This window comes from Flavobacterium chungnamense, from assembly GCF_039539165.1.
Lineage (GTDB): Bacteria > Bacteroidota > Bacteroidia > Flavobacteriales > Flavobacteriaceae > Flavobacterium > Flavobacterium chungnamense.
Genome location: NZ_BAABCS010000020.1, coordinates 230,686 through 288,356, shown reverse-complemented (window position 1 = coordinate 288,356; position 57,671 = coordinate 230,686). Strand labels below are relative to the sequence as shown.

The following is a 57,671-nucleotide window of genomic DNA, read 5'->3' as shown; positions in this document are numbered from 1 at the left end:
TTGACGATGTTTTTGTGGTTACTGATTCCAATTTGATTTTCGACGAAATAGTTTCTAATGGTGGAAAAGCCATTATGTCAATAAAAGAACACGAAAGCGGAAGCGATAGAATTGCTGAAGCAGTTGCTAATTTAGATGTTGATATTGTAGTAAATGTTCAAGGTGACGAACCTTTTATTAACAAAGAACCTTTAGAAAAAGTAATAGAAGTCTTTAAAAATGATGCTTATAAAAAAGTAGATTTAGCTTCTTTAATGAGAGAAATAACTAATGAAGAAGATATCAATAACCCAAATAATGTGAAAGTTGTTGTTGATCAAAATGGTTTTGCTTTGTACTTTTCACGTTCTGTAATTCCGTATCCAAGAGATAAGAATGTTGGTGTTCGTTATTTTCAACACATCGGAATTTATGCTTTCCGCAAACAAGCACTTTTAGATTTCTATTCCTTACCTATGAAATCATTGGAAGCTTCTGAAAAACTAGAACAACTTCGCTATTTAGAGTTCGGAAAACGAATCAAAATGTTAGAAACAACTCACGTCGGAATCGGAATTGATACACCAGAAGATTTGGATAAGGCTAGAAAGATGTTATAAACTTCGTACTTCGTATATCAAACTTCGTACTTTCTACGCTATTTCATCATTATCAAAATACCCTTTTCCTTTCACTTTTGTAGAGAAGAAATTCAAAAACAAAATCACAAATGATAAGAAGAAAATGGCTTGCATGCTAACTAAAACTTTACCATAAGTTGTGATTGGATAATAATCTCCAAATCCAATAGAATTAGAACTTACCAAACTAAAATAGATGGAATCAAACCAATGTGAAAAAGGTTTGTTCATATTTTCTCCTAAAGTATAAAGAACTCCAAACGCGACTACAATTTCTATGTAATTAAAGAAAAGTAACAACATTGAACGTTTGTAAGAACGCGGACGAGTAAATAAATCGGAAGCAAATATCAAAGTCGGAATATACAATAACGTTTCTGCCAGAACATAAATCATCAAATAAATTAAGAATAAATTAGATTGCCATCCATTTATTAATATTAGAATTGGAAAAGCAACTTTCAATAAAATGTAAACATCCATAGCTAAGTCTTGAAATTCATGACCAATTTTACAAGCTATATATTTTATATAAACACCAGGAAAAAGTAATTGTGATATTGAAAGTAATAATCTAACTATCTTCTCAATTCCATTATCATCTTGATGGTCATTATTCCAAATAGATTTAATATTTAAAATACGTTTTTGTATTGGATCGTATTTTGGTTTATAGTCAATAGATACTTTTCCAACAAATAATTTATATAAGAAAGATCTCATTCTATTAGCTTTTTAATAGTAAATAATTCATTATGAGTTTCTACTTTTGGATACATTCGTATGGAGTAATTGGCATCGAATTTCTTTTTATAATCCAAATTTCTAATTCGATTTTTTTCGTTGATAACCATCGTGTTAAAAAGTATGAAACCTTCAACATTTAGCAAAAAGTTAATTCTATTTATAAAAAAATCTTCAAACAAAAAATTTGGCATTGTTGTATCTTGAAAAATATCAATAATGATTAAATCATATTTGTCTTTGGTCTTTAATACAAATTCAAAAGCATCATCAACAATCAATTCTAAGTTTTTAATTTCGTTTAATTTGAAATACTTGTTGGCAATTTCAACTACATCTTTATCGATTTCAACTCCGGTTATTTTTCCTTTAAATTTTACTTCGTCAACTAAAGTTTTAATGACGCTTCCACCGGCAACACCAAGAATTAATATGTTTTCAAATTTTCTTATTCTTTCAAAACCAATATATTTTAATCCTTTTTTTAAAATTCGTTGCAAACTTCCATAAGAATAATTGGTGTTTTTTGAATCTAAAACCAACTCGCCATTGTTCCAAGTAACCTCCAAAGTTTTACTTATAGAGGAGTTTTTCTTAATAACGTTTATAGGAATGAAGTAGCTTAAGAATTTTGATAGCATAAATAAAAATATTTTCTGAAAAATAATAGATTAATGCTAAATTTACGCAAAATATTTGAGATGAAGAAACGACTTTATGAATTTATTTTCTTTCGATTAATGGGTTGGAAAATAATTGGCGCTAGCAATCTAAATGTAAATAAATGCGTTTTTATGGTTTTGCCTCACACAAGTTGGCACGATTTCTATTTAGGATTATTTACAAGAGGTATTACAGAAGTACCAATGCATTTTGTTGGTAAAAAAGAATTATTCAAATTCCCTTTTGGTTGGTATTTTAAATGGATGGGCGGAAAACCACTAGACCGAACAGGAGGTCTTAATAAGGTAGATGCCATTGCAAAAACTTTTGATGATTATGACGAATTACGATTAGCAATAGCACCAGAAGGCACACGAAAATATGTATCAGAACTCAAAACTGGGTTTTATTACATTGCTGTAAAAGCCAATGTACCAATACTTCCAGTTGCTTTTGATTTTGGTAAAAAAGAGGTTACCATAGGTAAATCTTTCTTCCCAACTGCTAACTATGATGAAGATTTAAAAGGGCTACTTCCTTTTTTTAAAGGTGTAAAAGGTAAGATTCCGGAAAACGGATTTAAAGTATAAAAAAACCAACACAACTTATTTTTCGTAAATACTATTATAAACAAAAAAAATAGTACTTATGAAAACAAATTTTCTATTCCTTGCTACTTTAGCAATTGCTTTTACTTCTTGTAGTGATGATGATTCGCCAGCTACACCAATGACAACTTCAGAATTTAAGATTGTTACTTCTAGTAATAATTCTGGTAAAGTAACTTTTAGCGATTTATCTGTTGCATCACCAACAGTAAAAAGTTTTACTATTAGCTCGTTAGATACAGATGGTATTTATTATGATTCAACAACAGATGAAGTAATTTTAGCATCAAGGACTAACAATAAATTAGAAGTTTATGGAGGATTGCAATCAGCAATAACTAATAATTTAACTTCACTTTCAACGAAATTTTCAAGTGCATCTGAATTCACCAACCCAAGAGAAACAGCAGTTTATGGTGATAAAGTTGTTGTAACTCAAGATCAAGCTGCTTCAAATGGCAATACTAATAAGTTGTTAGTTTATCAAAAAACGGCTACTGGATTAAATTTATTAAACGTATATATTGTAAACTTCAAAAATTGGGGGAATCTTCGTAAACGGAACTACTTTGTATGCAACTGCAGATTTGACTGGTGATATTGTTGTTTTTGAAAATTTCTTTTCAAACCCTAGTGGAACAATTACGCCAACAAAAAGAGTTACAATTCAAGGTTTAGTTAGAACTCACGGAATTGCATTTTCTGCTGTCGACAATAGAATGATACTAACAGATGTTGGTTCAGCTGCTTCAGATTCTGATGGTGGTTTGATAGTCATCAACAATTTTTCAAGTGTTTTAGCTGCTACGCCAAATATGGGAACAATTGCAACATCAAGTCAAATAAGACTTTATGGTCCAAATTCAACCCTAGGAAATCCTGTAGATGTGAGTTATGACGATCTAACTGAACAAGTTTATGTAGCAGAGCGATTAAATGCTGGCGGAAAATTATTAACATTCAATTTACCAACTGCAAATGGCGATGCAACTCCAACAATGTCAAGACAAGAAGCAGGAATTAGTAGTGTTTATCTTATTAGAAAATAATCAGTTAGATTTGTTATAGTTTTTGTTAGAAACCTCCAATAGTTAGTATTGGAGGTTTTTTTGTATTCAAATAATTCTAGTTGATTACCTTTGTGTCAAATTTAGTTTATGGATTACATCGATTTACATAAGGAATACAAAGCCAATTCACTTTTCGGAAGATATATTACTTTAAAAGATATTGAGCCGCTTTTATCCAAATTTCAAACAGAAGTCATTGGAAGATCAGTTTTAGGAAAACCTATCTATAAATATGAAATTGGAACAGGTAAAATCAGAATTCTGATGTGGTCTCAAATGCATGGAAACGAAAGTACAACAACCAAAGCTTTGTTTGATTTTTTCAATATAATTCATTCGCAAGAAGCATTAGGTGTAAAGTTACTTCAAGAATTTACTTTTTGTTTTCTTCCGATGGTAAATCCTGATGGAGCCGAATTGTATACTCGTGAAAATGCAAATAAAGTTGATTTAAACAGAGATTCAGTTGATTTGTCTCAACCCGAAAGTCAATTACTTCGTAAAACATTTGATGATTTCAAACCCGATTTTTGTTACAATCTTCACGATCAACGAACCATTTTTGGAGCAGGAAATGAAGGTAATGTTGCAACAGTTTCTTTTTTAGCTCCAGCTTTTAACGAAAGTCGAGAAATAAACGAAGTTCGAGCCAAAGCGATGAATGTTATTGTGGCTATGAATAATGAACTTCAAAATCACATTCCAAATCAAGTCGGAAGATTTGATGACGGATTTAATATCAATTGCATTGGAGATAGATTTACATCTTTAAATGTTCCTACTATTTTATTTGAAGCAGGACATTATCAAGAGGATTATTATAGAGAATATACTCGAAAAATGATTTTCATTGCTTTAATTTCTGGATTGAAGCATATTTACGAAAACGATGTAGTTGATAATGAAATCGCAAAATATTTGTCAATTTCTCAAAATAATATCGTTTTTTATGATTTTCTTTATAAAAACATCAAAATAAATTATGATGGTAAAGAAATAATTACGAATTTTGCTGCTCAATACAAAGAAGAGCTAATTGATGGTAAAATCCAGTTGAACGCTTACATAGCTGAAATTGGTGAGTTGAAAGGAAAATTTGGTCATATCATGTACAACGCACACAAAATGTTGTATTCTGACAATGAAGAAAATATTCCTAAATTAAATCAAAAAGTCAATTTTTATTTAGGAAATAGCATAAAATTTGTTAATGGTTTAAAAAAATAACATTATTTTTTGTTTTTTATTAAATAAAATGTATTAATTTGTATTTATAAATCAAAACAATAATATAAATTAGTAATTATGAGTAAGTTTCGTTTAGATGAAGTAGATCACCAAATCCTTGATATGTTAATTGATAACACAAGAGTTCCATTTACTGACATCGCAAAAAAATTATTAATTTCTGCAGGAACAGTTCACGTAAGAGTTAAGAAAATGGAAGATGCAGGAATCATTATGGGTTCTTCATTGACTTTAGATTATGAAAAATTAGGATATTCTTTCATCGCTTACGTTGGTGTTTTCTTGAATAATACTTCACAAACTAAATTTGTTTTAGAAAGAATTAACGAAATTCCATTCGTAACCGTTGCTCATGTAACTACAGGTAAATTCAACATTTTCTGTAAAATTAGAGCAAAAGATACTAAACATGCTAAAGACGTAATCTTCATGATTGACGATATCGAAGGTGTTTACAGAACTGAAACAATGATTTCACTTGAGGAAAGTATCAACGACAAAAAACGTTTGATGCACACCATTTTCAAAGACATTTAATTTTCTAATGAAAATCAATTATACCAACCTCAAGTTTTTTGCTTGAGGTTTTTTTGTATATTTAAATTCAATTTTTTTCTATGTACACACTACCAAAAATAGAACGTTTCAATCAAAATGTATTGTCCAAATACCACATTTATAATAGTGTATTTATAACCTTACCTTTTGATGCTATTGATAATACAGGAGTTTTATTACCGCTTTTTACAGAAGTTTGTGATAACGGATTCAAGAATAATCTTTCGCCAGTTGAGATTGTTAATTCGTTTGCAAAAAAATACTTGGATAACGTTTCCGAAGAAGAAAAAATTGGTTTGATGTTTCGTTTCATTCAATATGTAGAACGTCAAATTGTTCTTTTTGATGCTATTGAAGATGCAGCTTTTCCAGTGGTGAATAATATGGAAGGAAAAGGTTCGCTTCGTGATGTAAAAGAACGAGCTGATACTAAAGAATTAAAGCAAGAATTACAATCTTTTTTAGAAGATTTTAATATTAGGACAGTTCTAACTGCACATCCAACTCAATTTTATCCAGGTTCAGTTTTGGGAATAATTACCGATTTGACGGATGCTATTCGTGAAAATGATTTGAATAAAATCAAAGAATTATTGGCACAATTAGGAAAAACTCCATTTATAAAAAAGGATAAACCAACACCTTTTGACGAGGCTGTGAGTTTGATATGGTATTTGGAAAATGTTTTTTATCAAACATCAGGCGAAATGTTACAGTACATTCAGAAGAATATTTTTAAAGAAAAATCCATTTCCAATTCTATAATAAATTTAGGATTTTGGCCTGGAGGCGATAGAGATGGAAATCCATTTGTAACCACAGAAATCACTTTAAAAGTTGCTGATAGATTAAGAACTTCAATTCTTAAATCATATTATTTGGATGTTAGAAAACTAAAAAGAAAACTAACATTTTCTGGAATTGAAACCATAATTTCAGATATTGAAAATAAACTATATCGTTCTGTATTTTATTCAACAGGAACTATTTATATTACTTTATCGGAACTAAAAGATAAATTAAATGAAATCAAGTTACTTTGCATAGAAAAACACCAATCGTTGTATTTAGACGACATCAATGATTTGATAAATAAAGTAAATGTATTCGGATTTCACTTTGCATCTTTAGATATTCGTCAGAATAGTAAAATTCATAATAAAGTAATTAAAACCATTTTTGATTCCCTTGGAACAGGCAATGAAAATTTCAAAGATTACTTTACGTATTCAAGTGAAAAACGAATGGAATTACTAGCAACAATTTCTGGAAACATTTCTTCTGATTTGTTTAACGATGAAATGACAAAGCAAACATTAGATTCTATTTTTGCCATCAAGACAATTCAAGAAAATAATGGTGAGTTAGGAGCCAACCGCTACATTATTTCCAACAATGAAAGTGCGTTGAATGTGATGGAGACCTTTGCGTTGTTCAAATTATGCAATTGGGAAAATCCATCGGTAGATATTGTTCCGTTATTTGAATCGATTGAAGATTTGAAAGATGCTGACAAAATTATGGAGCAATTGTACACTAATAAAGAGTACGCTGCCCATTTAAAAAATAGAAACAACAAGCAAACCGTAATGTTAGGTTTCTCCGACGGAACCAAAGATGGCGGATATTTGATGGCAAATTGGGGAATTTATAAAGCCAAACAAACCATAACAACAATCTCAAGAAAATACGGAATTAAAGTAATTTTCTTCGATGGACGTGGTGGTCCGCCAGCGCGTGGTGGTGGAAAAACACATAAATTTTATGCGTCATTAGGTTCAGAAATTGAAAATCAAGAAATTCAATTGACAATTCAAGGTCAGACTATTAGTTCTAATTTTGGAACAACAGAATCGTGTCGTTATAATTTAGAAAACCTTTTAAGTGCTGGAGTTGCAAATCAGATTTACAAAAATGAAAGCATCAATTTGTCCGATTCCGATAAGAAAATCATTGACGAACTTTCAGAAATTGGCTATCAAAAATATTTGAGTTTCAAAAATCATCCTAAGTTTATTCCTTATTTGGAGCAAATGAGTACGTTGAATTATTATTCCAAAACCAATATTGGAAGTCGTCCATCTAAAAGAAATGCAAGCGAAAGTCTTGATTTTGCTGATTTGCGTGCCATTCCGTTTGTAGGTTCGTGGAGTCAAATGAAACAAAATGTTCCTGGTTTTTTTGGAGTTGGTTCGGCTTTAAAACATTTTGAAACCACCAACCAATGGGAAAAAGTACAATCGCTATTTGATACGTCGTTGTTTTTCAGAACATTATTAGAAAACAGTATGATGTCGTTGGCAAAATCTTTTTTTCCTTTAACACAATACATGAAAAACGATACTGAGTTTGGTGATTTTTGGCAAATAATCTTCGATGAATTTCAAGAAACCAAGCGATTATTACTAAAAATTGCAGGACACAAAGAACTAATGGAAAACTATCCTGATGGAAAAGCTTCTATCAAAATGCGCGAAGATATTGTGTTACCATTGTTAACGATTCAGCAATATGCTTTAATGCAAATCAACGAAATCAAAAAGGGTAGTGGTGATGCCAAACTTTTAGAAGTTTATGAAAAATTAGTATTGCGCTCTCTTTTTGGAAATACTAATGCTAGCAGGAATTCGGCTTAAAATATTGAATAGTTAAAATACAAATTAAATTAGATTATGAAACCAACCCAACTAAAATCCAACGAATACGCACCATTTTACGCAAACTACGTCGCACAAGTTTCTGATGAATATACTCTAGTAGAAGAATTAGAAATTTCTTTGCATCGTTACATCAAATTTGTGCAAGATATTCCGATGGATAAATTTGATTACAGTTATGCTGAAGAAAAATGGACTATTAAGGATATTATTCAACATACTATTGACGCCGAAAGAGTTTTTGCCTACAGAGCTTTACGTTTTGCTAGAAATGACAAAACCGAATTGCCAGGATATGAAGAAGACGATTATGCCAACGAAGCCAACGGAAACAAAAGAAGCATCATGGAATTGCTAACAGAGTTTTCGGCTGTTCGCCATGCAACGTTGTTGTTATTCAAATCTTTTAATGAAGAACAACTTCTACGAGTTGGTTATGCAAATAACAATCCGATGTCGGTTAGAGCACTTGGTTTTGTAATTATAGGTCATCAGAATCATCATCAAAAAGTTTTTGAAGAAAGATATTTGTAAAGTACGAAGTACAAAGTACGAAGTGTATAAAAGTGCATAAAAAATCCCAAATTTAACTTTCTAAATTTGGGATTTTTACTTCGTACTTTGTACTTTGTACTTCGTACTTATTTCTTATTCTTCGTCTTCATCGTCATCATTAAAATTATCTGATGGTTCGTCATCATCATCATCGTCATCTTCACCATCATCAGAACCGCCTTTGTCTTTTAGTAAATCTTCTTCAACATCGTCATCATCACCAGAAGCATCTTCATCGTCATCTAGACCTGCAACAGGAATAATAGGTTCGATTACTGCATCTAAATCATCATCCTCATCAAATTTTTCCATTCTGCTTGCCAATTTAGTACTTACTTTCACTAAATAAATAGTGTCTTCAGTTCTTACTTCAACAGCTTCAACAAGTTCGTTTTGAGCATTTCTGAAACGGATGATATCACTATCGTCATATCCTTCAGGAAATTTCTCTACTAATAAGTTTAAAATATCGCCAGTTAGCTTAGCATAATCAACAATAACTCTTCTCATAAATGTATTTTATTGGTCTAATAAATATGCAAAAATTAAGGGAGCAACAATGGTTGCATCCGACTCGATGATGAACTTTGGAGTATGAATATCCAATTTACCCCAAGTGATTTTTTCATTTGGAACCGCACCTGAGTACGAACCATAACTAGTTGTAGAATCTGAAATCTGACAGAAATAACTCCAGAAAGGAATGTCATGCATTTCCATATCTTGGTACAACATTGGAACTACACAAATAGGAAAATCTCCTGCAATTCCACCACCTATTTGGAAGAAACCAACACCTTTACCACTTGAATTTTTTGGATACCAATCGGCTAACCACATCATGTATTCAATTCCGCTTTTCATAGTAGTAGGTTTGAATTCACCTTTAATACAATAAGAAGCAAAAATATTACCCATCGTACTGTCTTCCCAACCTGGAACTACAATTGGAAGATTTTTTTCTGCAGCAGCAACCATCCAAGAATCTTTTGGATCAATTTCGTAGTATTGTTCTAAAACACCAGAATTAATCATTTGATACATAAATTCATGTGGAAAATATCTTTCTCCTTTTGAATCGGCATTATTCCAAATATCATATAAGTGTGATTGTAATCTTCTGAAAGCTTCTTCTTCAGGAATACAAGTATCTGTAACTCTATTGTAGTGATTTTCTAATAAATCCCATTCTTCTTGTGGAGATAAATCTCTGTAATTTGGAACTCTTTTGTAAGAATTGTGAGCAACTAAATTCATAATATCTTCTTCAAGATTAGCTCCAGTACAGGATATAATATGTACTTTATCTTGACGAATCATTTCTGCTAGCGATTTTCCTAACTCAGCAGTACTCATTGCACCTGCTAGAGTTATCATCATTTTTCCATTTTCTAGTAAATGTTGCTCATAACCTTTGGCAGCATCTACTAAAGCAGCTGCATTGAAATGAAGATAATTCTTCTCAATAAACTGACTTATTGGTCCTTTGCTCATTTTGTTTATTTAATGTTTATGATTGTAGTTTGGTTATCAAAGAAAAACTTTTTTTCTAAAACTTCAAACTGTTTTTTTATTATTTTTTTGTGTAACCTAAAATTTTCAAAACATCTTCAGCAGTTTGTTGTTCCGAGAAAATTTCAGTTGCTATAATTCCGTTTGCATCTTTGTCAATCAAAATGTGTTTTGGTTGAGGAATCAAACAGTGGTGTAATCCGCCATATCCACCGATGGTTTCTTGATAAGCACCAGTATTGAAAAAACCAATGTATAAAGGTTTTTCTTTATTGTATTTTGGCAAATAGATAGCATTCATATTTTGCTCCGAATTGTAATAATCGTCGCTATCACAAGTCATTCCGCCCAATAAAACCCTTTCATAATTATCATTCCAGCGATTTATGGCTAATAAAATAAAACGCTTGTTAATTGCCCAAGTATCAGGTAAGGTTGTAATAAATGACGAGTCAATCATGTTCCAAGCTTCTCTATCATTTTGTTGTTTTTGGTATAAAACTTGATAAATAGCACCTCCTGATTCACCAACAGTAAACGAACCAAATTCAGTAAAAATATTTGGCACATCTACTTCAGCTTCTTCACAAGCAATCTTGATTTGATTGATAACTTCATCAACCATATATTGGTAATCGTATTCAAAGGCTAATGAGTTTTTTATAGGAAATCCGCCACCAATGTTCAAGCCATCTAGCGAAGGACATTCTTTTTTCAATGCAATGTAAACTTTAATACATTTTACCAATTCATTCCAGTAATAGGCATTGTCATTAATTCCTGTATTGATAAAGAAGTGAAGCATTTTCAACTCTAAATTATCATTTTCTTGAATTTGTTTTTTGTAAAACTGAACGATATTTTTATATCCAATTCCTAAACGAGAGGTGTAAAACTCAAATTTTGGTTCTTCCTCAGCAGCAATTCTAATTCCGATTTTGAATTTTCCTTTGATTTCTGCTTGTAATAAATCCAATTCTTCATAATTATCAATTATCGGAATCGTATTTTTATGACCATTATTAATCAATCGAGCAATGTTGGTAACGTATTGATCTCTTTTAAAACCATTACAAATTACATAAGTACTTTTGTTTATTTTACCATTTTCAAGTAAATTTTCAACAATATTGATATCAAATGCTGACGATGTTTCTACGTGAATATTATTTTTGAAAGCCTCATTCATAATGTATTCAAAATGAGAACTTTTTGTGCAATAACAATAATAGTATTTACCTTCATAATTGTTTTTTTCCATAGCATTTCTGAACCAATTTTTGGCTCTTTTAATGTTGTTGGAAATTTGAGGTAAATAGGTGAATTTTAAAGGCGTACCATATTGTTCTACCAATTTCATCAAATCGATGTTGTGAAATTGAAGCGTACTATCTTTGTTTAAAGTAAATTCTTCTTGTGGAAAGTAGTAAGTTTGATTAATTAGGTCGAAATATTTTGTATTCATTTGATTTTGAAAATTTATTAGATTATTAAAAAAACAGCTAATCTAATTTTCTCAAACCCTAATGTTTGCATAAATTATAGGAAGTTTTTCAGTTTCAGATTTGAATAATTCTAAAAACAAGCCTAAAATAGTCCGAATTGATGTTAAAAACGTAACACATAGTACTTGAAAACCAGAATTGGTTTTTAGCGTGAAAGTGCTATTGATAGTAGTGTTAGTATTATTTTTCATCAGGACAAATGTAAAAAATAAAATTACCGAAATGCAATAAATTTTATAAAAAATATTACGATTTATAATCTTTAAAGCTATTAATAATCAATTCATTTTCAACGGATTGGTTTATGATGATTTTTCCAATACCATTTATTAAAGCAAATTGAACTTTTCCGTACTCGTTTTTCTTATCGTGAATAAGTAAATTTTGAATAGAAACAATGTCTTCATCACTAAAATCATGCGGTTCATAAATAGTAGAGATGATGTATTTAATTTGATAAAATTCTTCATTAGAAAGTAATCCTTTTTCTTTTGAAATATAACTTTCTAAAATCATTCCAATAGCAATGGCTTCACCATGAAGTAATGGCGTTGCCGATTGTAAAAAATGACTTTCAATGGCGTGTCCTAAGGTATGACCAAAGTTCAGTGCTTTTCGAATCCCGTTTTCTGTTGGATCTTGTTTTACAATTTCGTTTTTAATTTCTATCGAACGGTAAATTAATGTATCAAAATCGGCAAAATCAATTTGAGATAAATCTAAGAATTGTTCCCAATATTTTTTGTCATAAATTAAGCCATGTTTGAGCATTTCAGCTAATCCTGAACGCAGTTCCCTTTGAGATAAAGTTTCAAGAAAATCAGAATCAATCAGTAACATTTGAGGTACATTTATTACACCAATTTGGTTTTTTAAGTTGCCTAAATCAACACCATTTTTTCCACCAATTGAAGCATCAACCATTCCTAATAAAGTGGTTGGAACGTTTATGAAATCTATTCCTCTTTTGAAAGTAGAAGCAATGAACCCTCCAATATCAGTTATCACGCCACCTCCAAGATTGATGAGTACACTTTTTCTGTCAGCACCAAGGTCGGATAGTATTGACCAAATTTCTACACAAGTTGTAATAGTTTTTATTTCTTCTCCAGCTTCAATTTCTATAATTTCAATTGGAATTTCTGTAGCTAAATTTGGTAAAAATTTTGACAAGCAATATTCGTTAGTATGTTCGTCAACTATAATAAAAATGGAAGAATATTTTTTTTCAGATATAAAATCATTGATTTTTTCATATCCATTTTCGTTGAAAAATATTTGATAACCGTTGGCTTCGATGGATTGCATACAGAGTTTTAATTTGGAACAAAAATAGAGATATTATTTTATCCATTTAAACTTTAACAATAACTTATTTTTTCGTTAAAATTCTTTTAGCTTAATACGAAATGATTACTTTTGTTTAATTAATATAAATAAATGTTAAACAAAATATATTTTGAAACCTATAATTGCAACCCAAGAAAAAGAAAATTTATCTGATATTCAGATTGATAGAGTCATTGAAATGGCGTGGGAAGATCGAACTCCATTTGATGCTATAAAGTTTCAGTTTGGCTTGTCTGAAGCCGAAGTTAAAGCTTTAATGAAAAAAGAATTAAAATTTAGTAGCTATAAATTGTGGCGTGAAAGAGTTGAAAATTGTAAAACCAAGCACTTAGCAAAACGAGTAGAAGGTATTGATCGATTCAAATGCAATTTACAACGTGCCATTTCAAACAATAAAATTTCTAAAAGATAAAATGGAAAGTAAGAAACCAGATAATATAGTTTTTTCAGAAGAAGAAGGTTATAATGCGAGTTTATTATCTTATTCTACAAGTGTTGGCGCGCCAGTTATCAAAATGGATGATGTTGTGTCATGGAAAAGTAGAGGAATAAGCAACGTAAATAAAGAGTTTGAAAATAAGTTTAATGAACTTAAAATTCAATATGAAAAATTGATGCAAGAATTTGAATGGAACGAATTGGTTTATAACTCCAAGTTTTCATTTGAACCTGTAATCGGTGAAATTTATCATTTATATACCAACAATGACGGAACAAATTCACTTTCATTAATAGCTCCAAACGAATGGAACAAAGAGCATATTGGAACTTTCAAATTGAATAGCGAAAGAAAATGGGTTCATCTTTTATAAATTTAATTTCAAATGAGTAAAATTCATATCAATAAAGACCAGATAGAACAACTTGAAAAACAAAAAAGAGTTCACTTAATCAATAGTTTAGGTGGCTTCAAAAGTGTTGCTTTGGTTGGAACTTCTGATAAAAAAGGCAATGAAAATCTAGCAATTTTTAGTTCTTTTTTTCACATTGGTGCTAATCCTCCACTTATAGGAATGATATTTCGTCCAAGTCCACCAGAACGTGATACACTTCACAATATTTTTGAAACAGGTTTTTATACAATCAATCATATCAATGAAGCTATTTGTAAACAAGCTCATCAAACTTCGGCAAGATACGATGAAGGAGTTTCTGAATTTGATGCAACTAATTTAAAATCAGAATATAAAAATGACTTTTTTGCGCCATTTGTGGTAGAAAGTAACATTCAATTAGGAGTAGAATTTAAAGAAAAAATGGATATTTCTATAAATAGCACAACTATGATTATAGGTGAAATTATTCAAATTTATATTCCAGAAAATTGTTTGCTTGATGATGGTTTTATCGATATAGAAAAAGCCAACACAATCACCTGTTCCGGTTTAGATAGTTATCATAAAACAATTCAATTAGACAGATTGAGCTACGCAAAACCTGATAAAGAAATCACCTCATTACTCTAAAAATTGAAAAAAAAAACTATAAATATTGTTTGGTTCAAACGTGATTTGCGTTTTACAGATCACGAACCACTTTATTTTGCGCAACAGGAAGAGATTCCGGTTTTATTAGTTTATTTCTTTGAACCTTCGGTAATGAATTATGATGATTCTGATGTACGTCATTGGAGGTTTATCTACGAATCATTGCAGGAAATGCAAGTCAAATTAAATTCAATTGCTACAAATATTTATATTTTTCATAACGAAGTGCAATCCGTTTTTAATGAATTGCATAAAATCTATAATATAAAAACTGTTTTCTCACATCAAGAAATTGGAAATAAAATCACTTTTGATAGGGATATTGAAATGCAAAGATTTTTTGATTCCAATGAAATCCATTGGAAACAATCACAAATGCATGGCGTAATTCGCAAGTTAAAATCAAGAAGCAATTGGGACAAACGATGGGAACAAGTAATGCGTGATGTTCCTAAAATGGTTGATTTTAATGCCTTAAAAGTAGAAAGTTTGGAACCCTATTGCTACGAAAAGTTAAAAGGAAACGAACTTTCAACAGAAATCACAACACGAAATAAAAACTTCCAACAAGGCGGTGAATATTGGGCTTGGCGCTATTTAGATAGTTTTGTAAAAGAGCGTCATGTGAATTATAGCAAACACATTTCCAAACCTAATTTAAGCCGAAATGGTTGCAGTCGTTTGTCACCTTATTTGACTTATGGAAATATTAGTATGCGAATGGTTTATCAGTACACCAATCAGCATTATGAAGCGTCCAAAAATAAAAGAGCGATGTTGAATTTTGTTTCAAGACTACATTGGCATTGCCATTTTATGCAAAAATTTGAAGACGAATGCCAAATGGAATTTGAAAACGCAAATCGAGCTTATGATTCTTTAATAAAACCAAAAAATGAAACCTATATAAAAGCTTGGCAAGAAGGCAAAACTGGAGTTCCAATTGTGGATGCGTGCATGCGATGTTTAGTTCAAACCGGTTACATAAATTTCAGAATGAGAGCGATGGTTGTTTCGTTTTTCACTTTCAACTTATGGCAAGATTGGCGCGAATTACATTTTCTAGCACGACAATTTTTGGATTATGAACCTGGAATTCACTATCCACAAATACAAATGCAATCGGGAACAACTGGAATTAATACGATTAGAATTTACAATCCAATTAAAAATTCCGAAGAACATGATTCAGAAGGGATTTTCATCAAAAAATGGTTGCCAGAATTAGCAGAAATTCCAGTAAATTTAATTCACGAGCCTTGGAAATTAAACGCAATCGAACAACAATTTTACAACTGTGAAATTGGTAAAGAGTATCCATTTCCAATTGTAGATATTGATGAAACCCGAAAAAAAGCAAGTGATATTGTATGGAGTTTTAGAAAAAAAGATAATGTCAAAGAAGAAGGTAAACGAATCTTAAAGAAACACGTTAGTAACCCAAATAAACCTAAAAATGCGAGGAGTAAAAAAGCAAAACCTTCCAAGTAAAACATGCATCGTTTGCCAAAAACCATTCACTTGGCGCAAAAAATGGGAAAAAGTTTGGGACGAAGTAAAATATTGTAGTGATAAATGCAGAATGAATAAAGCAAAATAGCCACAGATTCACAGATTAGTAACTAAATAAAAAATCTGTGAATTAGTGGCAAATAAAAAAATATAACGGAATTATAAAGAATTTGGGATATTGTCCATTTTATGACTTTTCATAGCATTTATAACTAGAGTTTCAAACATATCATCTACCTTTCTGTTATTGTACTTGAAAACTGCTTCTGCAACATATTTGGGTAAATGTTTTAAACTTACTTGATGATGTTGTCCGATTATCTGTCTGCGGATTATTGCCCAAAAACTTTCAATCGAGTTCGTATTTACTCCTTTGTATGAGTATAACCTTTGATGGTCTATTTTTACGTGTTCAATAATTTCATCCATTCTCGAATAACCTTTATACTCGTCAGAAATTAAAACGCTATCATCTACATCAACGTATTTTTGAACCATTTCTTTTAATTGCTTTGATGTTACTTGTTTTGATACTTGTGCTACTACATCGCCATTTCTTTCAACTATTCCAATAACAGGAATTTTTGAAGTACCACGACCACGTTTTGGATTTTCAGCAGATTTTGCTGGATTACCTTTACCACGTTTGAACTTTATTCCCACTTCTTTTAATTCGTCTATTCTTTCGTCTAATTCTGGTATTGATGTTTTAACTAATGGTTTATTAGTTTCTCCATTATTAAACTTTCTTGGTTTACCTCCAACATACATTTCGTCCATTTCAACAATACCTTCTAATTCTATTGTATCGTTTTCAATTATCATTAGATTACGCATTTTGTGATACATATTTAATGCAGTAGGATAACTTACATTTAGATTACGTTGTAGTTGTAATGCAGACAAACCTTTCTTTGCATCGCATACAATTGAAAACGCAAACATCCACTTTTTTAAACCCATATTTGTACTATGCAAAGCAGTATCAACTGTTACAAATGTAGATTTACCACAACTATAACATTTGAAACGTAAATCCTTACCTCTTTTAGAAAGATTTGGCGATTCACAATAAGCACATATTGGAGTATCACCCCAACGTTTTTGCTCAAAGTATTTAACCGCATCTAATTCGGTTGGAAACTTTTCTGATATTTCTACAATATTCATACGTTTGTTTTTTATAATAATTATAATAGCAATAAAAATAGTTTACATATATTTGTTTTTACGATAATTTGTGCGCACTCATTGTTGTTTTTAAACTTAAAATTTAAACTCATTTACAATGAAAAACAAATTAAAAATAAAGGAAACTTATATAAGAGTACCTTTACAGAACGTTGGCGGAATTTTACAATTAATCGCAATTTGTTGCGTTTTTTGTTACAATTCCAAAAAAAACAAATAGAAGTCTGCGCAACTTTTTGTTTTAACCTCACTTCTGCAAGTGAGGTTTTTTTGTAAACTATTTTTTATCACTATTAATTTCATATACAGATATGAAATATATTTATGTTTATTTAATAAAATAACTATATTTGACTTTCATAATTTTTAAAAAATTACAATGTAAAAATACAGAATAATTATCTAAATATCAATAGCGTAGCTATATAATCTTTCTCCGAAAAACCGCCAATTTATTCAATAGAAACATAGATTATAAGTGTACTGCTCTCGTTATGCGTGGGCTTTCTCTTATCTATGTTTCGGGTGCTTGGCGGTACCTTCGGCGTTGGATTTAGAGTTTGTTCCACGCTGTTGTTTTCTAACAAACTTTAAAGCTTTTTGGAACGAGGGCAACCAATTTTTTTTATGAAAACAAATTTTTTAAAATCAGTATTATTACTGATAATTTCGTTAACTCTTTTTAGTTGTTCATCAGATTCAGATGAAACATCAGCACCAGCACCTTGTCCTCAAGGTTACACAGGAGCAAATTGTTCTACACAAATTACTCCTAGTAAAATTATCATTAGTAAAATTAGAGTTAATGTGTTTCCTAATCTAAACGGAACAAACACTTGGGATTCTGTTATAAATGTTGCACCTGATATTTTTGTTAGATTAGGCATAGGAGATGGAAGTAATTCGACCATTACTCTTTACACAAGTAATTATATAAATGATGCTTTAAGTAATGGCTCAAATTATTTTGATTTTATTCCAACTACACCTATTGAATTATTATTTCCAACACAACAACACGTTTTAATATTAGGTGATTATGATTCAGCTTCATCTAATGATTTAATGGGTGGTTTAATTTTTAATCCTTATAATTCTAATAATGGATTCCCTACAACTATAACTATAAGTAATTCATCTATACCATTAAAATTTGAATTAACAGTTTCTTACGTTTGGTAACATCAATAATTTCAAAGAGCATTTTTTTAAAGCCGTAATTAATTACGGCTTTTTCATTATAACTTTTTTGATTCAATTTTGTGATATTTCTTTCTTAATTTATTAATTAATTTTTCATCTATTCCAAACTTTTCTAAATCATCAATATTTAGTTTTTTTGTTTCAAATACATTATATTCTAATAGTTTGTATAAATCTCCTTTTGATGATAAAGGAAGTAAAACTTCTCTAATAAAAATGTTGTTCAATGCCAAATTTGGCATATATGTTTTTTGTAAATCAAGAGTTAATTTTACCATTTCAGAATTAACTGATTTTATATCTTCTTTGATAGTTAATCTAAATAGTCTTATAAATAACCCTATTAATAAAGCTATTAACCACCAATTCCAATGTTCTAATATATATTCTATCATTGTATATTTTTTGAGTTTGTTTATATCATTAAGAATAAAGAAAAAAATAGTACTTAATGTAGCTATTAATTCTATAGTTTTTAACAATGTTGTAATTATTTGTTTTATCATATCTTTGTGTTTTAAGTTTAACACGAAGATATGATTTTTTTTGGGCGGACGCGCTATATCCCAAATTCTTTATAATTCCGAAATATAATGCCAAAAACCTTAAGATTAATTCTCGGAGATCAATTAAATAGCAATCATTCTTGGTTTAAAACGGTAGATGATTCGGTGACTTATGTGATGATGGAAATTCGTTCCGAAACTGATTATGCTAAGCATCACATTCAAAAAGTAGTTGGAATATTTGCCGCAATGCAAGATCTGAAAAATAATTTACTGTCTCAAAATCATAAAGTTATCTATATCTGTCTAAATGATAAAAATAACTTACAATCTTTTGAAAAAAATATTCAAAACTTAATTTCAGAACATGATTTTAAACATTTTGAATATCAATTTCCTGATGAATATCGAGTGGATTTGGATTTGAAAAGTCTTTGTAACGTTGTTTCAATTTCTAGTACTGCAGTTGACTCGGAACATTTTTTTACTACTCGAAATGAACTCGGAGATTTTTTTGAAGGCAAGAAAACATACCTAATGGAAAGTTTTTATCGAGCCATGCGAAAAAAGCACAACATCATGATGGAAGGCGATAAGCCACTAACAGGTCAATGGAATTACGATGGTGAAAACCGAAAGAAATTACCAAAAAATCACAAGCCAATTGCTCCTTTAGTTTTCAATAATGATGTTTCTAAAATCTATGAAGAAATCACTAAAAGCGATGTAAAAACCATTGGAACTATAGATGCTAAAAACTTTATTTGGCCCATAAATAGAAAGCAATCTTTAGAATTATTAGATTTTTTTGCAGAAGAATGTTTACAATTATTTGGAAGTTATCAAGATGCGATGACTCCAAACGAATGGTCGTTGTATCATTCTCGGATTTCGTTTTCGATGAATGTAAAAATGATTTCTCCTCAAGAAGTTATAGACAGATGCATTGAAGAATGGAAAAAACGCCCAAACGAAATAGAATTCAATCAATTGGAAGGTTTTGTGCGTCAAATTATCGGCTGGCGTGAATACATGCGCGGCATTTATTGGAACAAAATGCCAGAATTTGCAAGTATGAATTTCTTCAATAATCAAGAAAAATTGCCAAATTGGTTTTGGACAGGAAAAACCAAAATGAATTGCATGAAAGATGCCATAAATCAATCGTTAAATTATGCGTATGCGCATCACATTCAGCGCTTAATGATTACAGGAAATTTTGCGCTTTTAGCAGGAATTCATCCAGATGAAATTGACGCTTGGTATCTCGGAATTTACATTGATGCTTTTGAATGGGTTGAAATTACTAATACTCGCGGCATGAGTCAATTTGCAGATGGCGGAATTGTAGGCACAAAACCTTATGTAAGTTCGGCATCCTACATTGATAAAATGAGTCATTATTGCGGCAGTTGTTTTTACAAAAAAGCAATAAAAACTGGAGATAAAGCATGTCCTTTTAATAGTTTGTATTGGAATTTTTATGACAGAAATGAAGATAAATTAGGAAAAAATCCTCGAATCGGAATGATGTACAATGTTTGGCGAAAAATGAAACCAGAAGACAAAACAGCTATGCTGGAACAAGCTGATTATTATTTGAAAAATATAAATGAATTATGAGAACATCGATAGTTTGGTTTAAAACTGATTTAAGATTACATGATAACGAAACGCTTATCAAAGCAATTTCACAAAGCGATGAGATTATTCCAATATATTGTTTTGATGAGGCTGAATTTGTTACCACTGAATTTGGATTCCAAAAAACAGGAAGTTTTAGAGCTCAATTTTTATTAGAATCACTAATTGATTTGGATAACAATTTAAGAGCAATTGGTTCGGGATTATTGATTTTGAAAGGTAAACCTGAAGTTGAAATTCCGAAAATTGTACAACAATATAAAGCAACCAAAGTGTTTTCTAAAAAAGAAGTTTCTTATGAAGAAAATCAAACAGAACTAAAAGTTAGAGAAGAATTATTCAAATTGAAATGTGAACTTAAAACATTTAGCACAAGTACATTGTATCATGCCGAAGACTTACCATTTTCAATAAAAGATATTCCAGATGTTTTTACAAATTTCAGAAAGAAAACAGAAAAAGATGCTTCAATTAGAGTATCATTTGACGAACCAAAAGAATTAAAATCTCCTGAAATCGAAACTTTAAAACTGCCAACTTTAGAAGAATTAGGATTGAATTTTGAAGCGTTAGATACACGAGCTGTTTTGCAATTTAATGGCGGAGAAACTAAGGCAATTGATAGATTAAATCATTATTTTTTTGAAACCAAATGTATTTCTGAATATAAAGAAACTCGAAACGGTTTAGTTGGAGCCGATTATTCGTCTAAATTTTCAGCTTGGTTGGCATTAGGTTGCATCTCACCGAGATTTATATATGATGAACTCAAAAAATATGAAACTCAATTTGGTGCAAATGAATCGACTTATTGGTTGGTTTTTGAATTATTATGGCGAGATTATTTCCGTTTTATGATGAAAAAATACAACGCCAAATTCTTTCAACAAGCTGGAATTCAAAACAAAGGAATTCCAGTTAACAAACACAACACGCACCAACTTCAAGAATGGATTAATGGTGAAACTGGAGTTGATTTTGTAGATGCTAACATGATTGAACTAAAACTCACAGGATTCATGAGCAATCGTGGACGTCAAAATGTGGCGAGTTATATATGTAATGATTTAAAACTTGATTGGCGTTATGGTGCTGCTTATTTTGAACAGCAACTAATTGATTATGATGTTTGTAGCAATTGGGGAAATTGGGCTTATCTAGCCGGTGTTGGAAATGATCCAAGAGGAAATAGATATTTTAATATAGAAAAACAAGCATCTGATTATGATAAAGATAAAAAGTATAGGAATTTGTGGTTAAAATCATAAAATTAATTCTAAAACTCTATTTATATTTGCATAATTAATAAAATTTCGATGGACAAAATTTTCAACAATACTGAAGTTGCTTTCTCATTAAAAAGTGATACTGAATTAGACAGAGCCTATTTTCTTTTCAAAATGATTTCCAACGAACCACTGGTTAGAATCGGAACTGCTGTCACCAACTTTGCCTTGAAAGCACATTTACCAGTTGAAGGATTGATTCGTGCTACGGTTTTCGACCATTTTTGTGGTGGCGTAAACGAAATGGATTGCCTAAAAGTTGTTGATAATATGTATACCAAAGGTGTTTCATCGGTTTTGGATTATTCTGTGGAAGGTAAAGAAGAAGAAGCTCAATTTGATGCGGCTTTAGAAATGACTTTAAAAACAGTTGAATTTGCTAAAGAACGTCAAGCAATTCCGTTTGCAGTTTTTAAGCCAACAGGTTTAGGAAGATTAGATTTATATACAAAAGTAGGAGAGAAGCAAGCACTTACTGAAGACGAACAATCCGAATGGAATAGAGTTTTAGAACGTTTTGAAATCATTTGTAAAACGGCTCATTCAAAAGATGTTGCGTTATTAATTGATGCAGAAGAAAGTTGGATGCAAGATGCCGCCGATGATTTGGTAGAAGACATGATGCGCAAGTACAACAAAGAAAAAGTGATTGTTTTCAATACTTTACAAATGTATCGTTGGGATAGAATGGATTATCTAAAAGCATTGCACGAAAGAGCAAAAGCAGATGGTTTTTATATCGGAATGAAGCTAGTTCGAGGTGCTTACATGGAAAAAGAGCACAAACGAGCAGAAGAAAATGGCTATTCAACTCCAATTTGTGCTTCGAAACAAGCTACAGATGATAACTATAATGCAGCAGTTGATTATATGATGAAGCACATTGATAAAATGGCCATCTTCGCTGGAACGCACAATGAAGAAAGTTCTTATAAATTAATGGAAATGTTGAAAGATAACTCTATTGAAATTAAAGACCAACGCATTTGGTTTGGGCAATTATACGGAATGAGTGATAATATTAGTTATAATTTGGCTGCACACGGATATAATGTGGCTAAATATTTACCATTTGGACCAGTTCGAGATGTGATGCCGTACTTAATTCGTCGTGCCGAAGAAAACACTTCAGTTGCCGGACAAACAAGTAGAGAGTTAAATTTATTGAAATCAGAAAGAGAAAGAAGAAAATCAAAATAAAAAATAATAAATCCCGAGTTAATAGCTTGGGATTTTTATTTACTGCAAATTTGCGGTCATAAACCTAATATTCACTAAACTGCAAATTGCTCAAATTCTTATAAATCCCATTTTCAATTTCAAGCAGTTCTTTGTGAGTTCCTTTTTCGGCAATTTTTCCTTCGTTTAGAACTAAAATGGCATCAGCACTTCTAATGGTTGAAAGTCGGTGTGCAATGATGATACTAGTTCTTCCTTCCATTAAAGTTTCTAGAGCTTGTTGTACTAATTTTTCGCTTTCACTATCTAATGATGATGTAGCTTCATCCAAAATTAAAATACTAGGATTTTTCAGTAAAGCACGCGCAATAGCAATACGTTGACGTTGTCCACCAGAAAGTTTTATACCGCGTTCACCAACCAAAGTCTCAAATTTTTCAGGAAATCCATTTACAAAATCTAAGGCGTTGGCTTGTTTGGCTGCTAAAAAGATTTCTTCATCTGTAGCATTTGGTTTTCCGTAAGCTATGTTTTCTCGAATGGTTCCACCAAATAAAATCACATCTTGTGGAACGATACTCATATTTCCACGAAGATTTTCCAAATCATAATCGTAGATATTTTTATCATCAATTAAAATTTGTCCGCCATCAATATCATAAAAACGCAATAGGAGTGAAGATATAGTTGATTTTCCAGCGCCACTCGGACCAACAATCGCAATTTTCTGACCAAAGCTTGCTGTAAAGTTCACATCTTTCAATACTTGAATTTCTGGTCGTGATGGATAACTAAATTGTACATTTTTGAAGGATACATTTCCTTTTATTTTTTCAGTGGATTGATTTTGATTGGAATTTATTTTTTCAGGAGTTTCGTCTAATAGTTCAAAAACTCGTTCCGTAGCTCCAACCGCTTTTTGAATTTGAGCATACAATTCGGCAATACCACCAAACGAAGCTCCAATAAAAGTAGAATACAACACAAACGAAATCAACTCACCAACACCTTTAATTTCGCCACTAATGCACAAACTTACACCATACCAAACTACGGCAACAATAGCTCCAAACAAACAGAAGATTATAAACGAAGCAAAATACCCACGGTATTGTCCGCCTTTGATGGCCAATTTAACTACATCATTGATTTTACCTTTATAACGTGCAATTTCATACCATTCGTTAGCAAACGCTTTTACATTCGTTATCCCTTGCAAGGTTTCTTCCACAATAACTTGACTTTCGGCCACTTGATCTTGAACACTTTTAGAGAACTTACGAATAAACCTTCCAAAGATTACCGCAGCCACAGCTACTACTGGAACAATGCAAAGCATCATTAAGGTCAAGCGCAAACTGATGGTAGCTAAGAAAATGATACCACCAATGATTAAAATAAACTGACGTAAAAATTCCGCAATAGTAGACGTTAAAGTATCTTGAATTTGAGTAATATCCGAGCTGATGCGGCTGTTCAATTCGCCGACTCTTTTTTGAGAAAAGAAATTCATAGGCAACTTGATTAAGTTGCTGTACAAAGACAATCGAAGGTTGGCTAAGGTATTTTCAGTAAAATTGATAAACAACGACAATCTAAAAAACGAAAAGAACGATTGCAACAACAAGATGCCCATCAAACCAATCGCAATGTTTTTGGCTTGTACCAAATCTTTTTGATTCACACAATCCACCAACATTCCTAACAATTTAGGAAAGGCTAGGGCAGTACCACCAGTCAATAAAAGAAAAAACAACCCCAAATAGAATTTCCATTTGTGATTGTCGGCATATTTAAAAATAAGAAGCGCTTTGCTTAAGGTACTTGCGTTGAGTTTAGCTTTAGGTAAGTCATTTTCTTGAAATCGCGCCATTTTTTTTCTTTTTATGCAAAAGTAAAGAATAATGTAGTGGTATGGAAGTGGACAAATGGTAAAGTTTCGTGAAAAAATACCGGCGCATGATGATAGCGCGGATGACGATAGCGCGGATTTGCAATCCGTGCCCACAATCAAAATCAAAACAAATGACGATAGCGCGGATTTGCAATCCGTGCCCACAATGAATATCAAAACTGATAGCGCGAATTTGCAATCCGTGCCACAATCAACATTAAAACAAATCTAACAAAACAACCTCTAAATCATTATCTAAACCAGCATAATTTCTGGCAGAACTAAAATAATAATCTTCAGGAAAAGAAACGATTTTATCCATTACTGGATTGTTATGAATATAATTCACTTTTTGTTTTATAAACCAATTAGTTTCAACAAGCTCAGCATGATAACCATCTTGCCATACTTTGTGGTGTTGTTCTCTTTTTAAATGTTCGCATGCTTTTTGAAAATAAGTTAACATCCATTCTCTTCTGCTTTCAGGTTCTTCAATACAAGTTTGCAAAATTTTCTTTGAGGTAAATTTCTTAAAGTCTCTAATAACATCTGATAGAATAAAACCATTAGTTGCTTTGCATAATAAATGAACATGACTACTCATAATAACATAAGCATAAATTTCTAATCCTTTGTTTTGTTGGCAATAATGTAATGCGTTGATGATGTTGTATTTTTGATTGAGTCTTGTAAAAACATCTATCCAACCTACTGTTGTTATAGTTATGAAATAGGCTTCTTCGGTTTTTGTGGCTTTATATTTCGTAGACATACTCTGGCTTTTAACAAATTTAATAAAAAAAACTACAACTTTTTATTGTTGTAGTTTGTGTGTTTTTAAGCTCTTTGTGGGCACGGAATGCAATTCCGCGCTATCCGTTGTGGGATATATCCGCGCATCTGGTGTACACAAATGATAAAGTTTCGTGAAATTAATCAGCTAATAGAATTCGTAAAATTATATAAAAAGGCAACATCACAAGTCCAATATAAAAAATCATTTTCCCTTGTTGTCTGTCATCAGTAGTATAGGAATAAACTCTCTGACCATTTGGTAAATTTTTCTTTGATGTCATTAGTACATAACCAATAATTATTCCCAAAAAGCCACCTAATAAAGCAAAAATATATCCTGCAATTATCCATGGTTTTTGATTTTCTTCAGGTTTTGCCAAATCCTGTAAGCGTTGTTTTTTTAATGATATGATTAGTTCTTCATCAATAGATTTTCCGCGTTCTGATAAAAGTTTTTTTGCTAACGAATAATCAAATTCGTTCCATTCATCTTGTTTCAAAATAATGTCATACAATTCTTCATCTGAAAAACTGAAAAGATAATAGTCTTTGTCAACTTGATTTATTTGATCTTCAGCAATACTTTGCAATACTTTATTCGCCTTTTCAAAATCGGAAATTTTAATTTTTATTTCAAATTCTGGAGTTGTATTATTTCCTGTTAATAAGCTATCAACTGGAGGAATATTGTTTCCAATTTCGGTTTCAATTTCATTAGAGTTTAATACAGTAACCACATCTTGTGCTTGTTCAATTGAGGAATATTTTTTGAATACTGATAATTGGTTTTCCATTGCGGATATTTTTTACTAAAGTACAAACTAAATATTAAATAAAAAATGACGATAGCTCGGATTTGCAATTAGTAATCACAACTATCGATAGGGCGGATTTGCAATTCATGCCCACAATCAACATCAAAACAAATCTAACAAAACAACCTCTAAATCATTATCTAAACCGGCATAATTTCTGGCAGAACATATTTAATAAAAAAAACTACAACTTTCTATTGTTGTAGTTTGTGTGTTTTACGCTCTTTGTGGGCATGAATTACAAATCCGCGCTATCCGTTGTGGGACATATCCGCGCCACCTGGGATTTAATGGTTGCGGCTGATATAATTGGCTTAACTTTAAATTAAATAGGTATTATAAGTTGCTTTTTGTTGTTATCTATTATTTTTCTAGACTCATTATTGTAAATAAAACCAAAAGAGTTCTGAAAACACTTAAAAAAACTACTGCAATACCACAAATTAATACTTTAAAAAGAAAACTGCATGAAAAGTCGGTGGAAAGTAACCAGATTATATATAATCCAAACGTAACTATGACTAATTCAATTATTGATTCTTTGAAGACAGTTGTTAATTGTGAATAGTTTGCTTTAGAAAAGAAAAGTTCTAACGGATTCTTGGCAGTTTCAGGTGATTTGTTTGCAATGTTTGCCTTTAGAGCAGCAATAATAGTTAAGGCAGCTAGAATAAATCCAGCCAATGAAATTGATGTTGAAATTATACTCGATATTAAACCTGTTAAATCTAATTTAGGCGAAGGATTGAGATTGAAAATCGCACAATATGAGTTAATAAGCCATAAACAAACGACAATAAAAATATCGATTACATAAGAATTGCTTAGATAAAAATCAAGGATTTTTTCTCGATTAATTTGATTCATTTGAAGTTCTTTTTATCAATTTCACGTTGCATTTTAGGAAATATATCTTCAGACACGATTACTCTTGTCAATGGTTTTTTTTCAACTCTAATTTTACTTTGCTCTTTATCTAGTATTAAATCAAAAACTTGAAGTTTATTACCTAATTCTTCATCTTCTGCTTTAACTTTTAGATAGTTAAAGATATGCTTTTTATTTGGGTTATCTTCAAAGTACTTCAAGATTCCAAATATTGTTTTCTTAATTTTTGGAGTGTCATCAAACTCTTTATAATCAATATTGAAATTTAAGATAGCATATTTATTCTCAAATTGATTTACTGATGCTTTTGCAGCTTGAAGTAATTCATGATCAGCATTTTCAAGCTCAGGAATGTAACTTTTATGAATTTTTACAGTCATTTGCGAAACTCTTCCAAGCCTTTTTTTTAGACTGGCTAATGAATTTCGTACCAAAAAATGGTAACCTACTTTTTTACAAATTTTATAGTTTATAGCTACTCTTTCGATATATCGGATAAAATCTTCAACTTTAGCACCATGATGATTATATTCTAATGCAAGCACTGTTTCTGTTTTTCTATAATCTATAATGAAATGAGAAGTCTCAACAATTCCGTCGAATTTTGCGGTGTCTAAATCTTCTACTACATCTGTTGTCATATTTATTCCTTCAGGAAAAGCATCTGTGCGAATACTTCTTAATTTACCTTTCATGATACCTTTTTCATTGTCAACTCCGTAAACAGAAACATATTTATCTCCAAAATATTGATATCTTATTTTTGCACCTGTCTTACTCATTGTTGTAAATGTGTGGAACAAGTCAGAAATTGTTTTAGATGCTTCAAATTCAAAGCTAATGCCATAGAAATGAATAAAACGTTCTACTTTTTGAATTCTCATATTGTGGGTTTTAAGGTTACTATTAATGTAAATGTATTTCTATTTCAAAGTAATCATTTTGAGTATATGCACTTTTTCGGATTATCGATAAAGTGAGATATGTTAAGGTTAACTATAACTAAATATATAATCAACTTACTTCAACTTTCTAAAAACATTAGTAGAAAAATTTCTACAATAATTTCACCAAATTTAACAATTATAATCACACAAAAAAATATTTTAAGGAGAAAAATCCTATTCATTACATAAAGCAGCTTTTGTTCACAAAAGCCTCATTTTCATCAGTTCACATCAAAAAAACACTAAAAATCATCGTAGTGCAGCAATGCTTTGTAAGTAACATCATTTTGTACCAAAAAAGTAGGTATTTTACCGAGCTTTATAAGTTTTTATGAAACACTCTTAAAAGTAGCTATAATAAAAGTTATTATCATGAAAAAACATTTGTATAGTAAGTTTAGGATTAAAAATTATATTTGTATAACTATAATAGGATTTATTTATTAATCTGTATAGTTATTTTAGGACGGGTCAACTCCATAGATAAAGCATAGATACTACATAGATAAAGCATGGATAAAGCATGGATAGTGCATGGATTGTGAAAGAAAACGATATAAAAACTTTAATCAATCAATACATCATTTTACCAGTAATAAATTAGCTAAAGAAAAAAATCCGCTTTGCTTTCACAAAACGGATTTCAATTGTACCTTTTTTACTTTCACTACATAGGTACAGATAGGATGCGTTCCTAGATTGATATGGACATCATAGGAGCCATGTTTTAAAAAAGTATATTTTATTTTTAGACTGTTATGTTCTAAACGTTCTATTATAGGTTTGATATAGTCAACACGTGTTCCATAATTGATTTGTAGAAAAATGTCGCTTATATCAATGCCTTTTAAATCTTTTAAGATAAATACAGCTTCTTTATTTTTTTCGACTTCTAAATGCATTATGGAAGGTTCGATTGGAAAAACAGCATACTTAAACGCATAATCATATACTACTGGAGCTTTCAAAAACTCCGATAAATTTGTTTTTTCATCTTTTAATAACCATTTGTCTTCATTAGGAAAATGATCTTTTGCAAACAGATCAGGGTCGGCTAAAAAATACCCATCATTATAATCAAATTCAAAGGCAAAGGTATTTGTATCATAAGCGCCACTTGACCAAGTTGTATCACACAAATACCATTTATTATTGAGTTGAACGGCGTTCCAAGAATGATTAGGGAATTTTAAATCAGATGCAATGGAACTTTCATTTCGACCAAAACCATCAATAATTTCGCAATTAATATTTACCAAATTGGCTAAGCTTTTAACGAGATAGGCATAACCTGTGCAAATTGTTTTTTTTTCTTTTGCGAGTTTTTTAAAAACTTGACTACTATAAGCTTTATTCCATTTGTCAAGTTCCAAACTATCATTTTGGTGTTTGTTTCTTTTGGCACTATTTTTCATAAAACTGTAGTAATCACCTTCGATATTGGTGCTAACCCAAGTGTAAATAGCTCTAAATTTTTCAACATCAGATGGCAGATTATCAGTCAGATTATAAGCAAGTTGTGGTAAATTGGATAAATCAGTACCTTTATAAGCATAGGCAATTTCATCAGCATTTTTAAAATTCACATTTTTAAAATCTGAAATTTGTGCCTCAATTTTTAATTGACTTAGAAGCGTTATGACCAAAAATATCCATTTATTCATTGGTAAATAATGATTTTATTTTCTGAAATAGTGTTCGTTTAGATTGATAAACTTTATTTGTTGCAACTTCTCCCATCATCACAATTTGGCAGTTATCAAGCTTGATAGAATAGTTCATTTTTATAGACTGATTTTCACGAGTAACTTTAATTTCTTTTTCTTTATAACCAATATAAGTTACCAGTAATATATCTCCAGCTTCTAGTTGTTTTGGAAAAGTAAATTTTCCATCGATATCTGTTTGTGTGCTGATGTTATAATTTTTTAAATAAATATTGGCTCCTGGTAAAGGAATAATTCCATCGGAAACAATGCCACTAACTGTAAATTTTTCATTTTGGTCTTCCGAATTTGTATCTTTTTTAGTCGCACTATTTTCCTCTTTTACGATGGTATTCGTATTGGTTTTCTGCTCTTGCGAGTAAACATTAGTTAACGATAGGAGTGATACAAGAGACAAACCAAATAGACATGAAGAAAAGGAATTCGACATAGTTCTATTGGAAGCAAGACTTGGATTAGCATAGCTTTTTAATTGTGATTCCAGAAATATGCCACAAGTTTTATTATTTTCATTAGTAAAGAAATTAAAAATTTCTTTATCGTTCATTTTAGTAAAATCTATTACGTTTTTTTTACAAGATTTACAGAAGCCACCTTCATCTGTTTTATTAAAGGTTTTGTAATCCTCAGAACATGGTTGGTCGATTTGAATGTTGATTTTTTTCATCTTTGTAGTGTTTGGTTTCTTATATAGAGGTATATTTTTTTGAAAAGGTTGGGATAGGAATAAAAAAAAATCCGCTTTGTTTTCACAAAACGGATTTGAATTAACTCAAAAACTACTTATTTCTTTTTAGATTCGTCTTTATCATTTTTGGTATCCATCATTTCCATTAATTTCATTCCAAGTAAACCACTGATTCCACCTTCGGAACCATTTGCACCTGAAATTAATACATCTGGAATTACTTTGATATTTCCTTTACCAATTTCTTCGGTAATTTTATATTTAGTAAAGTTATCACCACCCATTGCTGAAACTTGTAACTGATAAGCTTCTGCAGTTGATTTACCAATAGCCATAATTTTCTCAGCTTCTGCCAAACCAGTTTTAGAGATTTTCTCAGCTTCTGCGCTTGCGTTTAATTTTGTAGCTTCTGCTTGTGCTCCAGCTCTTGCTTTTGTAGCTTCAGCTTCTGCATTTGCTCGCATTTTTGTAGCTTCTGCTTCAGCATTTACATTTAATTTCAAACTTGTTGCATCACCTTCGGCTTTTTTAACGGTTGCATCGGCAGTTCTTTGCGCAATTTCAACACTTTGAGAAGCTTTTACAATTTCTTTTTGCATATCTGCAATCGCAGTTTCTTTTTCAACACCTTGACGTTGTTCTTGCGCCATTCTTTGTGTTTGATAGGTTTTTTGCTCTTCTTCAGCAATTTTTCTATCGGTCAATGTTTTCATCAATGAATCTGGTGGAACAATGTCTCCAATTAACGTATCCACAGCATTTACATTGTATTCATCCAAAACCGCTTTGATATGATTCTTAGCCGATTCTTGTCTTTCTTTACGTGTACTTAAGAACGAAATCACATCGCTATCTTGTGCTGAGTTTCTAAAATAGTTACCAATAGTTGGTTCTAATACTTGTGAAACTAAATTGGTCATGCTTCCAAAACGTGCAATAACTTTTGGCGCTTCATTAGCAGGAACGTGAATGATTTGTGCCACATCTAAATTGAATGGGAAACCATCTTTCGAACGTACCGTAATAGTAGATAGATTTTTATCTAAATCATGTGATTCACTTCTAGCATTTGCCCAATTCAAAACTAAGTTTGTTGTTGGAACTGGTTCAAGTTTTGTTGTGTATTTATTCAAGGCATATTTTCCTGGACCAAAAGGTTCCATCCAAACACCACGTTGTCCTTTAGAGACGATATTTCCGTGTTTGAAAGTTTCTCCTGTTACGTCTTTTCCGTCTTCACCAATATAAGAAATTACAACACCAACGTAACCAATTGGCACATCGGTCATTGGGTTTTGTTCAATTTGAATGGCCCATGAATTGATGTAATAAGATCCAGCCAACATCACTTGAGGTTGCAAACCACGGTTTCCGCCTTGCTCCAAGAAAAAATCAAAGTCCTGGAAGTTATTGTGTCCGTCTACATATTTACCTGCAATTTGACCTTGTGGAATCGGGTCACCATCAAGAGCAGTAACAATTCCGACCATATTTTCAAAAATTTTGATTTGGTCAGCCATTACAATTTCAAATAAAAACGTATTAATACGATAGGAACCAGTTGTAATAAAAGCAGATTGACGACCTTTTTGTCCACCATTGTTTAAGAAAGCTGTCGCGTCTTGAAAGTTATCGCTATCTACTTTTCGGGCTAAGATGCGTCCTGTTGGAATTTCTTTTCCGTCTTTACTTAATACCAAACCAATTTTCCCTTCCGGAATGATGGTAAACGCTGTCATATCAACAGAATATTGCCAAATCCACATTGCCCAATATAAACCAGGAGCAAGTGTTTGTGCTTGAAAACCTGCTTCACCTTTGGTAGCAATAATTCTTCCATCAGGTAACGATTTGTCGGTTCCAAAAAGCACGAATTTCTTTGTAACTAAACCAATTTTGTCTTCAGGAACGATGACCATTCCAAAGAAAACTCTTAAAACAAATTTGTAAAAAATAATAGATAATACAATAGGTATCAACCACCACAAAGTAAAAAATGTTGTCATGTTATAAAATTTTATTAAATAAAAAAAGGTTTTTGATTTTGATAGAATTCTATTAGGAAATAAATAGTAAATCAGGTAGTTCACTTACCACAAATTCAAAGTACTAGTTGGTTTTGAATTTAGTTTTTGAATTACAACACTTTATTGTGTCATTCTAGTTCTATTTTTAAATCTCTAATTATACGATGTACTTGTTAAAAAGTTACAAATTTTTGATACAATTATTTTTATAAAAAGTATAATAAATTAGTTATCAATATTTTATAAACAAAAAAAAACTCCAAGTTGTCTTGAAGTTTACGTGTTAAATTTGAAATATAATAGTTACAAATTTATCTCAGTTATAAAATTTACTTTTTCTCAAAACTCATAGTAAAATAATCACTTTTAAGAATTAAAGTTTTTTCATTTAATAATTCGATTTCTGCATTTCCTCCAATATCATTGATTTCATTATTGGATTTTTGAAATATGGTTTTACCATCTTCAGATAAATTAAATGTTCCATTGCCAATAGTTTTGTCTTCAGCATTAGTAGTGACAAAATTGCCTTTGGCATCAAAACATACTTCATTATTTATTGCTTCATTTATTATTTCTGACGAGTTCTCAATTTCAGTTTTCAATTCAAACTTTGTTACCTTCCAACAGCCAATAATTTTTTGTGAATTGTTGTTTTGTGCTGTGGAATTCGTGCATACAAAAAATAAAAGAAAAGCGATAATTGTTTTGAATGGCTTCATGGTTTTAATTTTAAAGATATTCAAATATAAAAAAAAACTCCAAGTTTCCTTGAAGTTTATATCTAATATCTGATATTAAATCTATTCCGTTTCATCCATAGTATGATAAACGTTCATTACGTCATCATCTTCTTCTATTTTTTCTATTAGTTTTTCAACGTCAGCAATTTCAGCTGCGGTTAGTTTTTTTGTTACTTGTGGAATTCTTTCAAATCCAGAAGATAAAATTTCAATTCCTCTGTTTTCTAGTTCTTTTTGGATTGCTCCAAAGCTTCCAAAAGGTGCGTAGATTAATATTCCATCTTCGTCAGCAAAGATTTCTTCTGCTCCAAAATCAATGAATTCTAATTCCATTTCTTCAATATCAATATTGTTGTTTGGAATTCTAAAGTTACATGTATGGTCAAACATAAATTCTACCGAACCTTGCGTTCCCATAGTTCCATTACATTTGTTGAAGTAACTTCTTATATTGGCTACCGTTCTATTATTATTGTCAGTTGCAGTTTCAATTAAAAGTGCAATTCCGTGTGGTGCATAACCTTCAAAAAGTTGCTCTTTATAGTTTGCTGTATCTTTGTCAGTTGCTTTTTTGATGGCACGCTCTACGTTTTCTTTTGGCATGTTTGCTGCCTTTGCGTTTTGAATAACAGCACGTAAACGAGAGTTGGCTTCCGGATTTGGACCACCTTCTTTTACAGCCATTACAATATCTTTTCCGATACGAGTAAACGCTTTAGCCATTGCTGACCAACGTTTCATTTTTCTACCTTTTCTAAATTCGAACGCTCTTCCCATTTCTATAATTTAACCCAAACTTGATTCAGGTTTTGATTTATTTGTTATAATTCAATTCTGATGCAAAATTAACCTAAAAATCTATTTTTACAAATCTATATTTCAGTTTTCAAATTAATCTACTGGAACGTGTTTTGAAATAAAGTTTTCTGCCACAGTATTCCAATTGTTGATAGCGTTTTGTTTGTCTTGAAAATCTAAATTATTTGCTTTGTTGTATGTATCAATCTCTTTGTTAACTTGTTTTACCATGTCATTATAATTGTCAATTTCTTCTTTAGTTCTGTCTTTTTGTGACTTAGATTCAATTGTTTTTTTAGTATTTTCAAACTTGTCGTTGAACATGTAAAATGAAACTATTTTTGGAACATGAGTTTCGGCTTCTTTTTTGTAGTATTCCAATACTTTTTTAGTCGCTGTTATCAACGAAACATCCTTATTGTAGGGTGCAATTGTTTTAATTTTTTCTAGTCCTTCGTTCGCATATTGTAACAATGCATTAGCATTTTGCTCAATAGCAGCCATGTCTTTCTTTTGAACGGCTTTAGCTAAGGAGGCATCCGTAAAGTTTACTTTAAAGAAAACCAAATATAACACTGTGTGGTAATCAAATACTTCATTAGATATTTTAATTTTTTTACCTAATTCAGAATCACCTTCACTTATTTTTATATTGTATTTTAGTGCGAAAGCATTAAAAGCTGCACTTGCCTTTTCATTTTCTGAATCTAGTTTTTCATTAACCAAGTCTCTTGCTAAAAGATAGGCTTCCATAGCATCATAAGATTGTTCTGCTACTTCTTGCATGTTGATGATTTTATCATACTCTTCATTCAAATTCTTCTCACAGAAATCAAAATATTGTATGACTTGGTTTTGGTATTCAACATCGCCATTGTAACCGTTTTTAATATCACCAATTTTCTTTTTTGCGGTTTGTATCGTTTTAATCAATTGCTTACGAGTATTATCAATTCGTCTTGCACTTTTAGAATGCGCTACGGCAGAAGTATATTTCCATGTACTTCTAGAAATTATACCTTGTTCTTTGTTTATGTAGGTTAAATAGTCTACTGGTGTTTTAAATTCTTGTGCTGTTGATAGTAAGCTTAGGCTTAATAATAAGGCAAGTAGTAGTTTTTTCATGGATTTAGTTTTTTAAATCATTAATAATGTTGAGCGCTTCAATAATGTGTAAGTTACTTTTAATTGCTTTTATTTTTTCTTTGTTGGCGCTTTTTAAATATTCATCAAATTGCTGGTATTCGATATCAACAGAGTTGCGTTCTACTTTTATATCAGTTTCTTTTTTAGAAACTAATTTCACTTCTTTCCACAACAAATTTACTTTGTTTACAGATTCAAAAACCGAATTAAAATTCAGAGGAATAGGAGCCATGTCTTTTTCGTAAACCTCGTTCAATTTATTGTTTAAATCAGTAATTATTTTCAAATTAGCATCGGCAGCAATCCGTGCAGCACTTTTTTCAATAGCAACTTTTCTATTTGGATTTATAAACTCTGTAAAACGCAAAACACCTTCAATAGTATTGTTTTTCAAGGCTGTTTTGTTTTTGCTTTCCCTTGGCATTTGCTTGTCAAAAAGTAATGGAAGTGCTATATCGGGAGTTATTCCAATAGTTTGATTGGTTTTTCCAGTTACTCTATAAAATTCTTCAATAGTCAGTTTTAAAAACTCTTCTTGATTTTTATCTTCTGTAAGCGGTAGAATTCTTTGCATGGTAGCTTTTCCATGTGAATTGGTTCCAATAACAACAGCTCTTTTATAATCTTGCATTGTATTGGTAAAAAACTCACTTGCCGAAGCAGAAAAACCATTAATTAAGACTACTAAAGGTCCTGTATAAATGCTGCCACGATTCGGATCTTTTATGGTTTCTTTGTTTCCCTGTTTATTGTTCATAATGGCAATTGGTCCAATATCTATAAAAGAACCTGTCAATTGAACGGCTTCTTCCATAGAACCGCCACCATTATTTTGTAAGTCAATAATTAGTCCATCAATGGCGTCTTTTTTTAATTTATAGATTTCTTTGGTTACATCATCACTGACATTCGTTTTGCCATTTTCGAAAGTAGCATAGAAACTCGGAATTCTGAGATATCCTGTTTTCTTGTTGTCTTTTTCTAAAATATAGCTGTATACATTGTTACCATAATCTTTAAGTAATTTTTTTGTGAGCGTCACGGTGTAAACTTCACCAGTTTTTTTACGCAAAGTGAAATCAGCATTTCTAAATTCACTCGAGCTAAAAATGGCTTCAACTTTTTGCATTGATGAGCAGGCAATAATATATTCTTGGTCAAGGTATTTCACTTTAATGATTTGGTCACCAGCTTCAATCTTATCAGAAAAATAGGCAGAACTTCCGGGAACTACCTCATCAACAATAATTTCTTCTTTCTCATTGAGAGAAATATTCAGTCCGAAAGAGAGGTTGTCTGCACTAACATTGGAAAGAAAACTCGATTTATCACTTTTGGATAAATACATGGTATGTGGGTCAAAATAGGAGCAGAAGACATTGTAAAATTTGGCATTAAAATCATTTTCTGTAAGTTGCAAATTCGAATATTTACAGCGGTAGGTTTCAAATATTTTTTCTTTAGATAGTTTTGAAAGTTTTTCAAAATTAGCAACCAAAGAATCTTTATTCGTACTTATTTCGGAAACATCTCTTAAAGTATGAAACAAAAGACGTTTTTTAAACAAGCGTTTCAAGTCGTTAGCGTCTTTTGCGTAAGGCAATGTTTTAACCGAAAACTCAATACTTTCAGGACTGTTATAAGCAAATGGTTCTTTATAAATGGCTTCGATAGAGTTTTTATAACGCTCAATGGCAATATTGTAGGCTTTGTAAAATTCTTTTAGAAAAGCACAATTGTTTGCTTTGAGGTAATCATCAATTGCTAATTGTTGTTTTTTAAGATTTTTTACTTCAATTTCAGTAAACAAACGATTGTCTTCGTCCAATTCTTTTATAAAAGCATCAAATACATAAACCGACAAACTATCGTCAATTGCTTTAGGTTTGTAATGCTGGCTTTGCACAACTGCATTAATCTTTGTCAATGTTTCACAAGGATTCTTTTCGCTTTGTGCAAAACCTATAAAGGGAAGTAGTAAAAGGAGTATTTTTTTCAAATTCAAATTCAATTTCAACTTCAAAAATCAATTTCAACTTCAAAAATCAATTTCAACTTCAAAAATCAAATTGACTTTTGAAATTGATTTTTGCAATTGACTTTTGAACTTGACTTTTGAACTTGATTTTTGAAACTATTTTTTATAAAACGGCATTTTAGAAACTTTAGCAGCAATTTTCTTATCTCTAATCAAAATATAAATTTCAGAATCTACAGCTGCGAATTCGGTTTTAACGTAACCCATTCCGATAGCTTTTCCTAAACTTGGTGCTTGTGTTCCTGAAGTTACAATTCCGATGTTGTTTCCTTCTGCGTCTACGATTTCGTAATCGTGTCTTGGAATTCCTCTGTCGATTAATTCAAAACCTACTAATTTTCTAGCAACTCCAGCTTCTTTTTGTGCTTTCAAGTTTTCAGAATTGGTGAATTCTTTGGTGAATTTTGTAATCCAACCCAAACCTGCTTCTAATGGCGAAGTGGTATCGTTGATGTCGTTTCCATACAAACAGAATCCCATTTCTAAACGCAAGGTATCTCTTGCTGCTAAACCAATTGGCTTGATTCCGAATGCTGCTCCAGCTTCAAAAACTTTGTTCCAAACTTGTTCTACTTCTGAGTTTTTACAATAAATTTCAAAACCACCTGAACCAGTGTAACCTGTTGCAGAAATGATTACATTTTCAATTCCAGCAAAATCAGCTACTTCAAAATGATAGTATTTTATGGCTGATAAATCTACAGAAGTCAAACTTTGCATCGCTTCAACCGCTTTTGGACCTTGAATGGCAAGCAATGAATAATTGTCAGAAAGGTTTTTCATTTCAGCACCAAAAGTATTGTGTGACGAAATCCAATCCCAATCTTTATCGATGTTAGATGCGTTTACTACTAATAAATATTGTTCGTCTTTGATTTTGTAAACAATTAAATCATCTACAATTCCGCCATCATTGTTTGGTAAACAAGAATATTGTGCTTTACCGTTTTCAAGAGTTGAAGCATCGTTAGACGTAACTTTTTGTATTAAAGCCAAAGCATTTTCACCCGAAATTAGAAATTCACCCATGTGAGACACATCAAAAACACCAACTGCATTTCTAACGGTTTCGTGTTCTGCGTTGACTCCTTCGTATGAAACAGGCATATTGTAACCTGCAAATGGAACCATTTTTGCTCCTAATCCTTCGTGAATGTGCGTTAAAGCTGTATTTTTCATTACTTATTTAGTTTGTATGTTTGAGGTGCTAAAATAGTGTTTTTTGTAGAAATGGTGGTGATTGGACAAGAAATTTATTTGTGGTTTTTTGAAATAAAACAAAGCAAAGTCAGGAGACATTTGCGTTGTTTTATTGGACCTCTTGGCGTAGCTTGCTTTTAGTAGAAACTTTCTGGGAAGCTTTTGCTTTTTTAGAAGTAGTTATGTACTTTAATTGAAATAATTTCGTAACTCAATCATACTTTTATTAGATTCATCTAATGTTACAAATCCTCTAAAAGGCCTATCTAAATCAAATATAAATAAGATTGTAATTGATATCATTATGCAAAAAACAAACTCGATTAACCAATCAATATTTCCTTTTAAAGCTGCCAAGTACCCAGAATAAAAAGAAGCTATACCTGCTAAAAGAAAGAGTAACCAAATAATACTATCAGGAACTTTTGCTTTTTCGGCAGCTGCCCTAGTTGTTGTAATATCAAACATTTCATTTAAAGCTGGAATCATTTGACGAGTTGCATCTGTATTAGAATAATCACGTGAAAGCCCTGAAGCTCTTTTCCATAAATTTGTGGATATAGCTTGACTTTGCCTATTTGAATGCTTTATTTTTTCTATATCTCTACCTGCATTATAATAATTTATTCTTGCTTCAACATATTGTTTGAAGTCATTTCTAAATGATTCACGTTCTTTTTCTGGATATAAATCAGCACGAAGTATAGCAGTACTAATAGTATTAGCCTCTTCTATAATAATTTGCCTTCTAGTATCATATCTGGTTACACTCATGCTAAAAGTAAAAGCAAGCAATAGAAAAAGTAATCCAGAAAGAGAACCAAAACTAGAACTTGATTCTGTTGAAGTAGTTGCTTTTAGTTTTCTTAACTTTAGTTTTCCAAGTTTGTAACCAAAAACTGTCAATGCAAAGGTCACAAACATCAGAATCAATGATATTTTCCATGCATCTATTTCATTTAAATAAGACATATTTTTGAGATTAATTTATTTTCTAATTGTAGTTTAGAATAGAAGTAGGTTTGTTAATAGTTAGATTATTCTTTTTTACTACTATTTTTTTTTATTGAATTATGAAGAATAAAATATCCTGCACAAATCGATAATATCAAAATTGAAATACCTATTTCTGTTTCAAATCCTATGTGTTTAACATCCATAACAATTACTTTTCTTGAAATTGCAGTTAGTGCAATAAGCAGAATTATTTTTACTTTACGCAAAATATTATCATTATTTCCTTTAAATGTTTCTAGAATTTCTAATGCAATTATTATGTTAAAAAATAACGGAACACCACTAAGTGCTATGGATTTATTCTCTAAAATTGAGGCTTCATTAACCTCAATGTAAAATAAATGAATGAGATCAAACACCTCATAAAACACAAATAAAAGAATTAGAATTGAAAGCGTATAATAAATTGATTTTTCTGCGAAGTGAATCGTTTTATCTATATTATTCATTTTTTGTTAATTTAATCGTAGATGTAAAATGGTTACTTCTTTTTTGTTTTCTTATTATATGGAGTTACATCTTTAATGGAGTTTTCCTTAGTAACATCGTCGTCAATGACTTGTTCTTTAATTTCTGTAAAATCAATAGATTTTAAATCTATTTTTCTAACAGCTCTATTCCACATAGTGTGGTAATAGTAAACTTTTTCTTTTAAATCACAAGATGAAGTAACCTGTGTTGCACTAACAATATCGTTTGGTATCTTTTCTGAAGGAACTTGAGCTCCTAATGGGATATTAAAATTATCTAAAATTCTAAAGGATTCGAATACAGCTTCAGTAGATGTTACTAAAGGTCTGCATGATGCTGTAAAAGCCGCAGCACGAACAAATCTTGAAGGCGGAGTAAAATCGCCAGGTATACCCAAAAAGCCTGAACCTCCACCTGTTGGGTTTAGTTCATAGTTTCCGAAAGTTTTTTGTTGGTTTGGTGAAGTTGAAAGATTCAGATAATTTCTTTGATTTAATATATGCCAATCATAAGTTGGTGAATTCGTTATTACACCTAAATAGGGCTCATAAATTTTAACTTCACCTTTATTTACAATTTCAATTATTCTGCTGTTTCCGCTAGGGTCAACTATTTTAAAATGAAAAGGTAGTTCTGCTCCACCAAAATCTTTGTTTTCAACACTAACAACAATAACTTCATTTAAGTGTGCTAATACTTCATCTACAGTTTTAAAAGAAGAAAGCATCCATTGCATTAAATCACCAACACTCATTGACTTAGACGCATTGTCTTTATCATAAACTGAATATTCAGCAAATCCAGGTAAATAATAAACGCCTACATATAACCCTTCTTCATTAAGACCATCCGGGCCGTATGGTTGTCCGTAGGCAGTAAGTGTTACAAAACCATATTTACCTTTCCAGTTTTTTCCATTTAATCCCACTGGGGTTTGTGCTTTGAATTCTTTATTTCTTGGAACAATTAGAAGTTGGTTATGTTGAGCATCATTTAATGCCCATTCAACAGTTCTAGCAACTATAACACCTCCATCTTTTGATTTTAAAGTAATGCCAGTGCAAGCATAAATTGGAGATGATATTAAAGAGAAGATAATAATTGTGATTAGACTGTTCCTAAATATTCTTTTTGTTTTCATTTTTTTTAAAAAATTTATTTCTCGCGATTTTAAAATTATTTTCAACTAATAAAAAGCCTTAATTTATTGATACTAATATACCCATATACAATGAATTAGGATTATATAATTAATTAAAAGTTTGCTAATTTAATAAAAATTTTACTACTAAAACTACGTAAAACCCTTTGTTTTTCAAAAAGTTATTGAATAGTTTTAGTAGTTGGGTACAGCACTGTTACTTGAGATTTGCTGTAGAATATGTTTTAGTTTTATGTTAATTTACTATTAAAATCTTGTTCGTATAGCGGTTGCGGCATTGTTGATGGCACCTTGAATAGCATTTCTTAAGTTTTCATAGTCTTCGCCTTTTTTCCAGTTACCATCCATCTTAGCCACCGTTTGAAAGTTGTCTTGTTGCAACAACGAATTGTCACTCAAATCTACCGTTTCTGAAACTACATTTACATAGCCGTCTTTCTCCAACTCAATCATACCATAATAACTTACTAGCAAACCATACTTCACATTTATGTACATGATTTCATCTACATTGTGAGCTGCTTTTAAGTCTCTAAAGTCCTTTTTACTGTACTTTTTATCAGAGTTGGGTTTGTTAAATTGTGCCATTTTTTTGTAATCTAATCTTTGTTCAATAAAGACAAAATCCTTATTTTTTTCTTTTAAAATGCTCGTGATTTCGGATTTTAAGGTTTCTTGCACATTAAATTTTGGTTCCACTTTTTTCAAGGGTTCCGTAAAACGGTTGCCAGGTGTTAGTGCCATGTCTAGTAAACCTTGTCCGCCAGCTTTCGCCATACCGATACTATCTACTTGGAGGATGATGCCTACTTTTTTGTTGTTATAAAATTCTTGTTTCAAAGGAATAAGACTTACACAACTGCTCATTAGTAATACAAGCGCCATTCCCAAAGTTAATTTTAATACTTTCATAGATTTTTTTAATTAAAGTTATTATTTAGAGGTTATTATTTATGTTTTTGTGTGGTAAGGCAATTATGCAAAAGGTATTGCAGTCTAACATTGTGAAACTTTACTGGTTATAACTTGTAGCATACCCATATTTCAAAGGTAAAATAGCAATTTAATACTATTTTACGGAAAACCGTAAAGTGGTAAAAAAATAATTTACAACCATTTCTTTTCACTTTCTGTAGCATCCAAAATGTCAATATTAAATAGCGATTGAAACTTTTGGGCTACTTTAAAAGCTTCGTTTTTATCTTGTGTTTTGTAAAAGGTGATGTGCTTGTTGCCGTTGTAAAATAAATTGAGCAAAATGATGTCGTTTTGCAAGGTGGTTTCGGCGGTAATCACACGAACAGTTTGGTTTTCGATAGTTTTAAAAACCGATACGTAGTCAAACTTTGGACAAGGTTTCCATTTGCCAAAATGAAATCCAAATAGAGAATGAATGCTTCTGTAAGTGGAAGTATCTAAATCAATTTCAGAGCCTTCGGTTAATAAAAAATTAATGCCTATTACAATAAAAATAGCACCAAAAACAATGCTAGCTGTAAAAGATAATAATCCAAGCACAACAATACTGTAACCCAAAATCTTTTTTAAAAGTGGTACTTCTTTAAGGTAAATTATTTTATTCATAGACTGATTTTTTCTGGTTGATTAGGTTGCTAAAGTATTTCTTTTTTTATTTCTAAAACCACGTAAAACTACTTGTTTTTGTAAAAAAAAATTATGATTGTCCGTAGATTTTTAAACATATAAAAAAAAACAACACAATCTTTCAAGCTTCAATAATTACGTTATCAATTAAATCAGTTCCGGAGAAATAGAGTAGTTGGTCTTTATTCGTATTGGCTTTTCCAATTTATTTTTTTTGCAATTTCTTCAAATGTATAATTCCCTAAAAGCATTATTTTTCCTTTGTCATCAATATAGCCATATTCTTTACATTCGATGGAATAATGTTGGCAATCACTATGGTTAAATTCTTCCTGTAGTTTCCATTGTACTTTTTTGCAAGTTTTCCCAATTATAGCTTTTCCCTTGTGAAAATAAGTAACATCTTCAAATTGTGGTTTTATGATGACTTCACCTTTGTTGTTAGCAAAGCCAATTTTTCCATCTTCATCAACAATTCTTATTTTTCCATCAATTAAATAATCAGGTGATTGTTCACCATAACTTGTGTTGTAAACTTTGAAAAGTTGTTTTTCTTGACTATCTATAGCTATCCAGCCACTCTCATTTGCAATTCCAAAAATAGAGAAATAACCGACTTTATCTTCGTCAAAACAAATGATGTATTTTGATGTATCGAGTTCCTTTATCAAGTTTCCTTTTTCGTCTAAAACTTGGAACACAGAAAAATCTTTTGATCGCTTTGATTTAATTGTGAATTTTTCTTTTGTGTCACCACAAGAAAAAATGGTTGTGAAAATTAATAGACTAAAAAGTTTTTTCATGTGTAGCAGAGTTTTTAATCAAAAATATATAACATTATAATTTCATAAGTTCAGAAAAAATAAGATAAATTCCCAATAGAAAAAGTCCAAATAGACTTCCAATTATTCGAATTTTATAACCATCTATTGGTTTCTTACTTTTTGTCATTTCTCTCACAAAAAGCCAAAAAGAAACAATCGATAAAAATAGACCAAATAATAAATTATATAAGTTCATTTAATCAGTTTTTATAATTAAACTAGAACTTCGGGCAAGAATTGGTGGAGCCGGTAACATTTTATCAAAGTTTTCAAACTTCACTTTTTTATTCAAGGGCTTCAGTAAATCTAAAAATTGAATACTACTCATAGTTTCTTCAAAATTCCAAAACTCTTTTGGTCCTTTATTACTATGTAACATTACTCTTTTTTTATCTATATCAAATGCTATTGTTGTCCCATCTTCTACATCACTATTTAATTGAACAGAATCTTTTGGGAATCTAAATTTACAAACAATTTTATCTAATTCATTTCTGGTAACTTCATCAAGTAAAAAGTAGTAAGTTCCTTTTTTACCTAAAGGATATCTGTCATAGAAATACACTGTGTCAGATGATGTAAACTTTAAATAATAACTATACTTAATATTCCCTTTGAAATAAGTAAAACTTGAGTAACAACGTTTTTTATTCTCAGAACAACTATAAAATAATACACATAATGTAATAAAAAAGAGATAGGTTTTCATATTATGTTAGAGGATTCATTCTGTTTTCTGTTTTTATTTACTGACTATGGTTTGTATTTATAAAAAAATATAATTGTCTTTAGATATTTTTTAAAAACTACATAATCTTTTTACCTTCAATAATCACGCTATCAATTAAATCAGTTCCGAAGCAATAGGGTAGTTGGTAGAATGATGTAACTTCTTTACTTATAATGATGTTGGCTTTTTTACCTAAAGTGATACTTCCGTGTGTTTTTTCTAATCCCATTGCGTAGGCGCCGTTTATTGTGGCTGCATTTATAGATTCTTCAGGTGTCATTTTCATTTTGATGCAAGCTGTAGCAACTACAAAATTCATATTACCAGATGGTGTAGTGCCAGGATTAAAATCGGTGGCTAAAGCTAAAGGCAAACCTGCGTTCAACATTTGGCGCGCTGGCGTGTAAGGAATACTGATAAAATAGGAGCAAGAAGGCAAAGCCACTGGCATGGTTTCGGTATTTTTTAGAACTTCAATATCTTCGTCGGTTACAACTTCGAGATGATCTACCGAAAGTGCGTTGTGTTTTACGCAAGCTGCAATTCCGTTAATGGCGTTGAATTGGTTGACGTGAATTTTGGAACGTAATCCGTATTGTTTTCCAGCTTCCATGATTTTTTCGGTTTCTTCTACAGAGAAATAACCAGTTTCGCAGAATGCATCGATATAATCTGCTAGATTTTCTTGAGCAATTTTTGGTAGCATTTCGTTAACAATCAAATCGATATAGCCAGAATGGTTTTCTTTGTATTCAACTGGAAACGCATGTGCGCCAAGAAAAGTAGCTTTTATGGCAATAGGATAATTTTGAGCAAGTTTCTTAATCACACGAAGCATTTTGATTTCGCCATCAACAGTCAATCCGTAACCCGATTTGATTTCGACTGCTCCAGTTCCTTGTTTCATGACTTCTTCAAGACGAGCTTTCGATTGGTTGTAAAGTTCTTCTTCTGAAGTTTCGTTTAGTTTTTTGGCCGAGTTTAAGATACCACCACCACGATTGGCTATTTCTTCGTAACTCAATCCGTTGATTCTATCTACAAATTCTTGAATGCGATTGCCAGCATAAACTATATGTGTATGACTGTCGCACCAAGCAGGAAGTACTACTTTTCCGGTTGCGTCAATAGTTTCATCGGCATTAATTTTGGGACAATTTTCCATCAAACCAAAGTCGGCAATTAGGTCGTTTTCTATTAAGAGATAAGCGTTTTTTATAGAAGGTAGAATAGCCATTTCGCTGCCAGAAACTTTTCTAATGGATGCGTCTCTAATTTGAAGTAGCTCTTTAATGTTGTTGATTAGTGTTGTCATTATTAGTAATATTCTATTTCTCTAATTAATTCGTAAGTTGGAACTCCGTTAACATATTTTGTTTGCTTAATCCAATTTCCTTTTCGGTCAAATTTATATTTAAATTCGATATTATATAATTCTTCACGATCTTTTATTATAGCTTTTACGAGGTAATTGTCTTTATTGTAAAAAAAACTTTTTAGTTGTATTGCTTTTCCTCGGTTAAAATATCTTTCGTTAATTAATAAGTTGTTTTTATATTCTAGTTCATTTATGGATATATTGGCATTATTAAATTTTTTTGTTGTTATAATGAGTTTATTGCCTTCATAATTATAAAAAGTTGAACTATTTAAAAAAGCTTTTCTGTCTAATGATTTGTATTTATTTATCTGAATTATTTTATTATTTTCATCGTATTTATTTTCTAAATAAGTGATACTGTAACCTTTAATATTTAAAAAATCTGCATCAGTTTGTATGCTTTTTGAATGAATTTTTTCCAATGATTGAAATTCAGACTCTTCCACAATACTTCCTTTATCATTATATTTGTAAAAAGTACTTGAATCGTATATGCTATCTCTAAAATAATCTCTTCTAATTACCTTATTTTTTTCATTATAAGTAAATTTTACTTTTTGAATATTAATTTCATTATCAAATTTTGTTGTATATAATATACTTTCAAGACCTGAATTGTTATATGTTCTTTCTTCAAAACTGATATCATAATCTTTTTCTGTTCTTAAGATTAAACTATCTTTAATATCATATTTAAATTCAATTGTATCAATAACTTCATTATCATGTTCATACCATTTTTCTAATACTTTTTTACCAGTTTTAGAAAATGATTTAAAGTAATTTTTATAAATTGAATTATTATTATAATACCATGTTTTTGGAAAACCACTAATTATTAAATCAGGAGATTTAAAAAAATTACCGTATGGGCTTCTGGAAACCCCAAAATCAGGCAAATAAGTTCTTCTAATTATATTGCCTTCATCATCTACAAATTCTTCGACTTTTTTTTCATACTTTTTAAAGATTACTTTCTCACGAACAGACTTAACAAGACCTTTTATTTCATCATTTTGGCTAAATGATAAAAGGCTTGCAAGAGTGAAAAGTAAAGTCAAACAATATTTCATTGGAGGAATTTCCGTAAAATTACTTTTTAAATAATAATAATTTCTAAATTTAGACAAAATTTGAATTCGTGAGAAAAATTAAATACAAAAAAGGAAGAAAAGTACAACCTAGTTTTTTTGACTATACTGGAGTTCACAAGCAAATAAAAACAGAATTGCAATTGTTTGTTTATGATACTCATGATCTTACTGAATGTGAAGAATTAAATGTTCATGAAATAGGAGCTAATGTAGATTTGAATAAAGTAAATTGGCTTAATGTTCATGGGTTAAATAATATTGAAGTTATAAAATCAGTTGGAGACTATTTGAAAGTGGACAATTTTATGCTTGGAGATATTTTAAACACCGCAAAACGAACCAAATTAGACGAATATCACGATGTGTTGTTTTTTAATATTAAATCTTTGTTGCCAGTTGAAAACTCTGATAATATTAATGTGGAGCAAATTAGTTTTCTTTTAAAAAATGGTATTTTAGTTTCTTTTCAAGAGAAACGTAGTGATTTTTTTACTCATATTCGTGAACGTATTCGAACTCATTCTGGAATTGTACGTGAGAAAAAAGCGGACTATTTACTTTATTTATTGTTAGATGCTGTAATGGAAAATTTCTACATTACTATAGAAAACGAAGAAGATAGAGTAGAAGAGTTGATTAATATTTCTAAAACAAGTACAAGCCCAGAAATTTTGGTTCAAATTGAAAAACATCGTGACAATTTTAATTTTTTAAAACGTTCAATTATTCCTTTAAGAGATTCGTTGTATTCTATTAAAAGTATGAAAGACGACAATGTTTTTAATAGTATAGAATTAGAAAATTACAGTTTCTTTGATCGTTTGCATCAAAAGTGTTTAGAGCTTTTAGAACAGATTGAATATGATTCGGCCTCATTAGATAGTGCTTCTAACTTTTATTTTTCTACCCAAAATCATAAGCTAAATGAAGTAATGAAAACATTAACTGTGGTTTCTGTGTTTTTTATGCCATTAACTTTTATAGTTGGAGTATATGGAATGAACTTCGACAATATGCCAGAATTGCATTGGAAATATGGTTATTTCATCATTCTTGGATTCATGTTATTATTGCTTTTGGGAATGATTTATTATTTTAAAAAGAAAAAATGGTATTGATTGTTTAAAAAGTAGTTAATAATTATTTGAGAATTATTGCTCATAAGAAAATTATCAATTACCTTTGACCTGTATATACATTAAATTCTGTAAAACATGTTTACTTTACAACAGTATTTAGGCTTCTTACTTTTCTTAACCATTTTAACCATTGGTTTTTGGTTAATGATTTTCTTAATTCACTTCGTATTCTATTGGATATTTGGTGCTACAAGAGAATTATTGAAAGAAAGAAAAGCTAACAGAGAATTAGAGCAAGCTTAATTGTTTTGTTTTAAATAAAAAAGTCCCAAGTAATTGGGACTTTTTTTATGCGGTTCATTTTTTTATCCTGGGAAATCACCACCACCTTCATCTTGATTTCTTTTAGGTTGTCTTTCTTTTTCGTTTTTAGGTTTGTTGAAACGATATGTAAATGAAAGAGTAATTTGTCTTTCTCTCCATTGCATTTCTGCATAAGAATTGATTAAATTAGGAATGTTAGTTTCCATAATTCTTTTTCTTGAATTAAAAACGTCACTTACATTTAAAGAAAGCGTTCCTTTATCTTTAAGAACATCTTTGCTGAATGCTAGGTTCATTGCAAAAACACCTAAACTTCTACCTTGTGCATTGGTTTGAGGACCATTATAGGTTGCATTGGTTTGCCAATCAATCTTTTTAGGTAAAGTTATTTTAGATGTTAGTCTTGCTGTCCATGAAGTTGCAATGTTATCAAAGTTTTGAGTAACATCATTGTTTAAGAAATTAGTGTAAGTAAAATCTCCTTGAGTTTCTACTCTAAATAAATTGAAGTTACTGTTTAATTTCCACCATTTGTATGGAGTATAATTTAAAGTGAATTCAAAACCTGCTCTGTATTCTGTTGCAAGGTTGATAGGTGAACTTAAAATTACAGGAATACCGTTTACAAAAGCCCCAGACTCTCTTCTTACAAATTGAAAGGAATCAGTTGTTTTATTTACATACAAAGAGGTGTTTAAAGTAAATTTATCCCAACTTTTCAAGAAACCTAAATCGAAAGCATCTGTAAAAGCTGGATCTAAATCAGGATTTCCTTGAAAGATATTAATATTACTTGAGTAATTGCTAAAAGGATTTATTTGTCTACCTCTTGGTCTTTGAATTCTTCTGCTGTAACTGATGGAAGCATTTGTTTTATCAGATATTTCATAAGTGAAGAAAGCACTTGGAAAGAAATTATCGTATTTTTTATTATTGAAATCACTTGTTGTAATTTGGTTGATATCAATTTTAGAATCTTCCCAACGCATTCCTAATAAAACAGATAGTTTTTTTACTTTAAATCCGTATTGTGAATAAAGAGCATGTACTTTTTCTTTGTAAACTAAATTGTTTGTGAAAAGGTTATTTACAACACCTTCATTAAAAACAGTTACATCAGTATCTTGTTCAGAAAAATCTCCACGATATCCAGCTTCAAGTTGCATTGATTTACCTAATGGCAAAACATAATCCGCTTGAATTAAATTGCGGCTTTGTTTTTGAATATTTACAGTTGCATCTGTTCCATCTTGGCTATCAAGAATAGTTGCAATATTATTGTCTCTATTTTTAGAAAATTGAGTATCAATAGTCAATTTATGACCATCTTTTTTGAATTTTTTCAATAAATTAGAAGAAAAATCAATGTTTTCACTTTTGCTATCTTCGAAGTTAATACGTGTTTGAAAATTGTTAAGACTTGAATTTGTGTATTGTCTATCAAAGAAAACATTGTCTTGATTATCACCAGATGTTTTACGATAGTTAACGGTATTAGTCCAAGTTGTATTTTTGTCTAAAAACCATTCTGCACCAAAGTTTCCGTTGTATCCTTTATTTAATCTGTCGTTATCTCTTGTTTCATTAATGAAGTTTGGAGAAGATGCTCCAACATTCAAATAATTTGTTTCTACCAAAGAGTTACCTGGATTACTTCTGTAATTGTAACCTTGTGTAGTAAATAAGTTGAATTCACTTGTTTTGTAGTTCAAGTTTCCGCTCAAACCATGATTATCAGGATAACCGGTAGTTGCAATGATTACGCCATTTAATCCATTGGTTTTACCTTTTTTAAGGATGATGTTTAATAAACCTCCACCACCTTCAGCGTCATATCTTGCGGATGGATTAGTAATTACTTCAACTTTATCAATAGCATCTGCTGGAATCATACGTAAAGCATCATTGATATTGATTGCATTTGAAGGTTTTCCATCGATTAAGATTCTAACATTTTCGTTTCCTCTTAAACTAACATTACCTTCAACACTTACAGCAACGGAAGGAATATTATCTAAAACATCACTTACAGTTCCACCTTTTACCATTAGATCATTACCAACGTTGTAAACTTTTTTGTCAAGTTTGATTTCAACTGTAGTTTTTTCAGAACGAATTACAACTTCATTTAGTTTTGTAGCTTCATCTTCAAGGGAAATAGTTCCTAAATTGGTATTTTCTTTAATTACTTTGCCTTTAATTTCAAGTGGTTTAAATGAGATGAACTCTACTTTTACGTTGTAAGTTCCTGGAGAAGCATCAAAGCTAAAATCACCTTTTGCATCGGTAATTCCACCAGCAGTGATTTTGTTTGTTGTAGTGTTTACTAGAGATATTGTAGAATATTCTAAAGGTTGACTACTTATTTTATCAACAATCTTTCCGGTTACTCTTACTTTTTTGCCTTCAGGTTTTTGTTGCGAATAATTTAATAGAGTACTTAATAACAAAGCTAATGTTAAAAAGAATTTAATTTTTTTCATGATTTGATGTTTATATTTCACAGTTCTCATTTGACTGCAAAAATAAACTTTCGTTTAACCATCAAATCACAAAGGTTTGTTAAAAGTAAAATTGAATTAATCTAAATAATTTCTTTAACTTTTTCAAATGGTCTCGCTATAACCGCTTTGTTTCCATTTACAGCAATTGGTCGTTCCATTAAAATAGGAAAATCTACCATTGATTGAATGATTTCTTTGTCAGATAAAGCTTTTCCTTTAAAGTTTTCAATCCAAATAGATTCTTTGGTTCTAATTAGTTCAATTGGTTTGAGGTTTAGTTTTTTAATAATACTTTCTAATTCCTTGAATGTTAATGGGTTTTCGAGGTACTTTATAACTTCAAATTCTTGCTTTGAATTTTCAATAAATGCTAAACATTCTCTAGATTTTCCACAACGTGGATTATGGTAAATTGTTATCATATTTTTTTCTGTAAATTAAATGAATATTGCAATAAATATAGTATTTTAGTAAAAAATAAATTTAACAGAATTATGTTTATAGAACAAGGTGTAAAGAAAGAAAATCCTTTTTGGAAATATATTGTAGGATCAATTTTAATCATTATAGCTTCAACTATTGGTCAAATACCTTTTGGTATTGCCGTTTTGATGAAAACCATGAAATCAGGAACAATGCCAACCGATAGTGCTGGAATGTTGCGTGTTTTGGAATCTAATTTATCTTTGTTTTTAATGATGCTTTCGTTTGTTTTTGCATTAGTAGGCGTTTTTATTGTGATAAAGTTCTTTCATAAACAAACAATCCTTGAAGTCACAACATCCAGAAATAAAGTTGATTGGAAGAGAGTATTTTTCTCTTTTTCAATATGGGCTATTTTTACAGTTTTAAGCATTTTATTGACCTATTATTTAAATCCAGAAGAAATGGTTTGGAATTTTAAACCCATTCCTTTTGCAATTTTAGTGGTTATCGGAATCATTTTAATTCCTATTCAAACTAGTACAGAAGAATACGTTTTTAGAGGTTATTTGATGCAAGGATTTGCTAATCTCTCTAAAAACAAATGGTTTCCATTAGTAATGACTTCTGTGATTTTTGGAACAATGCATATTTTCAATCCAGAGATTGATAAAATGGGAAATATTGTTTTGGTTTATTACATCGGAACAGGTTTGTTTTTGGGAATCATAACACTTATGGATGAAGGAATGGAGTTGGCTTTAGGATTTCATGCTGCAAATAATTTGTTAACAGCCTTGTTAGTTACTTCCGATTGGTCGGCTTTGCAAACCAATTCCATTTTTAAAGATGTTTCTGATCCATCGGCTGGACTTGAAATTATTATTCCGGTTTTTGTGGTTTTCCCATTATTATTACTTTTATTTAGTAAAAAATACAAATGGTCCGGCTGGAAAGAAAAATTGACCGGAGATATAAAATATAAAACAACTATAAACGAATTAAATAATGATTAATCCAACTTACGATAACGTTCACAATCAATTTAAATTAAATGGTTTCCATCTTAACAAAGAAGATTTGTGTCGTGTGGCCTATAGTTTTATAAAGGAAGGTGACGATTGGGAGAAACCTGTTGGAGATTTTCTTTTAGATTGGTTTGATGAAAAAACTTATGTTGAAATGAAAACTTCGGGTTCAACAGGAACACCAAAAACAATTCGTGTAGACAAGCAAGCCATGGTAAATTCTGCTTTGGCGACAGGAGATTTCTTTGGTTTACATTCCGGAAATAGAGCTTTGCAATGCCTTCCAGTGAAATATGTTGCTGGAAAAATGATGCTGATTCGTTCTATAATTCTTGGATTAGATTTGGACTATGTTGCGCCAACTTCACATCCAATGGAAAATTTGGATGATACTAATTATGATTTTGCAGCAATGGTGCCAATGCAAGCACAAAATTCGTTGAAAGAACTTAAAAATGTTAAAAAACTTATTGTTGGTGGTGCAAGAATTAGTAAAAGGTTAGAAAAAGATTTAATGAAATTACCGACTGAAGTTTATGAAACTTATGGAATGACTGAAACCATCACGCATATTGCGGCAAAAAAAGTTGGTGAGAAAGAGTTTACAGTTTTACCACATGTAACTATAACTTATGATGATAGAAATTGTTTGGTTATTCACGCACCGCATATTATTGCAGAAGAAACTGTTGTTACTAATGATTTGGTAGAATTGATTAACGAAAATCAGTTTGTGTTTTTAGGTAGAATTGACAATATTATTAATAGTGGCGGTGTAAAAATTATGCCAGAACAAGTAGAGAAAAAATTAGACGGAAAAATTGACCGAAGATTTTTCATCGCTTCAAAAGAAGATGCTGAACTTGGTGAAAAAGTGGTTTTGGTTGTTGAAGGTGAACCGTTTGATATTGACAAAGTTATTTTTGAAGGTTTAGACAAATACGAACGACCAAAAGAAATAGTTTTTGTTGCTAAATTCAAAGAAACAGAAAATGGTAAGGTTATAAGAAAAGAGAGTTTGGTTTAAATAAAATTTGATATTATGAAAAAAGTTATGTTTGCTTTATTTATTGTATTTTATACATCTTGTTCTTCTACAAAAAATACTGACTCAGTTTCTGACACCAAAGAAACTTCTGAAGTTAAAAGTGAAAACGACGGTTCATCTTACGAAAAGGCTATAATAATTAAAGCAAAAGATGAAATGACTGGTGTGAATAAAGTTTATTCAAAATTGAAAGAGCTTTATCCAGGATATAAACTGATAAGTCAAGGATCAGGTTCTAAAAATGGAAAACATTACGATACAATGAAAATTGTAACTTCAGATGGAGAGGAAAAGTCTGTTTATTTTGATATTACTAGTTTTTATGGTAAATTTTAGATTACTTTAAAACCTTTACAAAAAACTCATTATTCAAAACTTCAACTTCATCTAATGATTTGATTTTGAATTTAGATTTTTTCCATTTGTTTGTTGGTTCGATTCTAATTTCTTTCCCGTTTACTTTGATGTCAATTGGCATGTTGAAATCCGTTACATCGGTTTTCCATTGAAATTCTAACTTCTTTTTGTTTAATTTCAATTCTAAAATAGGAATACTTTTAAAATTCAAATATTGATTGAAAATAGGAGTAAGGTTTCTATTGCTTTCTTGATTGAAAAAGGCAATCACAGTTGGTGTATCAATAATTTTGTGACGATACGTTTCAGAGTATTTCAGAATAATTTTCCACCATAATTCATCGTTATTTATCACATGACGTAAGGTGTTTAAAAGCAATGCACCTTTTGGATACATATCACCTGAACCTTCATTGTTAACACAGCAAGTTCCTATGATTGGTCTATCGTTTCTAACATTACGATGTAAACCTTTGGCGTACTTCATGGCTTTATCATAGCCAAATTGACATTCTAGAAAAACAATTTCTGTATATTGTGTAAAACCTTCGTGTATCCACATATCTGAAATATCTTTTGAAGTAATGCTGTTTCCAAACCATTCGTGACCACTTTCGTGGATAGTTATGTAATCAAACAAAAGGCCAACTCCTGTCATCGACAAATCAGAACCCATATAACCTTTTAAATATTTATTCCCATAAGCTACAGCACTTTGATGTTCCATACCTAAATAAGGAGTTTCAACTAGTTTATAACCATCTTCTGCAAAAGGATATGTTCCAAATCGCAATTGAAAGCAATCCATCATTGGTTTTACTTCTTCAAAATGCTTTTTGGCCCTTTCTTCATTATCTTTCAATACATAATAATCTAAATCTAAACCATTGTGATTATCGTGAATGTGTGCATAATCGGCAATATTTACTGTAATATCATAATTATTAATTGGATTTTTAACTTCCCAATCCCATCTTGTATATCCATTTTTTAGATCTTCACTTCCAATAAATCTTCCATTAGAAACATTCATCAAGCCATTAGGAACAGCCACTTTTATCGTTGCGCCTAAATTAGGTTCATCAGTTTGTGAATCTTTTACAGGATACCATAAACTTGCGCCAGTTCCTTGAACAGCAACTCCAATCCAATGTTTTCCTTGTTTGTCTTTTTTGAAAACAAAACCGCCGTCCCAAGGAGCATTTTTAGCAACTTTAGGTTTTCCTGAATAATAAAAACGAATTTTTTCAGAAGAATTTACAGTTAAACCATTTGGGAAATCAATAATAACGGCATCAAATTCTCGTTTGTATTCTAGTTTTTTATTATTGTGAATGATGCTATCAATTTGCATGTTTTCAAATAAATCTATTTGAATTTTTGAAGAATTCTCAACTACTTTGAAAGCAATTTCATTGTAACCCACAATCGTTTTTTCATCAGGATTTATTTTGATATTCAAATCATAACGTTGCACATCATAACAAGTTCTTTCAGGACGCAAACCACCTTGAAGCGAATCTCTACGCGTAAATTTTTGAGAAAATGCGGTTTGGAAATTAATTAAAGTTAAACCAATGATAAAGATTTTTTTCATGATGATGTGATTTAAAATTGATTAGTAGATGGTTTTAGGGATTTGTTACTTAAAAAAATGATTAACACAAAAGTCACAAAAGAATTTCTAAAAAACTTTTGTGAATTTTGTGTTTAAAACATTAAACCTGAATAACTCCCAAATTAAATTTCTTTTCAATAGGTGAGTGGTTAGCTGCTTCAATTCCCATAGAAATCCATGTTCTAGTTTCCAATGGGTCAATTATTGCGTCAGTCCAAAGTCTTGATGCTGCATAATAAGGAGAAACTTGGGCATCATATCTTGCTTTGATTTTATCAAACAGTTCTTGCTCTACTTTTTCGTCAACCGTTTCACCTTTTGCTTTTAGTGATGATGCTTCAATTTGGGCTAAAACTTTAGCGGCTTGCGTTCCACCCATAACCGCCAATTCGGCACTTGGCCAAGCAAAAATCAATCTTGGATCGTATGCTTTACCGCACATAGCATAATTTCCTGCGCCATAAGAATTTCCAACGACAACAGTGAATTTTGGTACAATTGAATTAGAAACTGCATTTACCATTTTGGCACCATCTTTAATAATTCCGCCATGTTCTGATTTAGAACCAACCATAAAACCTGTTACATCTTGTAAGAAAACCAATGGAATTTTCTTTTGATTGCAATTGGCAATAAAACGAGTTGCTTTATCGGCAGAGCTAGAATAAATTACACCTCCAAATTCAATTTCACCTTTTTTGGTTTTAGAAACGGTTCTTTGATTAGCCACAATTCCAACTGCCCAACCATCGATTCTTGCATAACAAGTGATGATTGATTTTCCGTAATCTTCCTTATACATATCCATTTCAGAATTATCGACCAATCGTTTTATTACTTCCATCATATCATATTGATCGGAACGGGATTTTGGAATAATTCCGTAAATATCTTCCTCTTTTAAAGCAGGTTTTTGTGGTTTTTCTCTGTTGAAACCAGCTTTTTCATAATCACCAATTTTTCCAACGATACTTTTTATTCTGTCTAGTGCGTCTTTATCATCTTTAGCTTTATAATCGGTTACACCAGAAATTTCGCAGTGCGTAGTTGCTCCACCAAGTGTTTCATTATCGATATTTTCACCAATTGCAGCTTTTACTAAATAACTTCCTGCAAGAAAAATACTTCCGGTTTTATCCACAATCATGGCTTCGTCACTCATAATTGGAAGGTAAGCGCCACCAGCAACACAACTTCCCATCACTGCAGCAATTTGTGTAATTCCCATGCTCGACATAATCGCATTATTTCTAAAAATTCTACCAAAATGTTCTTTATCTGGAAAAATTTCATCTTGCATTGGCAAATAAACGCCTGCTGAATCTACCAAATAGATAATAGGAAGACGATTTTCCATAGCAATCTCTTGCGCACGAAGGTTTTTCTTTCCAGTAATTGGAAACCAAGCACCGGCTTTTACAGTGGCATCATTGGCAACAACTATACACTGTTTTCCTGAAATATAACCTATTTTCACTACAACGCCACCAGAAGGACAACCACCATGTTCGGCATACATTCCGTCTCCAACAAAAGCTCCAATTTCAATGCTATTTGATTTATTATCAAGTAAATAATCGATGCGTTCACGAGCAGTCATTTTACCTTCAGCATGAAGTTTTTCAATGCGTTTTTCGCCACCACCAAGTTTTACTTTGGCAAATTTTTGTTTTAAATCAGATAATAAGAGTTTGTTATGATCTTCGTTTTTGTTGAAGTTTAAGTCCATAAAATTAGATGCTTGTTTAGTTTTTGCTAAAATACGAAAACGTTTGAAATATTAAAGTTCTAAATTCTTGTTCGTGTTAAATTATTATTATAAAATGTTAAAATTAATAACTTCTATTTGTTGTTATGTTAACGATAATTTAACATTGCGCTACTACTTTTGCGTCAAAATTATTAAATAAATATCCAAATGTCATTAAACAACATTTTTCAGTTTTTTGTTCCGAAAGATAAAAAGTTCTTTCCATTATTTGAACAAGCTTCGGCAAATTTAATTTTATTAGCAGAAACATTGCATGAAGCTGTTAATGCACCAAAAACAGAACGTGAAGATTATTATAAAAAAATTGAAGATTTAGAAGCAACGATTGAGGAGATAACTCACAAAACTCACTTAGAGTTGAGTAGAAATTTTATTACCCCATTCGACAGAGAAGACATCCATTCATTAATAAAAGCTATTGATAATGTAGC

General features: G+C 30.8%; 57 protein-coding genes (2 of these 57 only partly in view). 23 read left to right on the top strand and 34 right to left on the bottom strand.

The genetic code is table 11. The features are described from left to right. Positions 1 to 599, top strand: the 3' portion of a protein-coding gene (gene kdsB, locus ABD771_RS11805; protein WP_345094800.1) for a 3-deoxy-manno-octulosonate cytidylyltransferase. It extends 127 nt beyond the left edge of the window; 599 of the gene's 726 nt are visible here — the last part of the coding sequence; its start codon lies off the left edge, out of view; it ends in the stop codon at positions 597 to 599. 33 nt (positions 600 to 632) lie between these two features. Here the strand turns inward: kdsB and ABD771_RS11800 are convergent, their stop codons facing one another. Both ABD771_RS11800 and ABD771_RS11795 read right to left on the bottom strand, forming a co-directional pair. Beyond that, positions 633 to 1,343, bottom strand: a complete 711-nt coding sequence (locus tag ABD771_RS11800) for a potassium channel family protein (RefSeq protein ID WP_344816268.1) — start codon at positions 1,341 to 1,343, stop codon at positions 633 to 635. Next, positions 1,340 to 2,005 carry a spermidine synthase gene (locus ABD771_RS11795; protein WP_344816269.1) on the bottom strand — a complete coding sequence of 222 codons (666 nt, stop codon included), beginning with the start codon at positions 2,003 to 2,005 and terminating at the stop codon, positions 1,340 to 1,342. The genes ABD771_RS11800 and ABD771_RS11795 overlap by 4 nt, the downstream gene beginning before the upstream one ends. 60 nt (positions 2,006 to 2,065) lie before the next feature. Here ABD771_RS11795 and ABD771_RS11790 point away from each other — a divergent pair, with 60 nt between their 5' ends. The 7 genes from ABD771_RS11790 (at position 2,066) to ABD771_RS11760 (ending at position 8,702) form a co-directional block, all read left to right on the top strand. Next, the gene (locus tag ABD771_RS11790) at positions 2,066 to 2,617 is read left to right on the top strand and encodes a 1-acyl-sn-glycerol-3-phosphate acyltransferase (RefSeq protein ID WP_344816270.1); all 552 of its coding nucleotides are present in this window, start codon (positions 2,066 to 2,068) and stop codon (positions 2,615 to 2,617) included. Positions 2,618 to 2,675: 58 nt separating this feature from the next. Beyond that, positions 2,676 to 3,233, top strand: a complete 558-nt coding sequence (locus ABD771_RS11785) for a hypothetical protein (RefSeq protein WP_345094796.1) — start codon at positions 2,676 to 2,678, stop codon at positions 3,231 to 3,233. Continuing rightward, positions 3,205 to 3,684: a hypothetical protein gene (locus ABD771_RS11780; protein WP_345094794.1), complete on the top strand. Its 480-nt coding sequence runs from the start codon at positions 3,205 to 3,207 to the stop codon at positions 3,682 to 3,684. Before ABD771_RS11785 ends, ABD771_RS11780 begins: the two co-directional genes overlap by 29 nt. A 108-nt stretch (positions 3,685 to 3,792) precedes the next feature. After that, on the top strand, positions 3,793 to 4,932 hold the full coding sequence (locus ABD771_RS11775; RefSeq protein WP_345094792.1) for a M14 family metallopeptidase: 1,140 nt from the start codon (positions 3,793 to 3,795) through the stop codon (positions 4,930 to 4,932). Positions 4,933 to 5,010: 78 nt separating this feature from the next. Next, complete coding sequence (locus tag ABD771_RS11770; RefSeq protein WP_035127172.1) at positions 5,011 to 5,490, top strand: Lrp/AsnC family transcriptional regulator; 480 nt, start codon at positions 5,011 to 5,013, stop codon at positions 5,488 to 5,490. Positions 5,491 to 5,570: 80 nt separating this feature from the next. After that, a complete protein-coding gene (locus ABD771_RS11765) occupies positions 5,571 to 8,147 on the top strand; it encodes a phosphoenolpyruvate carboxylase (protein WP_345094790.1) in 2,577 nt (858 codons plus the stop codon). A 36-nt stretch (positions 8,148 to 8,183) separates the two neighbouring features. Then, entirely contained in the window at positions 8,184 to 8,702 is a 519-nt protein-coding gene (locus ABD771_RS11760) for a DinB family protein (protein ID WP_345094788.1), read from the top strand. 114 nt (positions 8,703 to 8,816) lie between these two features. Here the strand turns inward: ABD771_RS11760 and ABD771_RS11755 are convergent, their stop codons facing one another. From ABD771_RS11755 to aroB, 4 genes are all read right to left on the bottom strand, one after another. Beyond that, entirely contained in the window at positions 8,817 to 9,233 is a 417-nt protein-coding gene (locus tag ABD771_RS11755; RefSeq protein WP_345094786.1) for a DNA primase, read from the bottom strand. A 9-nt stretch (positions 9,234 to 9,242) separates the two neighbouring features. Next, on the bottom strand, positions 9,243 to 10,217 hold the full coding sequence (locus tag ABD771_RS11750) for a deoxyhypusine synthase family protein (protein ID WP_344816278.1): 975 nt from the start codon (positions 10,215 to 10,217) through the stop codon (positions 9,243 to 9,245). Positions 10,218 to 10,296: 79 nt separating this feature from the next. Next, complete coding sequence (locus ABD771_RS11745; protein ID WP_345094784.1) at positions 10,297 to 11,700, bottom strand: type III PLP-dependent enzyme domain-containing protein; 1,404 nt, start codon at positions 11,698 to 11,700, stop codon at positions 10,297 to 10,299. A 286-nt stretch (positions 11,701 to 11,986) separates the two neighbouring features. Further along, entirely contained in the window at positions 11,987 to 13,048 is a 1,062-nt protein-coding gene (gene aroB / locus ABD771_RS11740) for a 3-dehydroquinate synthase (protein ID WP_345094782.1), read from the bottom strand. A 151-nt stretch (positions 13,049 to 13,199) separates the two neighbouring features. On the opposite strand from aroB, the gene ABD771_RS11735 reads away from it, so the two are divergent. The 5 genes from ABD771_RS11735 to ABD771_RS11715 are packed head-to-tail and all read left to right on the top strand — an operon-like array spanning position 13,200 to position 16,177. Next, positions 13,200 to 13,502, top strand: a complete 303-nt coding sequence (locus ABD771_RS11735) for a TIGR03643 family protein (RefSeq protein ID WP_345094780.1) — start codon at positions 13,200 to 13,202, stop codon at positions 13,500 to 13,502. 1 nt (position 13,503) lies between these two features. Further along, positions 13,504 to 13,902: a DUF2452 domain-containing protein gene (locus ABD771_RS11730; RefSeq protein ID WP_345094778.1), complete on the top strand. Its 399-nt coding sequence runs from the start codon at positions 13,504 to 13,506 to the stop codon at positions 13,900 to 13,902. 12 nt (positions 13,903 to 13,914) lie between these two features. Next, the gene (locus tag ABD771_RS11725; protein ID WP_345094776.1) at positions 13,915 to 14,556 is read left to right on the top strand and encodes a flavin reductase family protein; all 642 of its coding nucleotides are present in this window, start codon (positions 13,915 to 13,917) and stop codon (positions 14,554 to 14,556) included. 3 nt (positions 14,557 to 14,559) lie between these two features. Next, on the top strand, positions 14,560 to 16,068 hold the full coding sequence (locus ABD771_RS11720) for a cryptochrome/deoxyribodipyrimidine photo-lyase family protein (RefSeq protein WP_345094774.1): 1,509 nt from the start codon (positions 14,560 to 14,562) through the stop codon (positions 16,066 to 16,068). After that, positions 16,034 to 16,177 (top strand): DUF2256 domain-containing protein, encoded by a 144-nt coding sequence (locus ABD771_RS11715; RefSeq protein ID WP_345094771.1) that lies wholly within the window; start codon positions 16,034 to 16,036, stop codon positions 16,175 to 16,177. The genes ABD771_RS11720 and ABD771_RS11715 overlap by 35 nt, the downstream gene beginning before the upstream one ends. Positions 16,178 to 16,248: 71 nt before the next feature. Here ABD771_RS11715 and ABD771_RS11710 read toward each other — a convergent pair whose 3' ends face one another. After that, entirely contained in the window at positions 16,249 to 17,259 is a 1,011-nt protein-coding gene (locus tag ABD771_RS11710) for an IS1595 family transposase (protein WP_345094769.1), read from the bottom strand. 648 nt (positions 17,260 to 17,907) lie between these two features. Between ABD771_RS11710 and ABD771_RS11705 the strand changes: the two genes are divergently transcribed. Then, positions 17,908 to 18,462 carry a hypothetical protein gene (locus tag ABD771_RS11705; RefSeq protein WP_345094767.1) on the top strand — a complete coding sequence of 185 codons (555 nt, stop codon included), beginning with the start codon at positions 17,908 to 17,910 and terminating at the stop codon, positions 18,460 to 18,462. Positions 18,463 to 18,518: 56 nt separating this feature from the next. Here ABD771_RS11705 and ABD771_RS11700 read toward each other — a convergent pair whose 3' ends face one another. Continuing rightward, entirely contained in the window at positions 18,519 to 18,989 is a 471-nt protein-coding gene (locus tag ABD771_RS11700) for a hypothetical protein (RefSeq protein ID WP_345094765.1), read from the bottom strand. Between the two features lie 87 nt (positions 18,990 to 19,076). Here ABD771_RS11700 and ABD771_RS11695 point away from each other — a divergent pair, with 87 nt between their 5' ends. From ABD771_RS11695 to ABD771_RS11685, 3 genes are read left to right on the top strand one after another with little or no spacing between them, the layout of a single operon-like run. Then, a complete protein-coding gene (locus tag ABD771_RS11695) occupies positions 19,077 to 20,612 on the top strand; it encodes a cryptochrome/photolyase family protein (protein ID WP_345094763.1) in 1,536 nt (511 codons plus the stop codon). Continuing rightward, entirely contained in the window at positions 20,609 to 21,901 is a 1,293-nt protein-coding gene (locus tag ABD771_RS11690) for a DASH family cryptochrome (protein ID WP_345094761.1), read from the top strand. The genes ABD771_RS11695 and ABD771_RS11690 overlap by 4 nt, the downstream gene beginning before the upstream one ends. A 48-nt stretch (positions 21,902 to 21,949) precedes the next feature. Next, positions 21,950 to 23,119 (top strand): proline dehydrogenase family protein, encoded by a 1,170-nt coding sequence (locus ABD771_RS11685; RefSeq protein ID WP_345094759.1) that lies wholly within the window; start codon positions 21,950 to 21,952, stop codon positions 23,117 to 23,119. Positions 23,120 to 23,183: 64 nt separating this feature from the next. On the opposite strand, the gene ABD771_RS11680 is transcribed toward ABD771_RS11685, so the two are convergent. The 22 genes from ABD771_RS11680 to ABD771_RS11575 all read right to left on the bottom strand — a co-directional run bounded on the left by ABD771_RS11680 (position 23,184) and on the right by ABD771_RS11575 (position 47,067). Further along, the gene (locus ABD771_RS11680; RefSeq protein ID WP_345094757.1) at positions 23,184 to 24,971 is read right to left on the bottom strand and encodes an ABC transporter ATP-binding protein; all 1,788 of its coding nucleotides are present in this window, start codon (positions 24,969 to 24,971) and stop codon (positions 23,184 to 23,186) included. A gap of 238 nt (positions 24,972 to 25,209) precedes the next feature. Beyond that, a complete protein-coding gene (locus tag ABD771_RS11675; RefSeq protein ID WP_345094755.1) occupies positions 25,210 to 25,764 on the bottom strand; it encodes an REP-associated tyrosine transposase in 555 nt (184 codons plus the stop codon). A gap of 160 nt (positions 25,765 to 25,924) precedes the next feature. Next, positions 25,925 to 26,581, bottom strand: a complete 657-nt coding sequence (locus ABD771_RS11670) for a hypothetical protein (protein ID WP_345094753.1) — start codon at positions 26,579 to 26,581, stop codon at positions 25,925 to 25,927. Between the two features lie 384 nt (positions 26,582 to 26,965). Further along, entirely contained in the window at positions 26,966 to 27,469 is a 504-nt protein-coding gene (locus ABD771_RS11665) for a hypothetical protein (protein ID WP_345094751.1), read from the bottom strand. Next, positions 27,466 to 28,374, bottom strand: coding sequence for a hypothetical protein (locus tag ABD771_RS11660; RefSeq protein WP_345094748.1), 909 nt, complete (start codon positions 28,372 to 28,374; stop codon positions 27,466 to 27,468). The genes ABD771_RS11665 and ABD771_RS11660 overlap by 4 nt, the downstream gene beginning before the upstream one ends. A gap of 692 nt (positions 28,375 to 29,066) precedes the next feature. Beyond that, positions 29,067 to 30,101, bottom strand: coding sequence for a transglutaminase domain-containing protein (locus ABD771_RS11655; protein ID WP_345094746.1), 1,035 nt, complete (start codon positions 30,099 to 30,101; stop codon positions 29,067 to 29,069). Further along, a complete protein-coding gene (locus ABD771_RS11650) occupies positions 30,094 to 30,831 on the bottom strand; it encodes a carboxypeptidase-like regulatory domain-containing protein (protein WP_345094743.1) in 738 nt (245 codons plus the stop codon). Before ABD771_RS11650 ends, ABD771_RS11655 begins: the two co-directional genes overlap by 8 nt. A gap of 116 nt (positions 30,832 to 30,947) precedes the next feature. Beyond that, a complete protein-coding gene (locus ABD771_RS11645) occupies positions 30,948 to 32,858 on the bottom strand; it encodes an SPFH domain-containing protein (RefSeq protein WP_345094741.1) in 1,911 nt (636 codons plus the stop codon). Between the two features lie 350 nt (positions 32,859 to 33,208). Next, the gene (locus ABD771_RS11640) at positions 33,209 to 33,601 is read right to left on the bottom strand and encodes a hypothetical protein (RefSeq protein WP_345094739.1); all 393 of its coding nucleotides are present in this window, start codon (positions 33,599 to 33,601) and stop codon (positions 33,209 to 33,211) included. An 81-nt stretch (positions 33,602 to 33,682) separates the two neighbouring features. Further along, a complete protein-coding gene (locus tag ABD771_RS11635) occupies positions 33,683 to 34,399 on the bottom strand; it encodes a YebC/PmpR family DNA-binding transcriptional regulator (RefSeq protein WP_345094737.1) in 717 nt (238 codons plus the stop codon). A 114-nt stretch (positions 34,400 to 34,513) separates the two neighbouring features. Then, positions 34,514 to 35,545, bottom strand: coding sequence for an LIC11966 family surface protein (locus ABD771_RS11630; RefSeq protein ID WP_345094735.1), 1,032 nt, complete (start codon positions 35,543 to 35,545; stop codon positions 34,514 to 34,516). Positions 35,546 to 35,549: 4 nt separating this feature from the next. Then, the gene (locus ABD771_RS11625; protein WP_345094733.1) at positions 35,550 to 37,565 is read right to left on the bottom strand and encodes a S41 family peptidase; all 2,016 of its coding nucleotides are present in this window, start codon (positions 37,563 to 37,565) and stop codon (positions 35,550 to 35,552) included. Between the two features lie 135 nt (positions 37,566 to 37,700). Continuing rightward, complete coding sequence (gene gcvT, locus ABD771_RS11620) at positions 37,701 to 38,783, bottom strand: glycine cleavage system aminomethyltransferase GcvT (RefSeq protein ID WP_345094730.1); 1,083 nt, start codon at positions 38,781 to 38,783, stop codon at positions 37,701 to 37,703. 210 nt (positions 38,784 to 38,993) lie between these two features. Continuing rightward, positions 38,994 to 39,776 carry a bestrophin-like domain gene (locus ABD771_RS11615; RefSeq protein ID WP_345094727.1) on the bottom strand — a complete coding sequence of 261 codons (783 nt, stop codon included), beginning with the start codon at positions 39,774 to 39,776 and terminating at the stop codon, positions 38,994 to 38,996. Positions 39,777 to 39,841: 65 nt separating this feature from the next. After that, positions 39,842 to 40,270, bottom strand: coding sequence for a phosphate-starvation-inducible PsiE family protein (locus ABD771_RS11610; protein WP_345094724.1), 429 nt, complete (start codon positions 40,268 to 40,270; stop codon positions 39,842 to 39,844). A gap of 32 nt (positions 40,271 to 40,302) precedes the next feature. Continuing rightward, positions 40,303 to 41,433, bottom strand: a complete 1,131-nt coding sequence (locus ABD771_RS11605; RefSeq protein WP_345094722.1) for a linear amide C-N hydrolase — start codon at positions 41,431 to 41,433, stop codon at positions 40,303 to 40,305. 267 nt (positions 41,434 to 41,700) lie between these two features. Beyond that, positions 41,701 to 42,366 carry a hypothetical protein gene (locus tag ABD771_RS11600; protein WP_345094720.1) on the bottom strand — a complete coding sequence of 222 codons (666 nt, stop codon included), beginning with the start codon at positions 42,364 to 42,366 and terminating at the stop codon, positions 41,701 to 41,703. Between the two features lie 195 nt (positions 42,367 to 42,561). Next, entirely contained in the window at positions 42,562 to 43,038 is a 477-nt protein-coding gene (locus tag ABD771_RS11595; protein WP_345094718.1) for a hypothetical protein, read from the bottom strand. A gap of 203 nt (positions 43,039 to 43,241) precedes the next feature. Further along, the gene (locus ABD771_RS11590; RefSeq protein ID WP_345094716.1) at positions 43,242 to 43,862 is read right to left on the bottom strand and encodes a WG repeat-containing protein; all 621 of its coding nucleotides are present in this window, start codon (positions 43,860 to 43,862) and stop codon (positions 43,242 to 43,244) included. Between the two features lie 217 nt (positions 43,863 to 44,079). After that, positions 44,080 to 44,592, bottom strand: coding sequence for a hypothetical protein (locus tag ABD771_RS11585; RefSeq protein WP_345094713.1), 513 nt, complete (start codon positions 44,590 to 44,592; stop codon positions 44,080 to 44,082). Between the two features lie 97 nt (positions 44,593 to 44,689). Beyond that, complete coding sequence (hutI, locus tag ABD771_RS11580) at positions 44,690 to 45,928, bottom strand: imidazolonepropionase (RefSeq protein WP_345094711.1); 1,239 nt, start codon at positions 45,926 to 45,928, stop codon at positions 44,690 to 44,692. A gap of 2 nt (positions 45,929 to 45,930) precedes the next feature. Next, a complete protein-coding gene (locus ABD771_RS11575) occupies positions 45,931 to 47,067 on the bottom strand; it encodes a hypothetical protein (protein ID WP_345094709.1) in 1,137 nt (378 codons plus the stop codon). Between the two features lie 68 nt (positions 47,068 to 47,135). On the opposite strand from ABD771_RS11575, the gene corA reads away from it, so the two are divergent. Further along, positions 47,136 to 48,206, top strand: coding sequence for a magnesium/cobalt transporter CorA (gene corA, locus ABD771_RS11570; RefSeq protein ID WP_345094707.1), 1,071 nt, complete (start codon positions 47,136 to 47,138; stop codon positions 48,204 to 48,206). Between the two features lie 96 nt (positions 48,207 to 48,302). Beyond that, the gene (locus ABD771_RS11565; protein ID WP_344816299.1) at positions 48,303 to 48,470 is read left to right on the top strand and encodes a hypothetical protein; all 168 of its coding nucleotides are present in this window, start codon (positions 48,303 to 48,305) and stop codon (positions 48,468 to 48,470) included. Positions 48,471 to 48,532: 62 nt separating this feature from the next. On the opposite strand, the gene ABD771_RS11560 is transcribed toward ABD771_RS11565, so the two are convergent. Then, on the bottom strand, positions 48,533 to 50,974 hold the full coding sequence (locus ABD771_RS11560; protein ID WP_345094704.1) for a TonB-dependent receptor: 2,442 nt from the start codon (positions 50,972 to 50,974) through the stop codon (positions 48,533 to 48,535). Between the two features lie 101 nt (positions 50,975 to 51,075). Further along, positions 51,076 to 51,417, bottom strand: a complete 342-nt coding sequence (gene arsC, locus ABD771_RS11555; protein WP_345094702.1) for an arsenate reductase (glutaredoxin) — start codon at positions 51,415 to 51,417, stop codon at positions 51,076 to 51,078. Between the two features lie 72 nt (positions 51,418 to 51,489). On the opposite strand from arsC, the gene ABD771_RS11550 reads away from it, so the two are divergent. From ABD771_RS11550 to ABD771_RS11540, 3 genes are read left to right on the top strand one after another with little or no spacing between them, the layout of a single operon-like run. Beyond that, positions 51,490 to 52,434, top strand: coding sequence for a CPBP family intramembrane glutamic endopeptidase (locus ABD771_RS11550; RefSeq protein WP_345094700.1), 945 nt, complete (start codon positions 51,490 to 51,492; stop codon positions 52,432 to 52,434). Then, positions 52,427 to 53,473, top strand: coding sequence for an AMP-binding protein (locus tag ABD771_RS11545; RefSeq protein ID WP_345094698.1), 1,047 nt, complete (start codon positions 52,427 to 52,429; stop codon positions 53,471 to 53,473). Before ABD771_RS11550 ends, ABD771_RS11545 begins: the two co-directional genes overlap by 8 nt. A gap of 15 nt (positions 53,474 to 53,488) precedes the next feature. Further along, positions 53,489 to 53,830 carry a hypothetical protein gene (locus tag ABD771_RS11540; protein ID WP_345094696.1) on the top strand — a complete coding sequence of 114 codons (342 nt, stop codon included), beginning with the start codon at positions 53,489 to 53,491 and terminating at the stop codon, positions 53,828 to 53,830. Position 53,831: 1 nt separating this feature from the next. On the opposite strand, the gene ABD771_RS11535 is transcribed toward ABD771_RS11540, so the two are convergent. Both ABD771_RS11535 and ABD771_RS11530 read right to left on the bottom strand, forming a co-directional pair. Next, the gene (locus ABD771_RS11535; RefSeq protein ID WP_345094694.1) at positions 53,832 to 55,448 is read right to left on the bottom strand and encodes a M1 family metallopeptidase; all 1,617 of its coding nucleotides are present in this window, start codon (positions 55,446 to 55,448) and stop codon (positions 53,832 to 53,834) included. Between the two features lie 121 nt (positions 55,449 to 55,569). After that, positions 55,570 to 57,198 (bottom strand): acyl-CoA carboxylase subunit beta, encoded by a 1,629-nt coding sequence (locus ABD771_RS11530; protein WP_345094692.1) that lies wholly within the window; start codon positions 57,196 to 57,198, stop codon positions 55,570 to 55,572. A gap of 189 nt (positions 57,199 to 57,387) precedes the next feature. Here ABD771_RS11530 and ABD771_RS11525 point away from each other — a divergent pair, with 189 nt between their 5' ends. Further along, a protein-coding gene (locus ABD771_RS11525) for a DUF47 domain-containing protein (RefSeq protein WP_345094690.1) crosses the window boundary here: on the top strand, positions 57,388 to 57,671 show its start. The gene runs 361 nt beyond the window's last position; 284 of the gene's 645 nt are visible here — the first part of the coding sequence; its start codon is at positions 57,388 to 57,390; its stop codon lies beyond the right edge, outside the window.

What these genes read in the sequence shown, in the direction of transcription:
- ABD771_RS11800 (WP_344816268.1), bottom strand. Translation starts at nt 1,343, where the DNA reads ATGAGATCTTTCTTATATAAATTATTTGTTGGAAAAGTATCTATTGAC.
- ABD771_RS11795 (WP_344816269.1), bottom strand. Translation starts at nt 2,005, where the DNA reads ATGCTATCAAAATTCTTAAGCTACTTCATTCCTATAAACGTTATTAAG.
- ABD771_RS11790 (WP_344816270.1), top strand. Translation starts at nt 2,066, where the DNA reads ATGAAGAAACGACTTTATGAATTTATTTTCTTTCGATTAATGGGTTGG.
- ABD771_RS11785 (WP_345094796.1), top strand. Translation starts at nt 2,676, where the DNA reads ATGAAAACAAATTTTCTATTCCTTGCTACTTTAGCAATTGCTTTTACT.
- ABD771_RS11775 (WP_345094792.1), top strand. Translation starts at nt 3,793, where the DNA reads ATGGATTACATCGATTTACATAAGGAATACAAAGCCAATTCACTTTTC.
- ABD771_RS11770 (WP_035127172.1), top strand. Translation starts at nt 5,011, where the DNA reads ATGAGTAAGTTTCGTTTAGATGAAGTAGATCACCAAATCCTTGATATG.
- ABD771_RS11765 (WP_345094790.1), top strand. Translation starts at nt 5,571, where the DNA reads ATGTACACACTACCAAAAATAGAACGTTTCAATCAAAATGTATTGTCC.
- ABD771_RS11760 (WP_345094788.1), top strand. Translation starts at nt 8,184, where the DNA reads ATGAAACCAACCCAACTAAAATCCAACGAATACGCACCATTTTACGCA.
- ABD771_RS11755 (WP_345094786.1), bottom strand. Translation starts at nt 9,233, where the DNA reads ATGAGAAGAGTTATTGTTGATTATGCTAAGCTAACTGGCGATATTTTA.
- ABD771_RS11750 (WP_344816278.1), bottom strand. Translation starts at nt 10,217, where the DNA reads ATGAGCAAAGGACCAATAAGTCAGTTTATTGAGAAGAATTATCTTCAT.
- ABD771_RS11745 (WP_345094784.1), bottom strand. Translation starts at nt 11,700, where the DNA reads ATGAATACAAAATATTTCGACCTAATTAATCAAACTTACTACTTTCCA.
- aroB (WP_345094782.1), bottom strand. Translation starts at nt 13,048, where the DNA reads ATGCAATCCATCGAAGCCAACGGTTATCAAATATTTTTCAACGAAAAT.
- ABD771_RS11730 (WP_345094778.1), top strand. Translation starts at nt 13,504, where the DNA reads ATGGAAAGTAAGAAACCAGATAATATAGTTTTTTCAGAAGAAGAAGGT.
- ABD771_RS11725 (WP_345094776.1), top strand. Translation starts at nt 13,915, where the DNA reads ATGAGTAAAATTCATATCAATAAAGACCAGATAGAACAACTTGAAAAA.
- ABD771_RS11715 (WP_345094771.1), top strand. Translation starts at nt 16,034, where the DNA reads ATGCGAGGAGTAAAAAAGCAAAACCTTCCAAGTAAAACATGCATCGTT.
- ABD771_RS11710 (WP_345094769.1), bottom strand. Translation starts at nt 17,259, where the DNA reads ATGAATATTGTAGAAATATCAGAAAAGTTTCCAACCGAATTAGATGCG.
- ABD771_RS11705 (WP_345094767.1), top strand. Translation starts at nt 17,908, where the DNA reads ATGAAAACAAATTTTTTAAAATCAGTATTATTACTGATAATTTCGTTA.
- ABD771_RS11700 (WP_345094765.1), bottom strand. Translation starts at nt 18,989, where the DNA reads ATGATAAAACAAATAATTACAACATTGTTAAAAACTATAGAATTAATA.
- ABD771_RS11695 (WP_345094763.1), top strand. Translation starts at nt 19,077, where the DNA reads ATGCCAAAAACCTTAAGATTAATTCTCGGAGATCAATTAAATAGCAAT.
- ABD771_RS11690 (WP_345094761.1), top strand. Translation starts at nt 20,609, where the DNA reads ATGAGAACATCGATAGTTTGGTTTAAAACTGATTTAAGATTACATGAT.
- ABD771_RS11685 (WP_345094759.1), top strand. Translation starts at nt 21,950, where the DNA reads ATGGACAAAATTTTCAACAATACTGAAGTTGCTTTCTCATTAAAAAGT.
- ABD771_RS11680 (WP_345094757.1), bottom strand. Translation starts at nt 24,971, where the DNA reads ATGGCGCGATTTCAAGAAAATGACTTACCTAAAGCTAAACTCAACGCA.
- ABD771_RS11675 (WP_345094755.1), bottom strand. Translation starts at nt 25,764, where the DNA reads ATGTCTACGAAATATAAAGCCACAAAAACCGAAGAAGCCTATTTCATA.
- ABD771_RS11670 (WP_345094753.1), bottom strand. Translation starts at nt 26,581, where the DNA reads ATGGAAAACCAATTATCAGTATTCAAAAAATATTCCTCAATTGAACAA.
- ABD771_RS11665 (WP_345094751.1), bottom strand. Translation starts at nt 27,469, where the DNA reads ATGAATCAAATTAATCGAGAAAAAATCCTTGATTTTTATCTAAGCAAT.
- ABD771_RS11660 (WP_345094748.1), bottom strand. Translation starts at nt 28,374, where the DNA reads ATGAGAATTCAAAAAGTAGAACGTTTTATTCATTTCTATGGCATTAGC.
- ABD771_RS11655 (WP_345094746.1), bottom strand. Translation starts at nt 30,101, where the DNA reads ATGAATAAATGGATATTTTTGGTCATAACGCTTCTAAGTCAATTAAAA.
- ABD771_RS11650 (WP_345094743.1), bottom strand. Translation starts at nt 30,831, where the DNA reads ATGAAAAAAATCAACATTCAAATCGACCAACCATGTTCTGAGGATTAC.
- ABD771_RS11645 (WP_345094741.1), bottom strand. Translation starts at nt 32,858, where the DNA reads ATGACAACATTTTTTACTTTGTGGTGGTTGATACCTATTGTATTATCT.
- ABD771_RS11640 (WP_345094739.1), bottom strand. Translation starts at nt 33,601, where the DNA reads ATGAAGCCATTCAAAACAATTATCGCTTTTCTTTTATTTTTTGTATGC.
- ABD771_RS11635 (WP_345094737.1), bottom strand. Translation starts at nt 34,399, where the DNA reads ATGGGAAGAGCGTTCGAATTTAGAAAAGGTAGAAAAATGAAACGTTGG.
- ABD771_RS11630 (WP_345094735.1), bottom strand. Translation starts at nt 35,545, where the DNA reads ATGAAAAAACTACTACTTGCCTTATTATTAAGCCTAAGCTTACTATCA.
- gcvT (WP_345094730.1), bottom strand. Translation starts at nt 38,783, where the DNA reads ATGAAAAATACAGCTTTAACGCACATTCACGAAGGATTAGGAGCAAAA.
- ABD771_RS11615 (WP_345094727.1), bottom strand. Translation starts at nt 39,776, where the DNA reads ATGTCTTATTTAAATGAAATAGATGCATGGAAAATATCATTGATTCTG.
- ABD771_RS11610 (WP_345094724.1), bottom strand. Translation starts at nt 40,270, where the DNA reads ATGAATAATATAGATAAAACGATTCACTTCGCAGAAAAATCAATTTAT.
- ABD771_RS11605 (WP_345094722.1), bottom strand. Translation starts at nt 41,433, where the DNA reads ATGAAAACAAAAAGAATATTTAGGAACAGTCTAATCACAATTATTATC.
- ABD771_RS11600 (WP_345094720.1), bottom strand. Translation starts at nt 42,366, where the DNA reads ATGAAAGTATTAAAATTAACTTTGGGAATGGCGCTTGTATTACTAATG.
- ABD771_RS11595 (WP_345094718.1), bottom strand. Translation starts at nt 43,038, where the DNA reads ATGAATAAAATAATTTACCTTAAAGAAGTACCACTTTTAAAAAAGATT.
- ABD771_RS11590 (WP_345094716.1), bottom strand. Translation starts at nt 43,862, where the DNA reads ATGAAAAAACTTTTTAGTCTATTAATTTTCACAACCATTTTTTCTTGT.
- ABD771_RS11585 (WP_345094713.1), bottom strand. Translation starts at nt 44,592, where the DNA reads ATGAAAACCTATCTCTTTTTTATTACATTATGTGTATTATTTTATAGT.
- hutI (WP_345094711.1), bottom strand. Translation starts at nt 45,928, where the DNA reads ATGACAACACTAATCAACAACATTAAAGAGCTACTTCAAATTAGAGAC.
- ABD771_RS11575 (WP_345094709.1), bottom strand. Translation starts at nt 47,067, where the DNA reads ATGAAATATTGTTTGACTTTACTTTTCACTCTTGCAAGCCTTTTATCA.
- ABD771_RS11565 (WP_344816299.1), top strand. Translation starts at nt 48,303, where the DNA reads ATGTTTACTTTACAACAGTATTTAGGCTTCTTACTTTTCTTAACCATT.
- ABD771_RS11560 (WP_345094704.1), bottom strand. Translation starts at nt 50,974, where the DNA reads ATGAAAAAAATTAAATTCTTTTTAACATTAGCTTTGTTATTAAGTACT.
- arsC (WP_345094702.1), bottom strand. Translation starts at nt 51,417, where the DNA reads ATGATAACAATTTACCATAATCCACGTTGTGGAAAATCTAGAGAATGT.
- ABD771_RS11550 (WP_345094700.1), top strand. Translation starts at nt 51,490, where the DNA reads ATGTTTATAGAACAAGGTGTAAAGAAAGAAAATCCTTTTTGGAAATAT.
- ABD771_RS11545 (WP_345094698.1), top strand. Translation starts at nt 52,427, where the DNA reads ATGATTAATCCAACTTACGATAACGTTCACAATCAATTTAAATTAAAT.
- ABD771_RS11540 (WP_345094696.1), top strand. Translation starts at nt 53,489, where the DNA reads ATGAAAAAAGTTATGTTTGCTTTATTTATTGTATTTTATACATCTTGT.
- ABD771_RS11535 (WP_345094694.1), bottom strand. Translation starts at nt 55,448, where the DNA reads ATGAAAAAAATCTTTATCATTGGTTTAACTTTAATTAATTTCCAAACC.
- ABD771_RS11530 (WP_345094692.1), bottom strand. Translation starts at nt 57,198, where the DNA reads ATGGACTTAAACTTCAACAAAAACGAAGATCATAACAAACTCTTATTA.